This is a genomic window from Streptomyces wedmorensis, assembly GCF_000716445.1.
GTDB classification, from domain to species: domain Bacteria; phylum Actinomycetota; class Actinomycetes; order Streptomycetales; family Streptomycetaceae; genus Streptomyces; species Streptomyces wedmorensis.
Map to the genome: position 1 here is coordinate 114550 of NZ_JNWK01000015.1, position 56826 is coordinate 171375.

Annotated in this window: 52 protein-coding genes, 1 pseudogene and 1 riboswitch (2 of these 54 cut by a window edge); of the genes and pseudogenes, 32 read left to right on the plus strand and 21 right to left on the minus strand. The window is 72.5% G+C overall.

What is annotated here, in order from left to right; translation table 11 throughout:
- The 4 genes from OO54_RS14690 to OO54_RS14705 form a co-directional block, all read left to right on the plus strand.
- A protein-coding gene (locus tag OO54_RS14690) for an ArsA family ATPase (protein ID WP_033203310.1) crosses the window boundary here: on the plus strand, positions 1-375 show its final stretch. It extends 756 nt beyond the left edge of the window; 375 of the gene's 1131 nt are visible here — the last part of the coding sequence; its start codon lies off the left edge, out of view; it ends in the stop codon at positions 373-375.
- A gap of 41 nt (positions 376-416) precedes the next feature.
- Positions 417-878, plus strand: a complete 462-nt coding sequence (locus tag OO54_RS14695; RefSeq protein ID WP_033203311.1) for a DUF5304 domain-containing protein — start codon at positions 417-419, stop codon at positions 876-878.
- A gap of 66 nt (positions 879-944) precedes the next feature.
- Positions 945-1886, plus strand: a complete 942-nt coding sequence (locus tag OO54_RS14700) for an ROK family glucokinase (protein WP_017238837.1) — start codon at positions 945-947, stop codon at positions 1884-1886.
- A gap of 77 nt (positions 1887-1963) precedes the next feature.
- Positions 1964-2710 (plus strand): endonuclease/exonuclease/phosphatase family protein, encoded by a 747-nt coding sequence (locus OO54_RS14705; RefSeq protein ID WP_033203363.1) that lies wholly within the window; start codon positions 1964-1966, stop codon positions 2708-2710.
- Between the two features lie 124 nt (positions 2711-2834).
- On the opposite strand, the gene OO54_RS14710 is transcribed toward OO54_RS14705, so the two are convergent.
- Both OO54_RS14710 and OO54_RS14715 read right to left on the minus strand, forming a co-directional pair.
- A complete protein-coding gene (locus tag OO54_RS14710) occupies positions 2835-3509 on the minus strand; it encodes a hypothetical protein (RefSeq protein WP_033203312.1) in 675 nt (224 codons plus the stop codon).
- Positions 3502-4284: an alpha/beta hydrolase gene (locus OO54_RS14715; RefSeq protein ID WP_033203313.1), complete on the minus strand. Its 783-nt coding sequence runs from the start codon at positions 4282-4284 to the stop codon at positions 3502-3504. Before OO54_RS14715 ends, OO54_RS14710 begins: the two co-directional genes overlap by 8 nt.
- Positions 4285-4473: 189 nt before the next feature.
- Here OO54_RS14715 and OO54_RS14720 point away from each other — a divergent pair, with 189 nt between their 5' ends.
- From OO54_RS14720 to OO54_RS14735, 4 genes are all read left to right on the plus strand, one after another.
- On the plus strand, positions 4474-5205 hold the full coding sequence (locus OO54_RS14720) for a lysophospholipid acyltransferase family protein (protein WP_017238833.1): 732 nt from the start codon (positions 4474-4476) through the stop codon (positions 5203-5205).
- A 34-nt stretch (positions 5206-5239) separates the two neighbouring features.
- Positions 5240-6451, plus strand: a complete 1212-nt coding sequence (gene macS, locus OO54_RS14725) for a MacS family sensor histidine kinase (protein ID WP_033203314.1) — start codon at positions 5240-5242, stop codon at positions 6449-6451.
- A 32-nt stretch (positions 6452-6483) separates the two neighbouring features.
- Positions 6484-7131, plus strand: coding sequence for a response regulator (locus tag OO54_RS14730; RefSeq protein ID WP_051034137.1), 648 nt, complete (start codon positions 6484-6486; stop codon positions 7129-7131).
- A gap of 79 nt (positions 7132-7210) precedes the next feature.
- Positions 7211-8209 carry a 2-hydroxyacid dehydrogenase gene (locus OO54_RS14735; RefSeq protein ID WP_033203315.1) on the plus strand — a complete coding sequence of 333 codons (999 nt, stop codon included), beginning with the start codon at positions 7211-7213 and terminating at the stop codon, positions 8207-8209.
- Positions 8210-8286: 77 nt separating this feature from the next.
- Here the strand turns inward: OO54_RS14735 and OO54_RS14740 are convergent, their stop codons facing one another.
- The 3 genes from OO54_RS14740 to OO54_RS14745 all read right to left on the minus strand — a co-directional run bounded on the left by OO54_RS14740 (position 8287) and on the right by OO54_RS14745 (position 13232).
- Positions 8287-10158, minus strand: coding sequence for an anthranilate synthase family protein (locus tag OO54_RS14740; protein WP_033203316.1), 1872 nt, complete (start codon positions 10156-10158; stop codon positions 8287-8289).
- A gap of 99 nt (positions 10159-10257) precedes the next feature.
- Positions 10258-10314 carry a trp operon leader peptide gene (locus tag OO54_RS48775; RefSeq protein WP_071892416.1) on the minus strand — a complete coding sequence of 19 codons (57 nt, stop codon included), beginning with the start codon at positions 10312-10314 and terminating at the stop codon, positions 10258-10260.
- Between the two features lie 104 nt (positions 10315-10418).
- On the minus strand, positions 10419-13232 hold the full coding sequence (locus tag OO54_RS14745) for an N-acetylmuramoyl-L-alanine amidase (protein ID WP_033203364.1): 2814 nt from the start codon (positions 13230-13232) through the stop codon (positions 10419-10421).
- A 154-nt stretch (positions 13233-13386) separates the two neighbouring features.
- Here OO54_RS14745 and OO54_RS14750 point away from each other — a divergent pair.
- Positions 13387-14448: pseudogene (locus OO54_RS14750) on the plus strand (3-deoxy-7-phosphoheptulonate synthase class II); the annotation flags it as partial.
- Between the two features lie 136 nt (positions 14449-14584).
- A complete protein-coding gene (locus tag OO54_RS14755; protein ID WP_033203317.1) occupies positions 14585-14839 on the plus strand; it encodes a (2Fe-2S)-binding protein in 255 nt (84 codons plus the stop codon).
- Positions 14840-14859: 20 nt separating this feature from the next.
- Here the strand turns inward: OO54_RS14755 and bfr are convergent, their stop codons facing one another.
- Complete coding sequence (bfr, locus tag OO54_RS14760) at positions 14860-15336, minus strand: bacterioferritin (protein WP_015032978.1); 477 nt, start codon at positions 15334-15336, stop codon at positions 14860-14862.
- A gap of 183 nt (positions 15337-15519) precedes the next feature.
- On the opposite strand from bfr, the gene OO54_RS14765 reads away from it, so the two are divergent.
- Positions 15520-16164, plus strand: a complete 645-nt coding sequence (locus tag OO54_RS14765) for a sulfite oxidase-like oxidoreductase (RefSeq protein WP_026058135.1) — start codon at positions 15520-15522, stop codon at positions 16162-16164.
- A gap of 48 nt (positions 16165-16212) precedes the next feature.
- Here the strand turns inward: OO54_RS14765 and OO54_RS14770 are convergent, their stop codons facing one another.
- From OO54_RS14770 to thiO, 6 genes are all read right to left on the minus strand, one after another.
- Positions 16213-16881, minus strand: a complete 669-nt coding sequence (locus OO54_RS14770; protein ID WP_033203318.1) for a DUF4396 domain-containing protein — start codon at positions 16879-16881, stop codon at positions 16213-16215.
- 85 nt (positions 16882-16966) lie between these two features.
- The gene (locus tag OO54_RS14775) at positions 16967-17818 is read right to left on the minus strand and encodes a deoxyribonuclease IV (protein ID WP_033203319.1); all 852 of its coding nucleotides are present in this window, start codon (positions 17816-17818) and stop codon (positions 16967-16969) included.
- Positions 17819-17826: 8 nt separating this feature from the next.
- Positions 17827-19728: a Stk1 family PASTA domain-containing Ser/Thr kinase gene (pknB, locus tag OO54_RS14780; protein WP_200146771.1), complete on the minus strand. Its 1902-nt coding sequence runs from the start codon at positions 19726-19728 to the stop codon at positions 17827-17829.
- 90 nt (positions 19729-19818) lie between these two features.
- Positions 19819-20613, minus strand: coding sequence for a thiazole synthase (locus OO54_RS14785; protein WP_017238823.1), 795 nt, complete (start codon positions 20611-20613; stop codon positions 19819-19821).
- 5 nt (positions 20614-20618) lie between these two features.
- Positions 20619-20837, minus strand: coding sequence for a sulfur carrier protein ThiS (thiS, locus tag OO54_RS14790; protein ID WP_017238822.1), 219 nt, complete (start codon positions 20835-20837; stop codon positions 20619-20621).
- Positions 20834-22027, minus strand: coding sequence for a glycine oxidase ThiO (gene thiO / locus OO54_RS14795; protein ID WP_051786953.1), 1194 nt, complete (start codon positions 22025-22027; stop codon positions 20834-20836). Before thiO ends, thiS begins: the two co-directional genes overlap by 4 nt.
- A riboswitch (TPP riboswitch) is annotated at positions 22025-22137 on the minus strand. Its footprint overlaps the gene before it by 3 nt.
- Before the next feature lie 82 nt (positions 22138-22219).
- On the opposite strand from thiO, the gene OO54_RS14800 reads away from it, so the two are divergent.
- The 5 genes from OO54_RS14800 to OO54_RS14820 all read left to right on the plus strand — a co-directional run bounded on the left by OO54_RS14800 (position 22220) and on the right by OO54_RS14820 (position 26653).
- Positions 22220-23434: an NAD(P)/FAD-dependent oxidoreductase gene (locus OO54_RS14800; RefSeq protein WP_033203320.1), complete on the plus strand. Its 1215-nt coding sequence runs from the start codon at positions 22220-22222 to the stop codon at positions 23432-23434.
- Positions 23435-23477: 43 nt separating this feature from the next.
- Complete coding sequence (locus OO54_RS14805) at positions 23478-23843, plus strand: Rv2175c family DNA-binding protein (protein WP_033203321.1); 366 nt, start codon at positions 23478-23480, stop codon at positions 23841-23843.
- Between the two features lie 165 nt (positions 23844-24008).
- Positions 24009-24662 carry a thiamine phosphate synthase gene (gene thiE, locus OO54_RS14810; RefSeq protein WP_033203322.1) on the plus strand — a complete coding sequence of 218 codons (654 nt, stop codon included), beginning with the start codon at positions 24009-24011 and terminating at the stop codon, positions 24660-24662.
- Between the two features lie 170 nt (positions 24663-24832).
- Positions 24833-25750 (plus strand): methylenetetrahydrofolate reductase [NAD(P)H], encoded by a 918-nt coding sequence (gene metF, locus OO54_RS14815; RefSeq protein ID WP_017238817.1) that lies wholly within the window; start codon positions 24833-24835, stop codon positions 25748-25750.
- A gap of 54 nt (positions 25751-25804) precedes the next feature.
- Complete coding sequence (locus tag OO54_RS14820; protein ID WP_033203323.1) at positions 25805-26653, plus strand: hypothetical protein; 849 nt, start codon at positions 25805-25807, stop codon at positions 26651-26653.
- Between the two features lie 15 nt (positions 26654-26668).
- On the opposite strand, the gene OO54_RS14825 is transcribed toward OO54_RS14820, so the two are convergent.
- From OO54_RS14825 to OO54_RS14845, 5 genes are all read right to left on the minus strand, one after another.
- Complete coding sequence (locus OO54_RS14825; protein WP_200146770.1) at positions 26669-28102, minus strand: phytoene desaturase family protein; 1434 nt, start codon at positions 28100-28102, stop codon at positions 26669-26671.
- A gap of 66 nt (positions 28103-28168) precedes the next feature.
- Positions 28169-28819 (minus strand): DUF4126 domain-containing protein, encoded by a 651-nt coding sequence (locus OO54_RS14830; protein WP_033203325.1) that lies wholly within the window; start codon positions 28817-28819, stop codon positions 28169-28171.
- 303 nt (positions 28820-29122) lie between these two features.
- Positions 29123-29731: a TetR/AcrR family transcriptional regulator gene (locus tag OO54_RS14835; protein ID WP_033203326.1), complete on the minus strand. Its 609-nt coding sequence runs from the start codon at positions 29729-29731 to the stop codon at positions 29123-29125.
- 43 nt (positions 29732-29774) lie between these two features.
- On the minus strand, positions 29775-31862 hold the full coding sequence (locus OO54_RS14840) for a YhgE/Pip family protein (protein WP_033203327.1): 2088 nt from the start codon (positions 31860-31862) through the stop codon (positions 29775-29777).
- On the minus strand, positions 31834-32775 hold the full coding sequence (locus OO54_RS14845) for an ATP-binding cassette domain-containing protein (protein ID WP_234439568.1): 942 nt from the start codon (positions 32773-32775) through the stop codon (positions 31834-31836). The genes OO54_RS14840 and OO54_RS14845 overlap by 29 nt, the downstream gene beginning before the upstream one ends.
- A 163-nt stretch (positions 32776-32938) precedes the next feature.
- Between OO54_RS14845 and OO54_RS14850 the strand changes: the two genes are divergently transcribed.
- The 3 genes from OO54_RS14850 to OO54_RS14860 all read left to right on the plus strand — a co-directional run bounded on the left by OO54_RS14850 (position 32939) and on the right by OO54_RS14860 (position 35002).
- Entirely contained in the window at positions 32939-33469 is a 531-nt protein-coding gene (locus tag OO54_RS14850) for an SAV_6107 family HEPN domain-containing protein (RefSeq protein WP_033203329.1), read from the plus strand.
- Positions 33470-33536: 67 nt separating this feature from the next.
- On the plus strand, positions 33537-34325 hold the full coding sequence (locus OO54_RS14855; RefSeq protein ID WP_033203330.1) for a methyltransferase: 789 nt from the start codon (positions 33537-33539) through the stop codon (positions 34323-34325).
- A gap of 272 nt (positions 34326-34597) precedes the next feature.
- Positions 34598-35002, plus strand: coding sequence for a DUF3040 domain-containing protein (locus OO54_RS14860; RefSeq protein ID WP_033203331.1), 405 nt, complete (start codon positions 34598-34600; stop codon positions 35000-35002).
- A gap of 500 nt (positions 35003-35502) precedes the next feature.
- Here OO54_RS14860 and OO54_RS14865 read toward each other — a convergent pair whose 3' ends face one another.
- From OO54_RS14865 to OO54_RS14880, 4 genes are all read right to left on the minus strand, one after another.
- Positions 35503-37902 carry a transglutaminase TgpA family protein gene (locus OO54_RS14865; RefSeq protein WP_033203332.1) on the minus strand — a complete coding sequence of 800 codons (2400 nt, stop codon included), beginning with the start codon at positions 37900-37902 and terminating at the stop codon, positions 35503-35505.
- Positions 37899-39251 (minus strand): DUF58 domain-containing protein, encoded by a 1353-nt coding sequence (locus OO54_RS14870; RefSeq protein WP_033203333.1) that lies wholly within the window; start codon positions 39249-39251, stop codon positions 37899-37901. Before OO54_RS14870 ends, OO54_RS14865 begins: the two co-directional genes overlap by 4 nt.
- On the minus strand, positions 39251-40270 hold the full coding sequence (locus tag OO54_RS14875; RefSeq protein WP_026058130.1) for an AAA family ATPase: 1020 nt from the start codon (positions 40268-40270) through the stop codon (positions 39251-39253). Before OO54_RS14875 ends, OO54_RS14870 begins: the two co-directional genes overlap by 1 nt.
- Positions 40271-40414: 144 nt before the next feature.
- A complete protein-coding gene (locus OO54_RS14880) occupies positions 40415-40954 on the minus strand; it encodes a beta-class carbonic anhydrase (RefSeq protein ID WP_026058129.1) in 540 nt (179 codons plus the stop codon).
- 324 nt (positions 40955-41278) lie between these two features.
- Between OO54_RS14880 and rsmH the strand changes: the two genes are divergently transcribed.
- From rsmH to OO54_RS14945, 13 genes are all read left to right on the plus strand, one after another.
- Positions 41279-42235 (plus strand): 16S rRNA (cytosine(1402)-N(4))-methyltransferase RsmH, encoded by a 957-nt coding sequence (rsmH, locus tag OO54_RS14885; RefSeq protein ID WP_017238804.1) that lies wholly within the window; start codon positions 41279-41281, stop codon positions 42233-42235.
- On the plus strand, positions 42232-42972 hold the full coding sequence (gene ftsL / locus OO54_RS14890) for a cell division protein FtsL (RefSeq protein WP_033203334.1): 741 nt from the start codon (positions 42232-42234) through the stop codon (positions 42970-42972). Before rsmH ends, ftsL begins: the two co-directional genes overlap by 4 nt.
- A gap of 7 nt (positions 42973-42979) precedes the next feature.
- Positions 42980-44962 carry a peptidoglycan D,D-transpeptidase FtsI family protein gene (locus OO54_RS14895; protein WP_033203335.1) on the plus strand — a complete coding sequence of 661 codons (1983 nt, stop codon included), beginning with the start codon at positions 42980-42982 and terminating at the stop codon, positions 44960-44962.
- 16 nt (positions 44963-44978) lie between these two features.
- Positions 44979-46682, plus strand: a complete 1704-nt coding sequence (locus OO54_RS14900) for a UDP-N-acetylmuramoyl-L-alanyl-D-glutamate--2,6-diaminopimelate ligase (protein ID WP_078905206.1) — start codon at positions 44979-44981, stop codon at positions 46680-46682.
- 4 nt (positions 46683-46686) lie between these two features.
- Positions 46687-48111, plus strand: a complete 1425-nt coding sequence (locus tag OO54_RS14905) for a UDP-N-acetylmuramoyl-tripeptide--D-alanyl-D-alanine ligase (RefSeq protein WP_033203337.1) — start codon at positions 46687-46689, stop codon at positions 48109-48111.
- Positions 48108-49178, plus strand: a complete 1071-nt coding sequence (gene mraY / locus OO54_RS14910; protein WP_033203338.1) for a phospho-N-acetylmuramoyl-pentapeptide-transferase — start codon at positions 48108-48110, stop codon at positions 49176-49178. The genes OO54_RS14905 and mraY overlap by 4 nt, the downstream gene beginning before the upstream one ends.
- Positions 49160-50599: a UDP-N-acetylmuramoyl-L-alanine--D-glutamate ligase gene (murD, locus tag OO54_RS14915; RefSeq protein WP_033203339.1), complete on the plus strand. Its 1440-nt coding sequence runs from the start codon at positions 49160-49162 to the stop codon at positions 50597-50599. The genes mraY and murD overlap by 19 nt, the downstream gene beginning before the upstream one ends.
- 55 nt (positions 50600-50654) lie before the next feature.
- Positions 50655-51992: a putative lipid II flippase FtsW gene (ftsW, locus tag OO54_RS14920; RefSeq protein WP_033203340.1), complete on the plus strand. Its 1338-nt coding sequence runs from the start codon at positions 50655-50657 to the stop codon at positions 51990-51992.
- Between the two features lie 6 nt (positions 51993-51998).
- A complete protein-coding gene (gene murG, locus OO54_RS14925; RefSeq protein WP_030693457.1) occupies positions 51999-53093 on the plus strand; it encodes an undecaprenyldiphospho-muramoylpentapeptide beta-N-acetylglucosaminyltransferase in 1095 nt (364 codons plus the stop codon).
- 27 nt (positions 53094-53120) lie between these two features.
- Positions 53121-53924 carry a cell division protein FtsQ/DivIB gene (locus OO54_RS14930; RefSeq protein ID WP_033203341.1) on the plus strand — a complete coding sequence of 268 codons (804 nt, stop codon included), beginning with the start codon at positions 53121-53123 and terminating at the stop codon, positions 53922-53924.
- A gap of 277 nt (positions 53925-54201) precedes the next feature.
- Entirely contained in the window at positions 54202-55416 is a 1215-nt protein-coding gene (gene ftsZ / locus OO54_RS14935; RefSeq protein ID WP_033203342.1) for a cell division protein FtsZ, read from the plus strand.
- Positions 55413-56189, plus strand: coding sequence for a peptidoglycan editing factor PgeF (gene pgeF, locus OO54_RS14940; RefSeq protein ID WP_033203343.1), 777 nt, complete (start codon positions 55413-55415; stop codon positions 56187-56189). The genes ftsZ and pgeF overlap by 4 nt, the downstream gene beginning before the upstream one ends.
- On the plus strand, positions 56189-56826 hold the 5' portion of the coding sequence (locus OO54_RS14945; RefSeq protein ID WP_033203344.1) for a YggS family pyridoxal phosphate-dependent enzyme. 82 nt of this gene lie beyond the right edge of the window; only the first 638 of its 720 coding nucleotides appear in the window; its start codon is at positions 56189-56191; its stop codon lies off the right edge, out of view. The genes pgeF and OO54_RS14945 overlap by 1 nt, the downstream gene beginning before the upstream one ends.

Consider the following 56826-nt stretch of genomic DNA (forward strand, 5'->3'; position numbering starts at 1 on the left):
CTCCGTACCGCCACCGACGTCCTGTACGAGCTCCCGCACCTCGGCCGGGAGCCGCGCGGAACAGAGGACCTCGCCCTGCTCGCGCCCGTACGGCCGGACGTCGCTCCCGGCCCCGTGCCGGAGTGGCCCGTCGAGGACCGGCGGGAGGAGGACGGCGTCCTCGTCTGGCACATCGGCCTCCCGGGGGCCGTCAAGGACGAACTCTCGCTCGTCCGGCGCGGCGACGAACTGCTGCTGACCGTCGGCCCCTTCCGCCGCGCCGTCCCCCTGCCGGGCGCCCTGCGCCGCTGCACCGTCACCGGCGCGGGACTCGTCGAAGGCGACCTCCGGGTGCGCTTCACACCCGACCCGGGACTCTGGCCCCGCACGCCCTGAGGCCGTGTACCGTCGAAGTACCAGCCAGTGAGGAGTACGCCATGAGCGATTCGGACGCCTGGGCCAAGGCGTGCGCCGAGGACCTGGAGGCGGAGAAGGCCCGCCGGCGGGCGCAGCGCGGAGCGGAGCCCGGCTCGCCCGCGGAGGAGTTCCGCAAGCTCTTCGAAGCCGTCGCCGACAAGGTCTCCGGAGGCCTCGGCACCCCCCTCCTCGCGGGCCAGGCCGCGCAGACCGTACAGCAGCTCGTCAACCAGGCGAAGGCCGTCGTCGAGCCCGTCATCGAGCGCAACCCCCAGGTCTTCGACCACCTCGCCGCCGCCGGGAGCGAACTCCTCGCCGCCTACCGCTCCGCCGTCGAGGGCCACGAGAACCGCTGGACCCGCGGCGGGCCCGTGACCGAGGACGACCCGCGCCGGGACGCCGACGAGCCCCGCGGGGACACCGACGAGCCCCGCAAGGACGACGAAGGGCCCGGAACCGGCCAGCACATCGACCTCGACTGATCAGTAGCCTCCTCGCCCTCGGGTACGGTGGGCCTTAGCGGGGCTCGACCGAAAACTGAGGGACACATGGGACTCACCATCGGCGTCGACATCGGCGGCACGAAGATCGCGGCCGGCGTGGTCGACGAGGACGGCAAGATCCTCGACACGCACAAGGTGCCCACCCCGCCGACCCCCGACGGGATCGTCGACGCGATCAGCGCGGCCGTCTCCGAGGCCGGCAGGGGCCACTCGATCGAGGCCGTCGGCATCGGTGCCGCGGGCTACGTCGACGACAAGCGTGCCACCGTCCTCTTCGCGCCGAACATCGACTGGCGGCACGAACCGCTCAAGGACAAGGTCGAGCAGCGGGTCGGCCTGCCCGTCGTCGTCGAGAACGACGCCAACGCGGCGGCCTGGGGCGAGTACCGGTTCGGCGCCGGCCAGGGCCACGAGGACGTCATCTGCATCACCCTCGGCACCGGCCTCGGCGGCGGCATCATCATCGGCAACAAGCTGCGCCGCGGACGCTTCGGCGTAGCGGCCGAATTCGGCCACATCCGGGTCGTCCCGGACGGCCTGCTGTGCGGCTGCGGCAGCCAGGGCTGCTGGGAGCAGTACGCCTCCGGCCGCGCGCTCGTCCGGTACGCCCGGCAGCGCGCCAACGCCACCCCGGAGCGGGCGGCGATCCTGCTCGGCCTCGGCGACGGCACTCCGGAAGGCATCGAGGGCAAGCACGTCAGCGAGGCCGCCCGCGCCGGCGACCCGGTCGCCGTCGACTCCTTCCGCGAACTGGCCCGCTGGGCGGGCGCCGGACTCGCCGACCTGGCCTCGCTCTTCGACCCCTCGGCGTTCATCGTCGGCGGCGGCGTCTCGGACGAGGGCGACCTCGTCCTCGACCCGATCCGCAAGTCCTTCCGGCGCTGGCTGATCGGCGGCCAGTGGCGCCCGCACGCCCAGGTCCTCGCCGCCCAGCTCGGCAACAAGGCCGGCCTCGTCGGCGCCGCGGACCTGGCCCGCCAGGGCTGACCTCCGCGCACAGGCACACGCCGACCGCCCGCCGCGTCCCCACGGACCCGGCGGGCGGTCGGCGTATGGTGCCCGACATGGCGACCAGCGAGCTGCCCGACTCCCGCACCGAGGACGACGGTTCGGCCGTCCTCCGGGTCATGAGCTACAACGTCCGCTCGCTGCGCGACGACGAGGACGCCCTCGCCCGGATCATCCGGGCCTGCGCCCCGGACGTCGTCTTCGTCCAGGAGGCCCCGCGCTTCTTCCGCTGGCGCAAGCACGCCGCCCGGCTCGCCGCCAAGAGCGAACTCGTCGTCCTCGCCGGCGGCGCCCCCGCCGCCGGCCCCCTGCTGCTCTGCTCGCTGCGCGCCACCGTCGAACGCACCGAGGACGTGCTGCTGCCGCTCACCCCGGGCCTCCACCGCCGCGGCCTGGCGACCGCCGTCGTCCGCTTCGGAACGGCCCGGGTCGGACTGATCAGCTGCCATCTGAGCCTGCGGAAGGACGAGCGGTACGCCCAGGCCGGCATGGTCCTCGACCGGGTCGCCGCCCTGGGCACCCCGTACACCCTCGTCGCCGGCGACCTCAACGAACGTCCCGGGGGCCCCGCCTTCACCCGGCTGACCGGGCGACTGCAGGACGGCTGGGAGGCCGCGCCCTGGGGCGGCGAGTACACCTCGATCCCCGCCGACCCGCACCAGCGCATCGACGCGATCCTGGCGACCCCGGGCGTCGAGTTCCTCGGCTGCGGCGTCCCCCCGCACCTCGACCCGGCGGACCTGCTGGCCGCCACCGATCACCTCCCGGTGCTGGCGGCCGTCCGCGTCCCCGCGACGGGCTGACCGGCGGGCGCCGCCGGCCGCGCCACGGGCCCGGCGGACGCCCGGCCCACGTCACCGCGGCGCGGCCGCCCGCAGCACGGGACGCGCCCCGGCGCCGACCGGTGCGAGGACGGCGTCGGGACGATCAGACGACCGCCCCGCGCCCCGGGTCGTCGAAGCCGTCGTCATCGTCGTCGTGCTTCATACGGCCGACCAGGGTGGCGAAGCCGCCGAGGAAGCCGCCGATGCAGAGGGTCGTCAGCCACCAGGTCATGTCCCACTGGAGCAGGACGGCCACCAGCATGAGGACCGGGCCGCCGACCACGGCGAGCCAGGCGAACCGGGTCGTCACGTCGGCCTCGGGGAGCGGCGGCGGCTCCGGCGGGACGAAGTGGCCCTCGTCGGAGCCTCCGTCGGCCTCGTCCGGCTCGGCGGGCGAGTAGTCCCGGGGGCCGGCGGGCCGCACCCCGGGCGCGAAGACGATCGAGCTGCCCAGCGCGGGCCGCTCGGGCCCGGACGCGTCGTCGTCCGCCTCCGGCTCGTCGGCGGCCTCCGCCGGCGTCTCCCCGGCGGTCGGCCGCGGCTTCCAGGGCGTGCCCTCCCCGACCACCGGCCGCGGCTTCACCGGCCGGACCTCGTCCCCGGTCCCGTCGGCCCCGTCCTCGGGCTCCGGCAGCGCCAGGTTCTCTATCGGCCGGAACGGCTTCGTCCCCGGAGGGTCCGCGGGCTCCTTGCCGTACCCGGCGACGATGGCGGCCCAGGCCGCCTCCTCGTCGATGGGCTGCGGCTCCCGCTCGTCGCCGTCCTGCTGCTCAGCCACCGCTCCTGCTCCCCTTTCCGTCGACCAGCCCCGACGCGAGGCGCTCGACGAAGGCCAGGCTCTCGTCGAAGATCAGCTCCGCGTCATGGTCCAACGTCGCCACGTGGTAGCTCTGTTCCAGCAGGATCTCCCGGACGTCGGTCGAGGAGATGCGGGAGAGGATCCGGGCCGAGTCGGCGGGCGGCACGACGTGGTCCTGGGGGCTGTGCAGCAGCACCACCGGCTGCGTGACCTGGGGGAGCTCCGCGTCCACGGTCATGAAGAACTGCCGCAGGGAGTGCGCCGCGTGCAGCGGCACCCGGTCGTAGCCGACCTCGGCGACGCCCTCCTTCGCGATGTCGCTCGCGATGCCCTTGGTCGACGGGACCAGGTGCCGGACCACCGGCAGCGCGCGGGCCGCCAGGCCGTGCACCTTGTTGCCCGGATTGACCAGCACGATGCCCCGCACCGCGTCCCCGTACCGGGCGGCGAGCCGCAGGGTCAGCGCCCCGCCCATGGAGAGGCCGAAGACGAAGACGGCCTCGCACCGGTCGAGGAGCTCGCGCAGGGCCCGGTCCACCTCCGCGTACCAGTCGTGCCAGCCGGTGACCTGCATGTCCTCCCAGCGGGTGCCGTGGCCGGGCAGCAGCGGCACCGACACCGTCAGCCCGTGTTCGGCCAGGTACTCGGCCCACGGGCGCATCGACTGCGGGGATCCGGTGAATCCGTGACAGAGAAGGACGCCGACCTCTCCGCCGTCATGGCGGTACGGCTCGGCTCCGGGAAGGACCGGCACCGGGGTCTCCTGTTCGCTTGCGACTCCGGCGTCTTCGGGTGCGCCGGAGCGACGGAAAATGGGGAAAGGACCTTCACGGTACGCGACCGGACCGACACCGACCAGGGCCGTAGCGGGGGGCGTGCGCGGGTACGGGATAAAGTCGTCGCGACGGCACACGGAAGGCATGGCGAGTTGATCTACGGCGCAATGAAGTTCTCCATCGGAGGGTCCCTGAAGCTTGCCTTCCGGCCCTGGGTGGAGGGTCTGGAGAACATCCCCGCCGAGGGACCCGCGATCCTCGCGAGCAACCACCTGTCCTTCTCGGACTCCTTCTTCCTGCCCGCCGTCCTGGACCGCAAGGTCACCTTCATCGCCAAGGCCGAGTACTTCACCACGCCCGGCGTGAAGGGCAAGCTCACCGCCGCCTTCTTCAAGGGCGTCGGCCAGCTCCCGGTGGACCGTTCCGGTGCCAGGGGCGCCGGCGAGGCGGCCATCAAGGCCGGCATCGAGGTCATCGAGGGCGGTGGCCTGTTCGGGATCTACCCCGAGGGCACCCGGTCGCCCGACGGCCGCCTCTACCGCGGCAAGCCCGGCGGCCTCGCCCGGGTGGCGCTGGCCACCGGCGCGCCCGTGATCCCGGTCGCCATGATCGACACCGAGAAGATCCAGCCGCCCGGCAAGGTCGTCCCCAAGCTGATGCGCCCGGGGATCCGGATCGGCAAGCCGCTGGACTTCACCCGCTACCAGGGCATGGAGGGTGACCGCTTCATCCTCCGCTCGGTGACCGACGAGGTCATGTACGAGATCATGAAGCTGTCGGGCCAGGAGTACGTCGACATCTACGCGACCGCCGCCAAGCGGCAGATCGCGGACGCGGAGAAGGCGGCCAAGGAGGCCGTCAAGGCCGAGATCGCCGCTCGGGAAGAGTCCGGCGCGTAAGTCCCCGCGAGGGGCTTTCCGGGGGGTGGGGGAGATGGCCAAGCGCGAGCGTGTCGTGCGCATGTCGGTCGAGCAGCCGCTGTGGCGGGCGCTGACCGGCTACCGCGTCCTGACGATGGTCTACGCGGTCCTGCTGTTCGCGTTCGACCGGAGCGCGTACGAACGGCCCTGGATCGCCGTCGGCTACCTGGCGGTGATGTGCGTCTGGACCCTCGCGACCCTTCCCAAGGTGGCGAACGCGGCCAGCTGCACCAAGCGCTTCCTCGTCGCCGACCTCACCGTCGCCCTGGTCGGCATCCTCCTCACCCCGCTCGCCGACGCCCACGCCCAGTCGGTCGACGGCCCGACGCTGCCGTCGATATGGACCGCCGGCTCCGTCCTCGCGTACGCGATCAAGGGCGGCTGGCGCTGGGCCGGGGTCGCCTCCTCCCTGGTCGCCGTCGCCAACATCGTCGAGCGCGGCCACCCCAGCCGGGACACCTTCCACAACGTGCTGCTCGTCTGGGTGGCCTCCATCGCCATCGGGTACGTCGTCGAGGTCGCCCGCGCCTCCGAACGCACCCTCGCCCGCGCCCTGGAGATCGAGGCGGCCACCCGGGAGCGGGAGCGGCTCGCCCGCGACATCCACGACAGCGTCCTCCAGGTCCTCGCCATGGTGCAGCGGCGCGGCACCGCCCTCGGCGGCGAGGCCGCCGAACTCGGCCGGATGGCGGGGGAGCAGGAGGTGGCGCTCCGCACCCTCGTCGCCGGCGGGCTCACCCGGCCCAGTCTGGTGTCCGAGGACGAGTCCGAGGGCGCCTTCGTCCGGGTCGTCGAGGTGGACGACGAACCGGACGACGACAGCCCCGTCGACCTCCGCGCCCTGCTCGCCCCGCGTGCGGGGGCCCGGGTCACCCTCTCCGAGCCGGGTGCCCCGGTCCTGCTGCCGCCGCCCGCCGCCCGTGAGCTGGCCACCGCTGTCGGCGCCGCCCTGGACAACGTCCGGGTGCACGCCGGGGAGGACGCGCACGCGTGGATCCTCATCGAGGACTGGCCGGACGAGGTGATCGTCACCGTCAGGGACGACGGCCCCGGAATTCCGGAGGGCCGCCTCGCGGAGGCCTGGGGCGAGGGCCGGATGGGCGTCGCCCTCTCCATCCGGGGGAGACTGCGGGATCTGGGCGGTTCGGCCGAGCTGATCTCGGTCCCGGGTCAGGGCACGGAAGTCGAGTTGAAGGTTCCACGGGGGAAGGCAGGGGAGAAGTGAGCGAGCAGCAGGCCGAGCGCCGGATCAAGGTGATGGTCGTCGACGACCATCCGATGTGGCGGGACGCGGTCGCCCGCGATCTGGCCGAGGCGGGGTTCGACGTGGTCGCCACCGCGGGCGACGGCGAGCAGGCCGTGCGCCGGGCCACGGCGGTGTGTCCGGACGTCCTCGTCCTGGACCTCAACCTGCCGGTCAAGCCGGGCGTCCAGGTCTGCAAGGAGCTGGTCGGCGCGCACCCCGCGCTGCGGGTCCTCGTCCTCTCGGCCAGCGGCGAGCACGCCGACGTCCTGGAAGCGGTCAAGTCCGGCGCCACCGGCTACCTCCTCAAGTCGGCCAGTACGGAGGAGCTGACCGACGCCGTGCGGCGGACGGCCGTCGGCGACCCCGTCTTCACACCGGGCCTCGCCGGGCTGGTCCTCGGCGAGTACCGCCGGCTCGCCTCCGAGCCCGCCCCGGCGGCCGGCGGCGACGAGCCGAAGGCCCCGCAGCTGACCGAGCGCGAGACGGAGGTCCTGCGCCTCGTCGCCAAGGGGCTCAGCTACAAGCAGATCGCCGAACGCCTGGTGATCTCGCACCGCACCGTGCAGAACCACGTCCAGAACACCCTGGGCAAGCTCCAGCTGCACAACCGGGTGGAGCTCGTGCGGTACGCCATCGAGCGCGGGCTCGACGACGCCTGAGGCGGCCGGGCGGGGCGAGGGGCCGTATATTCGCGATGTTCGCGCATATACGGCCCATCGTGATGATGAGGGGAAAACCGTGGAGATCCTGGCATTCGGCGTGCAGGTGGACGAGAAACCCCTCATCGAGCAGGCATTCGAGGGCCACCACGACATCCGCTGTCTGGACGTCTCCCTCACCGAGGACACCGCCCCCATCGCGGCCGGCCACGAGATCGTCTCCACCAGCGTCAACGCCGTCCTCGACCACCGGGTCCTGCAGACCCTCGCCGCCGGCGGCACCCGCATGATCGCCCAGCGCTCCACCGGCTTCAACAACATCGACCTGGAGGTCGCCGAGCGCCTCGGCCTCACCGTCGCCCGCGTCTCGTACTACTCGCCGTACTCCGTCGCCGAGTTCGCCTGGACCCTCGCGATGGCCGTCAACCGCCGGATCGTCCGCGCCTCCAGCCGCACCCGCGACTTCGACTTCCGCCTCGACGGACTGATGGGCCGCGACCTGCGCGGCCGTACCGCAGGCGTCCTCGGCACCGGAAAGATCGGCGAGGCCTTCACCCGGATCGCCCACGGGTTCGGCATGAACCTGCTCGGCTGGGACATCGCCGAGAACCCCGCCTGCGCCGCGCTCGGCATGAAGTACGTCGAGAAGGAGCGGCTCCTCGCCGAGGCCGACCTCATCAGCCTCCACGTGCCGCTGCTCCCCGCCACCCGGCACCTCATCGACGCCGCCGCCCTCAAGGCCATGAAGGACGACGCGATCCTGGTGAACTCCAGCCGCGGCGGACTCGTCGACACCGACGCCCTCGTCACCGAACTCCGCGCCGGCCGCTTCGCCGGCGTCGGCCTGGACGTGTACGAGGCGGAGGCCGGACTCTTCTTCCTCGACAAGTCCCTCGAGGTCGTCGAGGACGACACCCTCGCCCGCCTCGTCACCTTCCCGAACGTGATCGTCACCTCGCACCAGGCGTACTACACCGTCGACGCGGTCGGCCAGATCGTCGACGCCACGCTCAAGAACGTCCTCGACTACTGCGCCGGCCGGCGCAGCGAGAACGTCCTGGTCCCGAGGGCCTCCTAGGGCGCGTCCTGTCGATCAGGCCGGGCTCGCGGCCTGATCGACAGGACACCGCCTGAGCCCTCCCGGCGCGCCGCTCCTCAGACCAGTACCCCGGCGAGGAGCGAGGCCGTCAGAGCGGCGCCCTCCAACGTCAGGACCGACTCCGGGTGGAACTGCACGCCGGCGAAGCCGGGCCCGCGCAGCGCGTGGACCTCGCCCGTCTCCGGGTCGCGGCTCACCTCGATGCGGTGGAGGGCGAGCTCCGTCGCCGAACGGTCGTCGCAGCGGGCCGTGAAGCTGTTGTAGAAGCCGACCGTCCGCTCCTGGCCGAAGAGGTCGATCCGGAGTTGGGCGCCCTGGAACGGGGTGCGCTTGCGGACGATCTCCAGGCCCAGTTCGGCGGCGATCAGCTCGTGCCCGAGGCAGACGCCGAGGAGGCCGTGGCGGTGGTCCCGCACGAGCTCGGCGGTCAGGGCGCGCAGGAAGCGCATCTTGGGGTCGGCGGCGTCCGAGGGGTTGCCGGGGCCGGGGCCGAGGACGACGGGCCCCTCGTGGGCGAGCGCCAGCTCCCGCAGGCCCGGCTCGTCGTACCGGAGCACCGACACCTCGAGACCGGAGGAGCGCAGCACGTGCGCCAGCATCGCCGTGAAGGTGTCCTCGGCGTCGATCACGAGCGCGTGCCCGGTCAGCTCGGCCGACCTGGCCTGCATCTTCAGCCAGAACGGCGCGAGGTCCGCCCGGCGCGCGTCCAGGGCGGCCCGCACCCGGGGGTCGTCGGCGAGCCGCGCGGCCGCCGGAGCCTCGTCGCCGGCCGGCCTGCCCTGCCGTACGCCGAGCGCGGTGAGGACCCCCGCCGCCTTGGCGTGGGTCTCGGCGACCTCGCCCGCCGGGTCGGAGTGCCGCACCAGGGTCGCGCCGACCGGCACCCGGAGGCGTCCGTCGGGGGCGATGTCGGCCGTGCGGATCAGGATGGGGGAGTCGAGCGTCTGGGTGCCGTTCCCGTCGGTGCCGAGCAGCGCGAGCGCCCCCGCGTAGTAGCCGCGGCCGCCGGTCTCGTGACGCTCGATCACCCGGCAGGCGTTCTGGACGGGCGAGCCGGTCACGGTCGCCGCGAACAGGGTCTCCCGCAGCACCTCCCGCACGTCCAGCGACGACCGCCCGCGCAACTCGTACTCGGTGTGCGCGAGATGGGCCATCTCCTTCAGGCGGGGGCCGATCACCACTCCGCCCATGTCGCCCACCGTGCACATCATCTTCAGCTCCTCGTCGACCACCATGGAGAGCTCCTCGGTCTCCTTGCGGTCGGCGAGGAACGCGAGCAGGCCCTCGGCGGTCGGGGCGGCGCCGGCCGGGTAGCGGTACGTGCCGCTGATCGGGTTCATGACGACCGTCCCTCCCGCCATGCGCACGTGCACCTCGGGGCTGGCTCCGACGAGCGTCCGGTCGCCGGTGTGCACGACGAACGTCCAGTACGCGCCCCGCTCGCCCGCGAGCAGCCGCCGGAACAGGGCCAGTGCGTCGGCCCGCCCGAAGCCCGGGATCTCCCCGGTGTAGGTGCGGCGGATGACGAAGTTCGCCCCCTCGCCCGAGCCGATCTCCTCGTCGATGACGCGCCGCACGGTCCCGGCGTACTCCTCGTCGGAGACGTCGAACCGGCCGCCCTCGACCGTCACGTCATGCGCGGGAAGCCGTTCGAGGACGTCGGCGAGCGGCAGTTCGTACGACTCCTCGGCGACGAGCACGGAGAGCGGGGTGCCGTCGTCCCGCACGTCGAAGCCGCGCTCCCGGATCTGCCGGAAGGGCACGAGCGCGAGCGTCGGCAGCGGGCCGACGGGCAGTTCCGCGAGGCGCTCGGCCTCGTGGACCGGGCCGATCAGCACCTCGACGGTGTCGTGGTCGCGGCCCGGGGTGCGCCTGCGCAGCAGCGCGAAGGGAGGGCAGGAGTCGTCGAGGAGACGGGAGAGGTCCATGGGTGCGTCGTTCCTTCCGGTGGGGAGCGGAGGGGAACGGCCCGGGTACGAGAAAGGCCGCCCCTCGGGGCGGCCTGTGTGCGTTCGGTGTACGCGCAGTCAGTGGGCCGCCGGATGAGCGGTCCACCACCAGTTCTGGATCTGAGGCGCGAACATGCGAGCACTGTAACCCAGCCGGGCACGGAAACGGGGCCCGGTCCGCACCGTGGACGGTGCGGACCGGGCCCCGAGAACCCAAGGGCTCTGTCTCGAGCGGCCGATCAGAAGATCATGTTGTAGATCTGCCAGCCGCTGCCGACGTTGACGCGCGGACCGAAGGGCGCGGTCGCGCTGCCGGTGCCGTTGTACAGGTACAGCACGCCGGTGCCGTCGCGGCCGATCAGGTCGACCCGGCCGTCCTTCGTCAGGTCGCTCGGACCGACGATGCTGTTGTACGTCTGCCAGCCCGTGCCGACGCTGACGCGCGGGCCGAACGGCGCCGCCGCCTGGCCGGTGCCGTTGTACAGCCAGAACCTGCCGGAGCTGTCGCGGCCGACGAGGTCCGCCTTGCCGTCGCCGGTCAGGTCACCGGTGCTGACGATCGCGTTGTACGTCTGCCAGCCCGTGCCGACCTTCAGACGCGGCCCGAGCGGCGCGCTCGGGTTGCCGGTGCCCGGGTACAGCCACAGGACGCCCGAGCTCTCCCGGCCGATCACGTCCGGCTTGCCGTCGCCCGTCTGGTCGCGCACGCCGACGATCTGGTTGAAGACGCCCCATCCGGTGCCCGCCTTCACCCGCGTCTTGAACGGCCCGGACGGGTTCCCGCTGCCCGGGTAGTACCAGAGCACTCCGCTCGGCTCCCGCGCGATCACGTCACCCGTGCCGTCCGCCCGCAGCGCCGTCAGCGGCGTCACCAGGTTGTACGCCCCCCACCCGGTGCCGACCTTGTACCGCGCCAGGAACGGCGCGGACGCGCTGCCCGTGCCCTGGTACTGCCAGAGGGCGCCGGAGGTGTCACGGGCGAGGAGGTTGTAGCGGTTGGTCGCGGAGACTGGGGCCTTGGTGGCGACCTCCTTGATGTCGCTCGCCTTCACCCATGCCAGACGGTGGTTGAAGCGGATCGGGACGAAGATGTTGGTCTTGCCCTCGACCCGAGTGCCGTCGGCGTTGTACGCGCTGTAGTAGTAGTCGCCCGGCACGGCGGTGCCGGCCTTCGCGTACAACTGCCCCGCGGGGAGGCTGTACTTCGTCAGCGACGCGTTGTTGCTGCCCTGGACCGGGACGCCCGTTCCGGTGTAGGCGGCGTCCTCCGGGTAGGCGCGGCCGTAGACCGGGATCGAGGTGGCGCCGTCCTTGGCGGTGATCGCCGTCTGAGCGGTCGTGCCCACGGGCGCGGTGAACTGGCCGCCCGGGTTGTGGAACCATGCCTTCTTGCCGCCGTACCAGATGGCGGTCCAGTCGGTCCCCGAGGTCCCGGCGACGACGTAGGTGCTGCCGGCCGTGACCTTGTTGCCCCAGTTCGAGCCCTGCGACCACAGGGACGAGAAGTACGGGTCGGTCAGGGACTTCGCCGGGTCGGCCACCGGCTCCGTGTACAGGTAGCCGAAGTTCACCGGCTGGGCCGGGGCCGTCTTGGTGGTGCCGTCCTCGGTGTACGTCAGCTTCGGCTGGTTGGCCGAGGTGAACGGAGGGACCAGGCGGACGAGCTGGCCGGCCTGGAGCAGGCCCCCCGCGCCACCGGCGCCGGTGGGCGCGCCGGCCTTGGCCATGAAACCGTTCCAGTCCCAGAACGGGCCCGGGTCCCAGTGGTCCTGGATCTTGCTGTCCAGGATGCTGGGCACGTCGTCGTGACCGATCACGTGCTCACGGTCGAGCGGGATGGAGAACTTCGCCGCCAGGTACTTCACCAGCGCCGCAGAGGACTCGTACTGCGGCTCGGTGTACCAGCCGCCACCGCCCTTGATGGCGTAGCCCTCGTGCTCGATGCCGATCGAGTGCATGTTCACGGTCTTGTTGCCCGCGTGGTATGCCTCGTTCTTGGTCTCCACCATCTGCGTCACGCGACCGTCGTTGCGGACGATGTAGTGGGCGCTCGCGTAGCTGGTCGGGTTCTGGAAGACCGCGACCGCGCCGTCGTGCGAGCCCTCGATGTCGTGGATGACGATCTGGCGGACGTCGAAGCCGTTCGCGGGGCGGCTCGCGATGTTGTAGTTGCCGTCATTCTGCGAGTACGCGGCCGGGATGTAGGTGCAGGCCAGGCCGGACGGGCACTCGACCGTCGGGGTGTCGGTCGTGGCCGTGAAGCTCGCCGCGAGCGGCACGTTCGACGGCTTGACCGGCTCCACCGACGGGTCGGCCGGCAGGACGACCTGCTCGCCGTCCGCGGTCGTCTCGCGTTCGCCGGTCTTGATCGACTCGAAGACGCGCTTCGCGAAGAGGTCGGCACCCTTCCGGTCGGTGGACTGGCTGTAGCGCGCCACGGCCGGGTACCAGGCGCCCGGGTCGTCGGACAGCTCCGCACCGGCCTGCTTCTGGTACTCGGCGAGCAGGGCGGCACCGGCTCGGATCGAGGCCGCGCTGTCCTTCTGTACCGAGTCGGTCGAGCCGTCGATCAGTTCAGCGGCCTTGTCCAGCGTGTGGAGCGCCGGGTTGTCGGTGTCGACCTTCTTCTCGGGAAGGGCGGCGAGCGCCTTGTTCTTGTCGAACTTCTTCTCGATGCGGGGGTCGCCGCTTCGGTTCATGAGGTCGAGCAGCTGCTCGTCCGTGTCCTGCTCCACGTCCTCCGGGTCGACCTTCGTCAGACCCATGACGTTGTACGCACCGGTGGTGCTCGGCAGGCCGTCGTGCGACTCCCACCGCGTCTGGCGGTACGACACCGCCATCAGCACGCTCTGCGGCACGTCGAACTCGCGCGCCGCGTTTGCGAACTGCGACTGGAGGGAAGTGTCACCTCCGGACGTACCGTCGCCAGCCGCGCCGAGGAGGCCCGGGGAGGCGACCGCGATGGTGCCGATCGTGGCGGTGGCGACGACAGCTGCCGCCGCTCCGTACAAGAGTCGTTTCTTCTTGCGGTCCCTGCGGTGCCTCTGGGTCACGCCCACCCCTGTGGTTCGACTGTGTTCTATTGAAACGGGCCAGAGGGTAACACCACTCGAAGGCATGCATGTCACCGGGTGACATTTCGGGCGCGCGTCTCAGCCACTGGTCAGGGGGACAGGACCGGACGAAGAACCCCGTAATGTTGTGCGCGTGACCGTGAACGCTGATTCCCACGCCGTCGCCAAGGCGACCTGGCGAGACCTGCCCGCGGCGCAGCAGCCCGAGTACCCCGATGCCGAGGCTCTGCGCGATGTGATCGCGGACCTCGAGTCGTATCCTCCGCTCGTCTTCGCCGGCGAGTGCGACCAGCTGCGCGCCCGGATGGGAGCCGTCGCCCGTGGCGAGGCGTTCCTGCTCCAGGGCGGCGACTGCGCCGAGGCCTTCGACGCCGTGTCCGCCGACCACATCAGGGCCAAGCTCAAGACGCTGCTCCAGATGAGCGCCGTCCTCACCTACGCGGCCTCCGTGCCCGTGGTGAAGGTCGGCCGCATCGCCGGCCAGTACTCGAAGCCCCGCTCCAAGGGCACCGAGACGCGCGACGGCGTGACGCTCCCCACCTACCGGGGCGACTCCGTCAACGGCTTCGACTTCAACGAGAAGGCCCGCATCCCGGACCCCGAGCGCCTGAAGCGGATGTACCACGCCTCCGCTTCGACGCTCAACCTGGTGCGCGCCTTCACCACCGGTGGTTACGCCGACCTGCGCCAGGTGCACGCCTGGAACCAGGACTTCGTGAAGTCGTCCCCCTCGGGCCAGCGCTACGAGGCGCTCGCCCGCGAGATCGACAACGCGCTGAACTTCATGAAGGCCTGTGGCACCGACCCGGCCGAGTTCAAGGCCGTCGAGTTCTACGCCTCCCACGAGGCGCTGCTGCTCGACTACGAGGGCGCCCTGACCCGTACGGACTCGCGCACCGGCAAGCTGTACGACACCTCCGGCCACATGGTCTGGATCGGTGAGCGCACCCGTCAGCTGGACCACGCGCACATCGAGTTCTGCTCGCAGATCGCCAACCCGATCGGCATCAAGCTCGGCCCGACCACCACGGTGGACGAGGCGCTCACCTACATCGACCGCCTCGACCCGGACCGCGAGCCGGGCCGGCTGACCTTCATCGTCCGCATGGGCGCCGACAAGGTCCGCGACAAGCTCCCCGAGCTGGTCGAGAAGGTCACCGCGTCGGGTGCGGTCGTCGCGTGGGTCACCGACCCGACCGCGATCAGTAAGTAGATACCTACGACGATGGGGCGCGGATCCATGTGATCCGCGCCCCATCGTCGTATCCAGGGCTTTTGAGGCTCCCGGCAGCCGGGTAAGGTTAGGTTAGCCTTATCGATCTAGGCGGGAGGTGAACCGCGTGTACGTCTGCTCATGCTTCGGTGTCACGGAGAAGCAGGTCAAGGACCATGCCGACGCGGGCGCCTGCACGCCCCGCCAGATCGCCTCAGCCTCCAAGGCCGGCACGGACTGCGGGTCCTGTGTCCGTCGCATTCAGGCCATTCTCGGACGCGGCAACTGCCCGCGACGGGAACTCCTGGACCAGGGCATGCCCGCCCTGGTCTCCGAATCTGACACCGTCGCGGAACTCGGGGAAGCGGCCTAAAGGGCCCGAGGGCCTCGCGCCTAGCTCGGCTGCTCGATGAGGGTCGAGATGTAGAGCGCCTCACCCAAGGACTCGATCAGCTCCAGCTGGGTGTCCAGGTAGTCGATGTGGTGCTCCTCGTCGGCCAGGATCTCCTCGAAGAGGTTGGCGGACGTGATGTCGCCCTTGGCGCGCATGACCTCGATCCCGCGCTTGAGGCGGTCGATGGCCTCCACCTCGACCTGGCGGTCCGCCTGGAACATCTCGGTGATCGTCTGGCCGACGCGCACGTGGAAGAGCCGCTGGTAGTTGGGCAGGCCGTCGAGCATCAGAATGCGCTCGGTCAGCTTGTCCGCGTGCTTCATCTCGTCGATGGACTCTTCGCGGGTGTACTTGGCGAGCTTCGTCCAGCCCTTGTTGTCCTGGATGCGGTAGTGCAGCCAGTACTGGTTGATGGCCGTCAGCTCGCCGGTCAGCTGCTCGTTGAGGAACTCGAGGACCTCGGGGTCGCCCTGCATCGCAGAGGCTCCTTCCACTTCCACGCTGTGTGTCTACGCCGTCACTGGGCAGGATGGCCGCATCCTCGCACCCCGAATGGGGGGCGTCCAGTAAGTGCAGGCTTAGTCGCACTTGCCCGAATCGAATCGGGCGGAAGGTCGGCTGGTCATGACCACCCCTCGCCGTCTGTCACCATGGATGACATGGGTCAGCCGGAGAGCGGAGTACACCGGGAAGCGGGGCAGCCGGATCGTTCGCCGGATCTTCCGCCGGGCCAGCGGCTCCAGCGCGGCTGGCCGGTCACCCATTACGGGCCCGTCCCCAAGTTCAAGCCGGACCGCTGGGAGTTCCGCGTCTTCGGGGCGACGGCCGACGGCGACAAGCGGTGCTGGAACCACGAGGACTTCTCGGCGCTCCCGTTCTCCACGGTCGTGGCCGATCTGCACTGCGTCACGAAGTTCAGCATGCTCGGCTCGGAGTGGGGCGGCGTGGCCGCCCGCACGGTCCTGGAGCTCGCCCCGCCGGCGCCCTCGGTCACCCATGTGATGGTCTGGGCCGAGTACGGCTACAGCGCCAACATGCGGCTCGCCGACTTCGCCGCGGACGGCACGATCTTCGCCACCCACAAGGACGGCGAGCTGCTCACCGCCGAGCACGGTTTCCCGCTGCGCCTCGTCGTCCCGCACCTGTACGCCTGGAAGGGCCCCAAGTGGGTCAGGGGCGTGGAGTACATGGCCGCGGACCGCCGGGGCTTCTGGGAGGAGCGCGGATACCACAACCTCGGCGATCCGTGGACGGAGCAGCGCTACTCGTACCAGGAGGAACCGGGAGACGGCCCGGAGCTGTAGTCGCTCCGGACCGTCCCGGGTCCGTCGGTGCGCCGCGGCGCGCGCCGGTCAGTGGTGGTACTGGTGGACCACCGCGTGGCCCTTGCCGCGGCCGATCATCCACTTGTTGACCGGGGTGGTGATCACGAAGGCGGCGGCCAGCGCGATGGCGAGCACGATCCAGAAGAGCGGCTCGGAGAGGTGCGCGTCCATGGCGCCGGGCCACAGGGCGATCACGCCGTTGTCGATGATCTCCATGACCGCGATGGAGAGGGTGTCGGCGGCGAGGGCGACCTTGAAGGCCGTCTTGAAGTCGACGCCGGCGGCCAGGATGCCGCGCAGGGTCAGCGCGTAGCCGAAGAAGAACGCCAGGATGATCGCGAGGATCATCGTCTCCATGTCGCCCCAGCCGAGCGCGGTGCCGATGATCATGCCGAGGACCTCGCCGATGGCGCAGCCGGTGAGGCAGTGCAGCGTGGCCTTGGCCGCCATCGCCCAGGAGACCTCGCCCGCGCCGTGACCCTGATGGTCGCCGTGCCCGTGCCCGTGCCCGTGGCCGTCGCCGTGTCCGTGGTGGCCTTCGTGGCCCGTGTGGCCGGCTGCGTGGTTCTCGGTGTGGTCTGTGTGGCCTTCGTGGCCGGAGTGGGCCGTGTGGCCCGTGTGACCGGAGTGTGCCGCGTGGCCCGTGTGGTCCTGGTGGGTGCCGTGGTCGTGATGGGTGTGCGGGTCGTGCTGCATCGGGTGCCCCCATGGTCGGGTAGCGGTTCCTGCCGTCCTCAGGAACCGTATACCCCCCTGGGGTATTCCTCAACGGGGAATCGTGTCAGTCCCTCAGCTTCTTGAGCAGCTCCACGTCCGCGAGGTGGCCGGCCTTGCCGCCGGGCGTCTCGATGATCAGCGGTACGCCGTCGGTCGCCGGGTGCCGGAGGAGGTTGCGGAAACCGTCCTCGCCGATGTGGCCGATGCCGATGTTCGCGTGGCGGTCCTTGCGCGCGCCGACGACGTCCTGGGAGTCGTTGGCGTGGATCAGTTTCAGCCGTCCCTCGCCGACCGTCGCGACCAGCTGGTCGAGCGTCCGCGTCGCGCCGTGCGGGCCGGTCAGGTCGTGGCCCGCCGCGAAGATGTGGCAGGTGTCGAGGCAGATCCCGAGCTTGGGGTGGTGGTCGAGGGCCTCGAAGTACGGTCCGAAGTCCTCCGCGCGCGAGCAGAGCGAGAAGCCCTGGCCGGCCGTCGACTCCAGGAGGAGGTACGGATCGTCCTCGTGCGTCAGCTCGTCGAGGAGCGGCAGCATCCGCTCCCGCACCTGGGCCAGCGCCACCTCGCGCGGACGGCCGCCGGTGGCCGAGCCGGTGTGCACGACCACGCCCTTGGCGCCGATCTGCCGGCCCCGCCGCAGCGAGTGCCGCATCGACTCGACCGACTTCTCGACGGTGGCCTCGGTGTGGGAGCCGAAGTTGATCAGATACGGGGCGTGGACCCAGGCCGAGATCGACTCGGCCTCGCACTCGGCCCGGAAGCGTTCGTCCTGGGCCGGGTTGCCGAGGGGGGTGGCCCAGCCGCGCGGGTTGGCGACGAAGACCTGGACGGTCTCGGCGCCGAGCTCGCGGGCGTAGCCGAGGCCTGTCGTGGCGAGGCCACCGGCCACGGGGACATGGCCGCCGACGGGGTTGCGCATCAGTGTTCCTACAGTCCCTTGATCGTGATCGTGACGGTGGAGCCCTCGGGGGCGGTCGCGCCGCCCCGTACGGACTGGCTCGCCACCGTGTCGCCGAGATAGGGGAAGGACTTGTCGACCTTCACCTCGAAGCCCGCGTCCTCCAGGGCCGCGCGCGCCTCGGCGGTCGTCTCGCCCGTGACGTCCGGGACCTCGACCAGGCGGGGGCCCTTGGAGACGGTGAGGGTGATGGTGTCGCCCTCGGCGGCCCGGCTGCCCTCGGCGAGGGACTGGGCGGCGACGGCGCCGGCCTCCTCGGGGGAGTTGACCCGCTCGGAGGCGACCTTCACGGTGAGCCCGGCCTCCTCGAGCACGGCCGTGGCGTCGGCGACGGTCTCGCCGGTGACGTGGGGCACGTCGATCGGGGAGCCCTTGCTGACCACCAGGGCGACGGCGGAGTCCGGGGCGCGGTCGGTGCCGGGCTCCGGGTCGGATCCGATCACCGCACCCTGTGCCACGGCGTCGCTGAACTCGGTGGTGATCACCCCGGGCACCAGGCCCTCCCGCTCGAGCAGGCGCTTGGCCTCCGCGAGCGGCTTGTTCCTGAGGTTGGGCACCTTCACGACCTCGGGGCCGCGGGAGAGCGTCAGGGTGACGGTGGCGTTGCCCCGCACCCGCTCGCCGGGCGCCGGATCGACGGCCATCACCGTGCCGCGCCCGTACACGTCGCTGAAGGCGCGCTTCGTCGAGCCGACGTCGAGGCCGGCGTCCTTGATCCGCTGCGTCGCGACGGCCTCGGTCTGGCCGAGGACGGCCGGTACGCGGGTGAACTGGCCGGAATTGATGTACCAGACGCCGGCGCCGAGGCCGAGTGCGAGCAGCACGGCGACGACGGCGAGCAGCGGACCGCGCGGCGGCCGCCGACGGGCCGCGGGGGGCGCCTCCGGCACCGGCAGGCGGTTGGTGTGGAGCACCTGTCCGGCGTCCGCCTCGGCCGGCACCGGCCGGGCGATCACGCTGGTCCGGTCGTCGGCGGTGTCACGGGCCTCGGACCGCGCCTGCGGGGGTACGGCGTCGAGCTGGTCGTCGCCGAGCGTCGCGCGGGCCTCGCGGAGCAGGGCGAGCAGCGCCACGGCGTCGTGCGGACGGACCTCGGGGTTGCGGGCGGTGGCGGCCGCGACCAGCTCGTCCAGCTCCGGGGCGAGTCCGGGGACGGTGGCCGACGGGGCCGGCACGTCGGTGTTCAGGTGCTGGTAGAGCACCTGGGCGGGGGTGTCGCCGCCGTGCGGCTTCGCGCCCGTCAGCATCTCGTAGAGGACGACACCGCAGGCGTACACGTCGGCGCGGGTGTCGGCGGTGCCGTGCTCGATCTGCTCCGGCGCCAGGTACGAGACCGTGCCGAGGACCGCGCCGGTCGTCGCCGTGGCCGAGCCCACCGCCCGCACCAGTCCGAAGTCGGCGACCTTGACCCGGCCGTCGTCCCCTATCAGGACGTTCTCCGGCTTCATGTCGCGGTGGACGAACCCGGCCCGGTGCGCGGCGCCGAGCGCGGCGAGCACCGGCTCCAGGATGTCGAGCGCCGCCCGGGGTGCCAGCGCGCCGCGCTCCCGCAGAACGTCGCGGAGCGTGCAGCCGGCGACGTACTCCATCGCCAGGTAGACGTACGCGCCCTCGGCGCCCTGGTCGAAGACGCCGACGACGTTGGGATGGGCGAGCCGGGCCACCGACTTCGCCTCGCGGATGAAGCGCTCGACGAAGGCGGCGTCGGTCGCCAGGGCCGGGTGCATCACCTTGAGCGCGAGCACCCGGTCGAGTCGGGTGTCGACGGCCCGGTAGACCGTGGCCATCCCGCCGACGGCGATGCGCGCGTCGACGCGGTAGCGGCCGTCGAGCAGCCGCCCGACGAGGGGGTCCTGAAGGGTCGTGTCCACGGCGTCGAGTCTACGAGCCGTGGACACGCCCCCCGCCCGGACGGGCCGGGACTGCAGCGCAGCTGTGACGAGCGTCCCGGCCGGGCGGGCTCAGAACGCGGGGCGCTCCGGGTCCAGCCGGGCCAGGCCGTCGGCGGGGGAGGAGGCCTCGGCGAAGTGGCGGCGGGGGATGCGGCCGGCGCGGTGGGCGAGGCGGCCCGCCTCGACGGCGTGCCGCATGGCCGAGGCCATGAGGACCGGTTCCTGCGCGCGGGTCACCGCGGAGGCCAGCATCACCGCCGCGCACCCGAGCTCCATGGCGAGTGCGGCGTCCGACGCGGTGCCGGCGCCCGCGTCGAGGATGACCGGCACGCCCGCCCGCTCGGTGATCAGCTGGAAGTTGTGCGGGTTGCGGATGCCGAGGCCCGAGCCGATCGGGGAGCCGAGCGGCATGATCGCCGCGCATCCCACGTCCTCCAGCTTGCGGGCGAGGACCGGGTCGTCGTTGGTGTAGGGGAGGACGGTGAAGCCGTCGTCGACCAGCGTCTCCGCCGCGTCGAGGAGTTCCACCGCGTCCGGCAGCAGGGTCCGCTCGTCGGCGACGACCTCCAGTTTGATCCAGTCGGTGCCGAGCGCCTCCCGCGCGAGCCGGGCGGTCAGGACCGCCTCGCCGGCGGTGAAGCAGCCCGCCGTGTTGGGGAGGACCCGGATGCCGAGCCGGTCGAGGACGGAGAGGACCGAGCCCTGGACGGTCGGGTCGAGGCGCCGCATGGCGACCGTCGTGAGCTCCGTGCCGCTGGCGATCAGGGAGCGTTCCAGGACGTCGAGGCTGGGTGCCCCGCCGGTGCCCATGATGAGGCGGGACGAGAACTCCGTACCGCCGAGGACGAAGGTGTCGTCGGACATCGCGCTCAGCCTCCCTGTACCGCGGTGAGGACTTCCACGCGGTCGCCGTCGGCGAGCAGCGTCGAGGCCCATTCGCCGCGCGGCACGACCGTCTCGTTGAGGGCTGCCGCGACCCCGGAGCGGGCCGTGGTCAGGCTCGTCACGAGGGCGTCGAGGGACAGGGGGCCGGAGAGCTCGCGCGGTTCTCCGTTCACGGACACGGACACGGGTGCGGACAGGCTCATGCGGGCTGCTCCAGACGTACGGAGGAGAAACGGCGGGGAGTGAACGGGCGCGCCTCGTCGGGGAGGACGCCCGTGGTGAGCACCTCCGCCATGACGTCGCCGGTGACGGGGGTGAGCAGCACCCCGTTGCGGTAGTGGCCGGTGGCCAGGTGCAGGCCGGGCAGGACGGTGGGGCCGAGCAGCGGCGCGTTGTCCGGGGAGGCGGGGCGCAGGCCGGCCAGGGTCTCGGTCAGCGGCAGTTCGGTGATGCCGGGCACCAGTTCGTGGGCGTCGCGCAGCAGCTCGTACACCCCGCCCGCGGTCACCGTGGTGTCCCAGCCGAGTTCCTCGCTGGTGGCGCCGACGACCAGTTCGCCGTTCTCGCGGGGCACCAGGTAGACGTGGCTGCCGCGGACGACGGCCCGGACGGTCCGGGAGAGGAAGGGGGCGTACGGGGCCGGTACGCGCAGCCGCAGCACCTGGCCCTTCACCGGTCGCACCGGTGGAAGCACCTCGTCCGGCACGCCCGCGAGGCGGCCGCTCAGGCTGCCCGCGGCGAGGACGACCTGGTCGGCCGTCAGTTCCCCGCCCCCGGCGAGCACGACACCGCGGGCCCGGTCCCGTACCACCGCGAGCCGCTCGGCGAGGTCGCGGTGGAAGACCACCCCGGCCCGTTCGCAGGCGACGAGGAGCGCGGCGGCGAGCCGGCGCGGGTCGACCTGGTGGTCGCCGTCCACCCGCAGACCGCCGCGCACCCCGGGGGCGAGCATCGGTTCGAGGCGGCGGCACTCACGCCCGCTGAGCCACTCGGAGGTGAGCCCGCAGCGGGTCTGGAGGGCGTGCAGTTCGCGCAGGTGGGCCCGGTCGTCGGAGTCGAGCGCGACGGCGAGGGTGCCGCAGGCGCGGTGGCCGACGTCGTGGCCGGTGGACTCCTCCAGTTCGGCGATGAAGGCGGGATAGCGCGTGGCGGAGGCGAGGTTCAGACCGAGCAGGGTCTCCTCGCCGTAGTGGAGTTCGGTGACGGCGGCGAGCATGCCGGCCGCGACCCGCGCGGCGCCGCCGCCCGGGTCCGGGTCGACGACGGCGGTGCGCAGTCCGCGCTGCGCGGCCCGCCAGGCCGTGACCAGGCCGATGATGCCGCCCCCGATCACGAGGACGTCGGCCCCGGAATCGGGTCCGTCATCGGACCTGAGGACATCGGAAGAACGCATGGGCGTCCAGCCCCTCCCTTCGCCGGCATGACCCGGATCAGGTTCGTACGGTCGGAGGCCGGTACAGCCTCCCTCTCAGCCCGGTCGTCCGGGCTCCCGCGAGTGCTTTACGCCCGCCAGACTAGCTTCCGCCGTGGAGGCGTCACAGACCCCTCCCTTCCTGATGATCCGTCAGATACGTAAGGTGGTCGGGTGAGCGAGCAGAAGCAGGCCGAGCAGCGCGTCGTCATCGTGGGTGCGGGGATGGCGGGCGTCCAGACCGCCGTCGCCCTGCGGGAGCAGGGCTTCACCGGCCCCGTGACCCTCATCGGGGCCGAACCCCACCAGCCCTACGACCGGCCCCCGCTCTCCAAGGCGATCCTCCTCGGCAAGGCCGAGGACTCCGCCTTCGGAGTCGACTTCGAGGACCTCGGGATCGAACTCCGCCTCGGTCTCGACGTCACCGGTCTGCGCGCCGCCGACCACGAGATCGACACCGAGGCGGGACCCGTCGGGTACGACACCCTGGTCGTCGCCACCGGAGCCCACCCGATCGCCCTGCCCGGAACCGAGGGCGTCCCCGGCGTCCATCTGCTGCGGACCCTCGACGACGCCGTCCGCCTCGGCCCCGTCCTCGAACGGCGGCACGCCGTCGTGGTCGTCGGCGCCGGCTGGATCGGCGCCGAGTTCGCCACCGCCGCGCGCGCGGCCGGCTGCGCCGTCACCGTCGTCGAGGCGGCCGGCCTCCCCCTCACCGGCGCCCTCCCCGACGAGGTCGCCGCCCCCATGGCCGAGTGGTACGCGGCCGACGGCGCCGAACTCCTCACCCACGCGCGCGTGGAGACCGTCGAACCCGGCCGGGTCGTCCTCGCCGACGGCCGCTCCCTGCCCGCCGACGCCGTCGTCGTCGGCATCGGCGCCCGCCCCGCCACCGGCTGGCTCGCCGGCTCCGGCATCGCCCTCGACCCGAGCGGCGCGGTCACCGCCGACGACCGGCTGCGCACCTCCCTGCCCGACGTGTACGCCGTCGGCGACTGCGCCTCCTTCCCCTCCGCCCGCTACGGCGAGCGGCTCCTCGTCCACCACTGGGACAACGCGCTCCAGGGCCCCCGCACGGTCGCCGCGACGCTCACCGGAGCCGACTCCGGGCCGTACGACCCCGTGCCCTACTTCTGGTCCGAGCAGTTCGGCCGCTTCGTCCAGTACGCCGGGCACCACGCGGCCGCCGACGAGCTGCTGTGGCGCGGCGACCCGGCGGACGAGACCTGGTCCGTGCTCTGGCTGCGCGCCGGCGTCCCGGTGGCCCTCCTCGCCGTCGGCCGCCCCCGCGACCTCGCCCAGGGCCGCAAGCTCATCGAGTCCGCCACCCCGGTCGACCCGGCTCGCGCCGCCGACCCGTCCGTACCCCTGAAGGCGGCGGTCCGGTAGGGCCCGACTACCGGCTGTCAGTCCGGGATGGCAGGCTTGTCCTGTGACCGAGATTGACGTAAAGATCGATGCGCTCATCCCCGCCTGGCTGCACGTGCCCGACATCGCGGAGATGCTCGATGTCGACGTGCTGCGCGTGCGGCAGCTGATCAAGGAAGGCCAGCTCATCGCCGTGCGACGCGGCGAGAACAGGGCCCTGCAGATCCCCGCCGCCTTCATCCAGGGCGACAAGATCGTCAAGGGTCTCGTCGGACTCCTGACCGTGCTGCGGGACGACGGCTTCACCGACGAGGAGATGCTGGAGTGGCTGTTCACTCCGGACGAGAGCCTGCCGGGCACGCCCGCCCAGGCGCTCAACGAGAACCGCGGCACGGAGGTGAAGCGCCGCGCCCAGGCGCTCGCCCTCTGACGCTCGCGCGCCGATGGGCGCACGCCGCCGCGTCTCCACGAGCGGACACGTACGCCGACGCGCGCACGTGAGCACCGAAGAACACCACCAGCGGGTGTCGCGGCGGGTGGCCCTCCCGGGCTGCCCGCCGCGGCGCCGGCGACATCCGACGGGGGGAACCCACCCATGCCCACGCCTCGTGAGCGGCTCGCCGACGCCCGCCTCTACCTGTGCACCGATGCCCGGAAGCGCCAGGGCGACCTGCCGGCCTTCCTCGACGCCGTGCTCTCCTCCGGCGTGGACATCGTGCAGCTCCGTGACAAGGGCATGGAGGCCGGCGAGGAGCTGGAGCACCTCGCCGTCTTCGCCGAGGCCGCCCGCCGGCACGGCAAGCTGCTCGCCGTGAACGACCGGGCCGACGTCGCCCACGCCATCGCCTCCGACGTGCTCCACCTCGGCCAGGGCGACCTGCCGGTGCCCGCCGCCCGCGCGATCCTCGGCGACCAGGTCCTGATCGGCCGCTCCTGCCACGCCGAGGGCGAGGCCGCCGCGGCCGCCGCCGAACCGGGCGTGGACTACTTCTGCACCGGCCCCTGCTGGCCCACCCCCACCAAGCCCGGCCGGTACGCGCCGGGGCTCGACCTCGTGCGGTACGCGGCCGGCCTCGCCCAGGACCGGCCCTGGTTCGCCATCGGCGGCATCGACGAGACCAACCTCGACGAGGTCCTGGACGCGGGCGCCCGCCGCATCGTCGTCGTCCGGGCGATCACCGAGGCCGACGACCCGGCCGCCGCGACCGCCGCCCTCGCCAAGCGCGTCCGCGAGCGCACCGGGACCTGAGGCCGCCCGGGGTCCGGGACACGCCCGGGGTCCGGGACCGCCCGGAGCCCGGGACCGCGCCGGGCGGGGGCCTTGCGGAGGCCTGACGGGCGCCCGGCGGCCGTCCAAAATCATGTCCATCACTCGGACACGGTTGTCACGCTTCCCTGGACCCCGTCTAACCTGCCGGTATGGCCCTAGGTACTGCTTCCGTCCGATCGGACCGCGCGCGCACCGTGCGCGAGATCCTCGCCTCCGGCGGCACGTCGTACTCCTTCGAGTTCTTCGCGCCCCGGACCGAGAAGGGTGAGCAGACCCTCTGGAACACCATGCGCCGGGTCGAGGCGGTAGGCCCCAGCTTCGTCTCCGTGACCTACGGCGCCGGCGGCTCCACCCGCGGCGGCACCGTCAAGGCCACCCAGAAGATCGCCTCGGACAGCACGCTCACCCCGGTCGCGCACCTCACGGCCGTCGACCACTCCGTCGCCGAGCTGCGCAACATCCTCGGCCAGTACGCCGACGCCGGCATCCGCAACATGCTCGCGGTCCGCGGCGACCCGCCGGGCGACCCGCTGGGGGAGTGGGTCGAGCACCCCGAGGGCGTCCGCTACGCCGCCGACCTCGTCCGGCTGATCAAGGAGTCGGGCGACTTCTGCGTCGGCGTCGCGGCCTTCCCCGAGATGCACCCCCGCTCCACCGACTGGGACACGGACATCCGGCACTTCGTGGACAAGTGCCGCGCCGGCGCCGACTACGCCATCACCCAGATGTTCTTCGACCCGGAGAACTACCTGCGGCTCCGCGACAGCGTCGTGAAGGCGGGCTGCGAGACCCCGATCATCCCCGAGGTCATGCCCGTCGTGAACGTCAGGACGCTCGACCGGCTGCCCCAGCTGAGCAACGCCGCCTTCCCCGCGGATGTGAAAGACCGCATCCTCGCCGTCAAGGACGATCCCGCCGCTGTACGCTCCATCGGTATCGAGTTCGCGACGGAGTTCTGCGCGCGGCTGCTCTCCGAGGGTGTCCCCGGACTGCACTTCATCACGCTGAACAACTCCACCGCGACGCTCGAGATCTACGAGAATCTCGGACTGCACCAGCAGTCGTGACCGGTCGTACCCGCCCCGACCCGCGGCGGTGACCGTGGAGAGGGGCGGCGGGGCATGGGGTGGACGGTCCTCTACATCGCGTTCGGCGTGGTCGCATTGTGGCTGCTGGGGGAGGTGCTCCTCCAGTACAAGGCGCGGCTGCGCTGGCGTGTCCTCGCCTTCTGCGGCTTCCTCGGCGTGGTCCTGGGCGTGCTGCTGCCCTCGGTCGCCGTCATCATCGCCGGGGCCGTCGCCTTCGCCGTCGGCCAGACCTATGTGACGCTCTCGTTCCGCCGCGGCTTCTCCACGGGCTGGGCGATCGGCGGGAACCCGGGGGCGAGCCGCCGGCGCAGGTCCGGGGCGCCCGCCCAGGCCGGCCCCACCCTCGAGGTCACCGAACTCTCCTACGGCGGGGAGGACACCGCGTACGGCACGGCCGAGCAGGCCGACGACACCGCCCACCGTCCGGCCGACGCCGAGACCACCGCGGTCTACGAGCCCCAGCCGATGCCCGAAGACACCGGCCAGTACGGCGTCTACGACGGCGGCCACAACGCCGGCGACAACTACGGGACCGGGTACGACCCCTACGCGCCCGGGTACGAGCAGCCCGCGCACGGCCAGTCCGCGTACGAGCAGCCCTCCTACGAGCAGCAGCCGGCCTACGACTACGGCGCAGCCGCCGGGCAGCAGCAGTACGCCACCTACTCCGACCCGTACATCGGCCCCGGCACGGACGGCCAGCAGTACGCCCCGTACTACGCCGACCCCTACGCCCCCTCGTACACCTACGACACCCCGCCCGGCGGGGTGTGGGTCCCGCAGCAGCGCGACACCGAGCCGGACCCCCACCAGCAGCCGCCGGCCCAGGGCCCCTACGGCTACGAGCCGCACCCGGACGACCGGCAGCAGTACCGGTACTGAGGTCCCCGCGGCTCCCTACTGGGAGCCGCGGAAGCCGTCGCCCTCCACGATGAGGCCCGCCACCAGCGCGCCGGACATGCCCGCGTGGGCGAGCCCGCCGCCCGGGTGGGACCAGCCGCCGGCGAACCAGAGCCCCGGCAGCGGCGAGCGGTTGGCGGCCGGCAGCAGCAGCCCGCGGGCCCCGGCGAGCGCCGGGCCCGGCACCTCGGCGGACCCGGTGTCCCGGCGTACGTCCTCCGGCGTGCGCACGTGCCGCCACAGCAGCCGCTCCCGCAGCCCCGGCACCGCCTGCCCGGCGGCCGCCACCATCCGGTCGGCGAAGGACTCCCCGTCCCCCCCGGCGGACGTGGCGACGGTCGCCGTCACCGTCACCGACTCGTGGTCCGCGTCCGGCCGCACCGCCGGGTCGTCCGGCCGGAGGACCGTCACGGTCGGCCGCTCGCCGGCCGCGTGCACGACCGTGCGGTGGACCGCCGTCGCCTCCCGGGGGCCGCGCAGGGCCAGACACACCGTCACCCGGCTCGTCCCGATCTCCTGGTGGCGGGGCCAGTCGTCCTGCCGCTCCCAGCCGATGACCTGGTCGCTGTAGAGCACCGGGACCGGCGCGCCGGAGACCACGTGGTCGGCCTCGACCGTCTCGCCTCCGGCGAGCCCGACGCCGGCCGCCCGACCGTCCTTCTCCAGGACCTCCTCCACGGGCGCCTCGAAGACGAACTCCACCCGCCGCTTGCGGCAGCGCTCGTACACCGCGTCGGCGAGCGCCCGCAGTCCGCCGGCCACGTACCAGCTGCCGAAGGTCTGCTCCATGTACGGCAGGACGGCGGCCGAGGCCGGCGCGGTCGCCGGGTCGAAGCCGTACGACCACGCGTACGCGTCGAGGAGGGCGGCGAGCCGGGGCTCGCGCAGCTCCCGCGCGCCGATCTGCGCGAGCGTCGTCGTCGGACGGCGCAGCAGGCCGGCCTTGAGCGCCGGGTACGGCTCGCGGGCCAGCGGCGCCGGATCGGCCGGCTGCGGCTCCTCCAGGAGCGGGCGGCGGGTCCGGTCCCAGGCCTCGCGGGCCCGCACCAGGAAGTCGCCCCACCGCTCGCCCGCGCCCGCGCCGAGCGCCGCGTCCAGGGCGGCGACGGTGCCGGCCCGGGAGGCGTTCGGCAGGTCGACGCGGGTGCCGTCGGCGAAGACGTGACGGCTCGCCGGATCGACCTGCGTCAGGGTGACGCACTCCTCCAGGGACTCCTTGCCGGTCTTCACGAACAGGTCCCGGTAGACGGCGGGCAGGTGCAGCAGCCCCGGGCCCGTGTCGAAGGCGAACCCGTCGCGCTCGAAGCGGCCGACCGCGCCGCCGTACGTCGCGCCCCGCTCGTACACCGTCACCCGGTGGCCCGCCACGGCCAGTCGGGCCGCCGCCGCCATGGCGCCGAGTCCCGCGCCGATCACCACAATCCGTGCCATGTCGGCGAGCCTATCCGGCCGCTCTGACACCGGCGGAGGCCCGGTCGGCGCGGGGGCCGGGCGGGGTCAGAAGTGGGCCGACCCGTCGTCGTCGGGCGGCGGCCAGGCCGGTGGGCGGGCCCCCAGGACGGCGAGCTTCTTCTCCTCGCGGCGCTGGGACCTGCGGCGCAGGAAGCGCCGGATCCGCTGGGCCAGGAAGACCAGTATCGCCAGGCCGAGCACGAGCAGGACGGCCGCGATGCTCGCCGCCGCCACCGGGTGGAAGACCGCGAAGGTGACGATCGCCGCCACCCCGAGGTCCTCGGCCAGGCTCAGGGCGACGTTGGAGAACGGCTCGGGGGAGGTGTTGACCGCCATCCTCGTCCCCGCCTTGACGAAGTGGCTCAGCAGCGCCGTCGAGCCGCCGACCGCGCCTGCCGCCAGCTCCGGCAGCGAACCGTTCTGCCCGGCGAGCAGGGCACCGACGACGGCCCCCGCGACCGGCCGGATCACGGTGTGGACGGAGTCCCATATCGAGTCGACGTACGGGATCTTGTCCGCCACCGCCTCGCAGAGGAACAGCACGCCGGCGACGACGAGGACATCGGTGCGCTGGAGGGACTCGGGCACCTCGTCGGTCAGCCCGGTCGCGCCGAAGACGCCGAACAGCAGGACCACCGCGTACGCGTTGATCCCGCTCGCCCAGCCGCTGGTGAACACCAGGGGGAGTACGGACACGCCCGCGATCGTAACCAGGACTGAGTATCCGTACCTAGAGGGCGAGATGAGTAGGTACGCGGATGGCCCGGGCGCCCCCGGACGGAAGAGTGGAGTCCACGGAAGGGGCGCGGCTCCGGCACCGCCGGCACGGGGCTGCGGAACGGGGCCGCGCACCTGCCGGCACGGGGGTGCGTGAAGAAGCCGGTGCGGCGAGGCTCGGGGGGATCGAGCCTCGCCGCACCGGCGTTCGCGCTTCTTCGGTTCTTCCGGCTCTCCCGGTTCTTCGCGGTCTCCGTCGCTACGCGCGCGTGTCGCCCGACGTCACCGGCCGCCGACCCGGCCGTGCAGCAGCCGCGAGAGCGCGGCGTGCACGTCGTCGAGCGACCGCTCGCTCTGGAAGGCCTGCCAGTCGAGCGCGGCCACGAGCACCATGCCGACCAGGGCCGCGGCGGTCAGCTGGACGTCGATGTCCTCGCTCAGCTCACCGGCCGCGACCCCCTCCCGCAGCACCCCCTCGACCACCGCCACGGCTTCCTGGCGGACCACCAGCAGGGTCGAGTTCCAGGCGCGGTTGGTGCGCCAGAGCTCGGCCACGTACAGCTGGGTGAAGGCCGGGTAGCGGTCGATGAAGACGAGGCCCGCCCGGATCATCGCGTCCAGCGCGTCGACCCGGCTCCCGCCGCGCTCGGCGGTCTCCTCGGCGGCCGTCCGCAGGGAGGCGGTGAGCAGCGACACCCCGTGGCGCAGCAGCTCCTCGAAGAGCTCGGTCTTGCTCTTGAAGTTGTAGTAGACCGTGCCCTTGGCCACGCCGGCCCGCTCGGCGATCTCGTCGACCGTCGTCGCGGAGAAGCCCTGCTCCGCGATGAGGGTGACGGCCGCCTCGTAGAGCTTCGCGCGCGTGGCCTGGCGTCGGGTGCTGCTGCTGTCCATGGGGTCGATTCTCACAGGTGTCGCGGGTGCCACCGGCCCCGTCTCACAGGGTCAGTTCGGGGTGGAGCCGGTCGAGCGTCCAGACCTGCCGCTTGCGGGCCGAGACGGCGGTCAGGGCCAGGGCGCCCAGGGTGAACGCGGTCAGGACCGCGCAGGCCTGCCACACCGGGCCGATCCCGCCGCCCGTGATCAGCCGGCGCAGCGCCTCGACCACGTAGGTCATCGGCAGGAACGGGTGGACGGCGTTGAAGAAGCCCGGACTCGTCTGAACGGGGTAGGTGCCGCCCGCCGAGGTCAGCTGGAGCATCAGCACCGCGAGGACCAGGATCCGGCCGGCCGCGCCGAAGCGGGCGTTGAGCCACTGGATGATCGCGGCGAAGCAACAGGTGACCAGGGCGAGGAAGCCGACCGTGCCGGCGGCCCTGGCCATCTGGAGGCCGAGGCCCCAGTGCAGGACCGACATCAGGGCCGCGACCTGGAGGACGCCGATCGCCGCCACCGGCAGCCAGCCCGCCAGCGCGATCCGCCAGGCGGAGCCGCCGGCGGCGAGGGCGCGGCGGTTCAGCGGCTGGATGATCATGTACGCGACCATCGCGCCCACCCAGAGGGAGAGCGGGATGAAGTACGGGGCGAAGCCGGTGCCGTAGTTCGGCGCCTTGTGCAGCGACTGCGACGCGAGCCGCACCGGGTCGGCCATGACCTCCGTGCGCCGGTCGCGGTCCTGCCGGTCGTAGTCCGGGATCTGCGCGACGCCGTCCTTCAGGCCCGTGGCGAGGGTGCCCGAGCCGTCGGCCAGCTTGAACAGGCCGCCGTCCAGGTCGCCCGCGCCCTTCTTGAGCTTGCCGACGCCGGTGTCGAGATCGACGGAGCCGGTCTTGGCCTCGGTGATGCCGGTGTGCAGCCGGTCCGCGCCCGCGGCGACCTTCTTGGCGCCCGCGTTCAGCTCGTTGATCTTCCTGATGGCGTCCTCGACGTCCTCGTCCAGGTGCGGGGCGCGGGCGGCCAGCTCGTCGGCCTGCTTCTTGAGCTTGGTCAGGCGCGCGTCCAGGGTCTTCAGGTCGGCGGCGTCGTCCTTGGTGAGCTCGTGCACGTCGTCGGCGATGGTGGCCACGTCGCCGGCGCTGACCGAGGCCTTCCTGAGCAGTTCGCACATCTCTGCGTCGGGGGCCGGGGCGTCCACGCACGCCTCGCGGTGGAACCGGGCGAGGCCGTCGTCGGCCTTGTGCGCGGCGGAGCGGACCAGGGGCGCCCGCCGCACCAGGTCGGCCAGGTTGTTCTGCGCGGCCGTGACGGAGTCGGAGACGAGCCGGGCCGTGTCGCGGATCGACTTGCCGTTGTTCGCCAGGTACGGGCGGACCTGGTCGGCGGTGCCGTTCACCTTGTCGGCGAGGGTCTGCGTACCGTTGGCGACCTTCCGCGAGCCGCTCTCCAGGTCCTTGGCGCCCTTGTCGAGCTTCTTCAGACCGGCCGCCAGGTCACCGCTGCCGGTCTTCGCCGTCTTGAGTCCGTCCGCCAGGTCCTTGGAACCCTTCTTCGCCTTGTCCACGCCCTGCTTGAGGTCGCCGGCGCCCTTGGCTGCCTTCGCGGTGGCGTCGTGGATGTCCGAGAAGGAGATGAAGATCTTGTCGAGGAACGTACGCGAGGACTTGGTGGAGGCCGCGGTGCGGACCTCGGAGAAGACCGTCCGGGAGATCTGCCCGACGATGTAGTTGTTGGCGTCGTTCGTCCGCACCCGGAGCGCCCCGGTCTCGGGGGAGTCGCCGGAGCTGGAGGCGATGCGCGAGCTGAAGTCGCCCGGCATGGTCAGGGACAGGTAGTACGTCCCGTTCTCGACGCCCTCGCGCGCCTCGGCGTCGCTGACCTGGTGCCACGCGAAGGTGTTGCTCTCCAGGAGCCCCTTCGTGATGTCGTCGCCGGCGTGGATCGGCTTGCCGTCGGCGGTGGCGCCCCGGTCCTCGTTCACCAGGGCGACGGGGATCTTGTCGAGCCTGCTGTACGGGTCCCAGAACGAGTACAGGTACAGGGCGCCGTACAGCAGCGGCAGCAGCAGGATCGCGACGAGCGCGGCTCGCGGCAGCTTTCCCCTGCCGAAGCGCTTCAGCTCAAGCGCGGCCAGTTTCGGCGAGCGCATCGGCCGCCCCCTCCTCGGTCGTGGATGCGGGTGCATCGGTGCTGGTGTCGGCGGGGTCGCCGGCGGCGGCGCCGGTCGCCGCGCCGTCTTCCGCGGGCTCCGCCTCGTCGTCCTTCGCGGGCTCCGCCTCGTCGTTCTCCGTGGGGGTCGGCTCGTCGGCCTCCGCGGGCTCCGGCTCGTCGGTCTCCGCGGGCTCCGGCGCGCCGCCGAGCGTGGTGAGGCGCAGGGCGTCGGCGGGGGCCTCGCTGCAGACGGCGAGGACGGTCGTCCCGGACGCGGCCACGGAGCGCAGGAGCGCCCAGGCCTCGGTGCGGTCGGCGTCCGAGAGCTTCAGGTCGGCGTCGTCGACGGCGAGGAGCCCCGGGCGGCCGATCAGGGCGAGGGCGATCGAGAGCCGCAGGGCTTCGAGGCGCTCCAGATCCCGAACGGAGGTCCGCTCGCCCTTCGGCAGGGCGGCGAGGTCGAGCCCCGCGGCCGCCACGGCCTCCTCGATCCGGGCCCGGGACGTCGCCGCGCGCTCGGCGGGGCGCCGCAGGAGCGCCCGTACGGAACCGTCGTAACGGCGCTGGAGCAGGGCCCGCTCGCGCAGGTGCTCGGCGACCGTGAAGGCCGGGTCGAGCTCGCTGACCCCGGGGACCTGCCCGAGCGCGGTGATCCGGCGCACGGCGGCCATCTTCCGGGGGAGCGGGAGACCGCCGACCTCCGCGTGGCCCGCGTGGGACTTCATCCGCCCGGTGAGCGCCAGCAGCAGACAGGTGCGGCCGGAGCCGGACGGTCCCTCGATGGCCACCAGCGCGCCGGGCTCCGCCCGGAAGGACACCTCGGAGAAGGCCCAGCCGCGCGGGCCCTTCAGTCCGAAGCCGTCCGCGACGACGGCGGCGCCGTGCGGCTGCTCCTCGGCTTCCGTGCCCACGGACTCACCCCCCATTCCCCATTTTTGAACTGACCAGTCAGTTCAAAAGTTACCCGCCCGTCGGACTTCAGGCAAAACCCCAGGTCAGCCCGATTGTCAGTGGGGCCGGGCACGATGAACACATACGGCCACAGCGCCGTCACGCGACGACAGGAGGTTCGTCATGGCCAGCCCATCCGCAGCCGCCGCGCCCGGGCGCCGCCCCGCAGGCCGTCCCGCACCCGCGCAGTCAGGACCCGCGTCCGACATCCACCCCGTCCCGCGCCGCGCCGCCGCCCCGCCGGCCGCCCTCGACCTCCTCGCCAAAGCCAGGGCCGGCCTCGTCGAGGCCGCCGCCCTCGACCGTCCCCACGAGCGGTACGCCACCGCCCACCTGGCCGCCCTGCGCGCCGCGGCCGCCGTCCTCGCCGCCCGCGCCAGACCCGAGACCGCGCCCGGCAGGCGCCGGCGGATAAGGAGCGCCTGGGAACTCCTCGCCGAGCTGGCGCCCGAGCTGACCGAGTGGAGCGCCCTCTTCGCCGCGGGCGCCCCGCGCAGGGCCCGCGCCGAGGCCGGCATCGCCGGCGCCGCCACCCGCCGTGAGGCCGACGACCTGCTCAGGGACGCCGCGCTCTTCCTGCGCCTGGTCGAGCGGCTGCTCGTCCTCCAGCCGGTACTGCCGCGCCAGCCGGCGGCCGACGAGTCCGGAGGATGATCCGAAAGGCGTTACCGAGGCCATAGGGTGGGGAGCGTCCGTACCCGTCACCGAGGAGTCAACAGCCGTGCCGGACCCTTCCCCTGTCTTCGGCCGAGAGGCATCGTCGCGACCGTCGCGCGCCTCCCTGCGTACCGCCGTCGTCTGGGACGTCCTCAAAGACGCCCTCGACCGCCGGATCGAGGCCACCGGGAAGGACAGCCTCGACGTCCTCGACACGGGCGGCGGCTCCGGGAACTTCGCGGTGCCGGTGGCCCGCCTCGGCCACCGGGTCACCGTCGTCGACCCCAGCCCCAACGCGCTCTTCGCACTCGAGCGCCGGGCCGCCGAAGCCGGCGTCGCCGACCGCGTCACCGGCGTCCAGGGCGACATCCGCGGCCTCTTCGACGTGGTCGGCCGCGAAGCCTTCGACGCCGTGCTCTGCCACGGAGTCCTCGAGTACGTCGACGACCCCGCCGAAGGCGTGCGGAACGCGGTCGCCGCGCTCCGCCCCGCCGGCAGCCTCAGCCTCCTCGCCGCAGGACTCGGCGGAGCCGTCCTGGCCCGCGCCCTCGCCGGGCACTTCACCGAAGCCCGGACCGCGCTCTCCGACCCGGCCGGCCGCTGGGGCGCCGGCGACCCCGTGCCCCGGCGCTTCACCGCCGAACAGCTCGCCGAGCTGGCCGAAGCCGCCGGACTCGAGGTCGGCGCCGTGCACGGCGTCCGGGTCTTCGCCGACCTGGTCCCCGGCGCCCTCGTCGACACCGAACCCGGTGCCGCCGAGGCCCTCCTCAAGCTGGAGGCCGCCGCCGCCGAGCTGCCCTCCTTCCAGGCCATCGCCACCCAACTGCACGTCCTGGGCGAGAAGCGCGCCTGAACAGGACGGCCACCCGATCGGCGGTGCGGGCCACGGCGCTCGATGGAGTACGCCACAGCCCGCCCGGTAAGGGGTTCCGCCCCGTATGATCGGGGGACACCATCCGGCATGACGGACGAGGGGCTGGGGAATCAACGCCTCAGCAACCGATCCGCATGGCGGCCCGGATTGGCTATTCGGCATTGAGGGCGGGTTTCACGGGGGCGATTCCCTGCCTATCCTGAAAGGGCCGCAAACCGGTCGCCCCCGCGACCGACGACTAGGAGGACTCCGTGCCGCTCTCGGAGCACGAGCAGCGAATGCTCGAGCAGATGGAGCGAGCGCTGTACGCCGAAGATCCCAAGTTCGCGACAGCGCTCGAGGGAAGCGGACTGCGTACGTACACCCGACGACGGGTCTACCAAGCAGTCGCCGGCTTCCTGGTGGGTATCGCGCTCCTCATGGCCGGAATGGTCGCACAGCAGATCTGGATCAGCGTGGTGGGATTCCTCGTCATGCTGGGCTGCGCGGTCCTGGCGGTCACCGGATGGCGCAAGGCGCCCAAGCCGGGCGAGCAGCAGGCCAGGGGCGGGACGGCGGCCTCGGGCCGTCAGACCCGGCAGCGACGCTCCATGATGAACCGCATCGAAGAGCGGTGGCAGCGCCGCCGCGACGAACAGCAGGGCGGCGGCCACTGACGCCCGCCTGAGCGGCAGCCCCGCGCCCCTCAACCCCGAGCCCCGCAGCCCGCGCCCCCAGCGCCCCCTGCGGGGCTCCCCCATACCCCGCCCCCCCGTTGCGGGCCGCGCCCCTGCGCCCGGGTCGCGGTCTGCGCCCGCCCCGCCGCCCTCGTTGCGGGCATTCGTTCCGCCGGAGCGGTGCCCACCCTCGTGCCTGCGCCCCGCCTCGTTGCGGGCATTCGTTCCGCCGGGGCGGTGTCCACCCTCGTGCCTGCGCCCCGCCCGCGTTGTGGGCATTCGTTCCGCTGGGGCGGTGCCCACCCTCCGTGCCGCCGCCCCCGTTGTGGGCAATCGTTCCGCTGGGGCGGAACGGGTGGGCACAACGGACGGCGCCCCTTGCCGGGCCCAGGCTTCCGCGCCTGAACCCGCACGTCCCGTGTGCCCACCCGTCCCGCCCCAGCGGGACGATTGCCCACACGGGGCGGAGGCGACGGGCGAAGGCCCGCACAGGCGCGGGGTCAGGGGCGGCGGAGGCGGAGGCGGTGGAGGAGGGGGTGGGGGGAGAGGCGGGGGGTCGTGGTGGACCACCAGGAGGAGAGGGCCCAGCGGAGCCGCGCGGCGGAGCGCGGCGCGAGCACCGCACGAAGCCGCGCGGAGCGATCCGCTCCCGCGTGGAACCCGGCCCGCACCCGCCCGGCATCCTCCGCGAGACCGGCGGCCGGCACGGGCCGCGGCGCGTAGAGCACTTCCTCCACGGCCCGGGCCACCCGGTGCACCGCGTCCGCGGACTCACCGTGCAGCTCACCCAGACGGACGATGCGCTCCGCCGTGTTCCGAGGTGTCCGCGACTCGTCGGGTTCGACTCCGTAGTCCCAGGCGGTGTCGTTGATCTCCTGCCAGACGGCGAGTGTCCGGGCCGCCGTGTCCGCGGGGCCGCGGCCGCCGTCCGAGCCGAGCCGGCGGGCCCGGACCCGGGTCCGCCAGAGCAGTGGGAGCAGCGGCAGGGCGAGGACGACGAGGGCGGCGAGGGAGATCAGCGCCACGCTCAGTGGTGCCGGTCCCGATCCGTTCGAGGAGGCGTCGCCCGTGGCCGCGTCGGGGCCGCAGTCGCCGAGCCGGCGCAGCTGCGGTGTGCAGCTCTCCGAGGCGCTCGGCGCGGCGGACGGCTGTGCCGAGGCGCTCTGCTGGGGCTGTGCCGGGCCGGTGGCCGTGCCCGTGGGCGTGCTCTCCCTGCCGTAGGCGGGGGTGGAGCCGCGCGAGGGCGTCGGCTCGAACCGCGTCCAGCCCGCGCCCTCGAAGTACAGCTCGGGCCAGGCGTGCGCGTCGCGGATGCCGACCGAGACGGAGCCGTCGGTCTGCGTGGTTCCGGGGGTGAAGCCGACGGCCACGCGGGCGGGGATGCCGAGCGAGCGGGCCATCGCCGCCATCGAGAAGGAGAAGTGGACGCAGAAGCCCTTCTTGTCCTTCAGGAAGCGGGAGATCGCCTGGACGCCGGTGCCGGACTCCGCCTCGACGTCGTAGCGGAAGCCGCCGTCCTGGGCGAACCAGTCCTGGATCCGTACGGCCCGCTCGTAGTCGTTGCGGGCGCCCTTGGTGACGGTCAGGGCCGCGGCCCGCACGTCGGCGGGGAGCGAGTCGGGCACCTTGGTGTATTCGCGGCGCAGCTTCTCGGGCGCGGGGCCGGCGGCGGCCAGCTGCTCGGACGTGGGCCGCACGTCGAGGCTGGTGACCTGGTAGCGGGCGCCGGCGGTGGTCTGCTTGTCGTCGCCGACGAGCATCCGCCCGGCCGGTTCGAACCGCCAGCGTCCGCTGATGTCGACCCGGCCGGCCGGGTACGGCATCGGCAGCCACTTCTGGACGTAGGCCTCGGAGGCGACGAAGTTGCTGGTCACCTCGGTGATCTGGACGTTCTGGGAGAGCCCTTGCGGCCAGGGCAGCTGTTGGGGCACGTCCTCGATCGGGCGGACCGACGACTTCCAGGAGGTGCCGTCGAACTGGTCGAGCGCGACGAGGCGGAGGTACAGGTCGTTGGTGTCGCGGGAGTTGGTGCGGTAGCGCAGGACTTCCCGGTCCTCCGCCTGACGCAGGTTGTCCTGGAGGGAGACGAGCGGGTTCACGGCCGAGATCGTGCCGCCCTTGCCGGCGCCCGCGCCTCCTTCGCCGCTGCCGCCGCCGAACAGCCCGCCGTCGAAGCCGGGCAGTGCGAGCGGCACGGCCAGTGCGACGCCCATGGCCACGGCGCCGATCCGGCGCCCGGTACGGGCGAGGGAGAAGGCGGTGCCGCCGGTCGCGACGGAGGAGCCGGGCTTGCCGGAGCGCTGGGCGCCGCCGAAGACCCGTCCCCACTGGGAGAGCCGGTCGCGGCCCTCGGCGAGGAGCAGCAGCAGATAGCCGGAGGCGGCGAGGAGGAACCACAGCCAGCCCGCGCCGCCGCCGGAGAGACCGGCGGCCACCGAGTACAGGGCGAGCAGCGGCAGGCCTGCGGGGGCCGCCTTGCGGAAGGTGACGGCGAGGGTGTCCACCAGGAGGCCGATGGCGACGACGCCGCCGACCAGCATGAGCCGGATGCCCTCGGTGTCCGGCGCGGGGATCGCGTACCGGCCGACGTCGTCGGCGCCCGCCTGGAACAGTTCGGCGGCGTGCGCGAAGGCCCGCGGGCCGGGGATCAGCCAGAGGACGGCCTGCTCCCGCGCGAAGATCACGGTCAGCGCGAGCAGCGTGACGGCGGTCTGGGCGAGGAGGGTCAGCGGCCGGGCGAGCGGTACCCGCCGGGCCAGGGTGCCGACGCCGCTGACGAGGGCGAGGACGAAGGCGGCGGTGAAGATCCAGGTCGCCGGCTTCACCAGCGGGAGCAGCGCTCCGGAGGCCATCAGGGTGGCGCCCCAGGCGGCGAGTGTCAGCCGTGCGCGGCCGCTCATGACCAGCCTCCGTAGGTGTCGGCGGCGGATTCCGCGCGCGCTCCGGCAGCCTGCTGCCACAGATCGGGGAGGCGGGCCCCGGCCGGTACGGCCAGTGCCGTCCAGCCGGCGTCCCGCAGCTGCTGTACCCGGGCTTCGACGGTGCCGGCGACCGCGCCGCCGGTGAGCCAGGTGCCGGAGTCCAGGACGAAGGCGACGGCTCCGCCGCTCCGCCCGCGCATCCGGGCGGTGAGGGCCGCCTGTTCCTCGTCGAGGTCGCCGAGGAAGGCGACGAGCAGTCCTTCGTTGCCGCCGCGCAGCACGTCGGAGGCGCGGGAGAGTCCGCCTCCCTCGGAGTGGTCGACGACCGCGAGGGTGTCCATCAGGAGTCCGGCGGAGTCGGCGGAGTCCGGCGCCGACCCGGCGAAGCCGTCGGAGCCGTCGGAGGGCACGGTGCTGCCGGTGTCGGTGACCAGCCGGACCGCGTAGCCGCGCCCCAGCATGTGCACCAGGGCGGAGGCGGCGCCGGAGACGGCCCATTCGAAGGCGGAGTCGGGGCCCGAGCCCTGGTAGGCGATCCGGCGGGTGTCGAGGAGGACGGTGCAGCGGGCCCGTTGCGGCTGTTCCTCGCGGCGGACCATCAGCTCGCCGTAGCGGGCGGTGGAGCGCCAGTGCACCCGGCGCAGGTCGTCGCCGTGCCGGTAGGTGCGGGGGATGACGTCGTCGTCGCCGGCGAGCGCGAGGGACCGGTGGTGCCCGTCGCCGTATCCCGAGGCTTCGCCGGTGAGCTTCACCGGTGGCAGGGGCACGGTCCGCGGGACGACGGTGAGGGTGTCGTACGCGCTGAAGGAGCGGGTCAGCTCGCACATCCCGAAGGGGTCGTTGAGCCGCAGTTGGAGCGGGCCGAGCGGGAAGCGGCCGCGCAGGTCGGAGCGGACCCGGTACGACACCTCGCGCCGCCCGCCGGCCTCGACCCGGTCGAGGACGAAGCGCGGGCGGGGACCCAGCATGTAGGGCACGTGGTCCTGGAGCATCAGCAACCCGGTGGGGAGCTTGGAGACGTTCTCCATGCGCAGCTGGACGCGGGCCTCGGCGCCCGCCTCCACCCGCTGGGGGGTGAGGCGGCGGGAGGCGGCGACCCGGTAGCGGGTGCGGTGCAGGACGAGGACGCAGAGCAGCGGCAGCGCTGCGAGCAGCAGCCCGACGCGCAGCAGGTCGGCCTGGCCGAGGACGTACGCGCAGGCGGCGGCGGCCACGCCGGCGGCGAGGAAGGACCGGCCGCGGGTGGTGAGACCGCCGAGGGCGGCCCGGAAGCCGCCTCGGTCGTCGTCCTCGCCCCGCTGCCCGTCCGGTGCGGCAGCGGTCGTCATCACAGCCGCCGGGCGCCGGGCTGCTGCTGGCCGTAGAGCGGTCCGGCGGGCGGGGCCGCGGCCGGGACGGGGGTGCGCTGGAGGATGTCCTGGACGACCTGTTCGGCGGTGCGCCGGTTGAGCTGGGCCTGCGCCGTCGGCAGCAGCCGGTGGGCGAGGACGGGCGCGGCGAGCGCCTGGAGGTCGTCGGGCAGGACGTATTCGCGGCCGCTGAGGGCGGCGGAGGCCTTGGCGGCCCGCAGCAGGTGGAGGGTGGCCCGGGGGGAGGCACCGAGCCGCAGGTCGGGGTGGGTGCGGGTGGCGGCGACGATGTCGACCGCGTACCGGCGCACGGCGTCGGCGACGTGGACCGCGCGGACCGCCTCGATCAGCTTCATGACGTCGTGGGCGTGGGCGACCGGCTGGAGGTCGTCCAGCGGGGAGACCGAGCCGTGCACGTCGAGCATCCGGAGCTCGGCGTCGGCGTTCGGGTAGCCGATGGAGACCTTGGCCATGAAACGGTCGCGCTGGGCCTCGGGCAGCGGGTAGGTGCCCTCCATCTCGACCGGGTTCTGGGTGGCGACGACCATGAACGGGCTGGGCAGCTCGTAGGTCTGGCCGTCGACGGTGACCTGGCGCTCCTCCATGGACTCCAGGAGCGCGGACTGCGTCTTCGGCGAGGCGCGGTTGATCTCGTCGCCGATCACGATCTGGGCGAAGATCGCGCCCGGCTTGAACTCGAACTCCCGGCGCTGCTGGTCGAAGATCGACACGCCGGTGACGTCCGAGGGCAGCAGGTCGGGGGTGAACTGGATGCGGCGCACCGAGCAGTCGACGGACCGCGCCAGCGCCTTCGCCAGCATGGTCTTGCCGACGCCGGGGACATCCTCGATGAGGAGGTGTCCCTCGGCGAGCAGCACGGTCAGCGAAAGCCGTACGACCTCGGGCTTGCCCTCGATCACGCTCTCCACCGACCTGCGGACCCGCTCCGCGGTCGTGGTCAGATCAGTGAGGCTCGCTCGATCGTCATAGGTCGTCACCCGGCCCTCCTCGGCCTTCCGGAACACGGACACCTGCCCCCGTGGGATGTTCGGGGGGTGTCCACCCGCGCATTCTTGTTGGCATGGCCGGGTTGTGTCACTCGCCGACGGACAAGTGCGGGGGAGATGCCGGGGTTTGGGCGTTTATGCCGGGTCGATCTCGCGCAGCAGACCCGTCGTCACGTCGAAGACGAAGCCCCGGACGTCGTCCGAGTGCAGCAGGAAGGGGGAGGTCCGGACCCGCTGCATCGACTGGCGGACGTCCTGGTCCACGTCGCGGAAGGCCTCGACCGCCCACGCCGGACGCTGGCCGACCTCGTCCTCCAGCTCGTGCCGGAAGTCCTCGGTGAGCGATTCCAGGCCGCAGCCCGTGTGGTGCACCAGCATCACGCTGCGGGTGCCGAGGGCGCGCTGGCTGATGGTGAGGGACCGGATCACGTCGTCGGTGACCACGCCGCCCGCGTTGCGGATGGTGTGGCAGTCGCCGAGCTGGAGGCCGAGGGCCGCGTGCAGGTCGAGACGGGCGTCCATGCAGGCGACGACGGCGACGCGGAGCACGGGGCGCGCGTCCATGCCCGGGTCGGTGAAGTCGGCGGCGTAGCGTTCGTTGGCCTCGACGAGACGGTTGGTGATCGTTTCGCCGGTGTGTATGGCGTCGGCAGAGGGGTGCGCGGAGGTCGACATGGTTTTGACGTTAACGGGCACACGGCTCCCGGACCTGCTGTGAGAGGGGACAAAGAACGCCATCGAGTCTTGTTGTGAGCTAATCCACAGGCCTCGGGATCATGGACCCGAACGAGTGAGGCGTTCGGAATGTCCGTCGGGTCCTCCGGCGCCGTGCGACGCGCCAGCCGGTTGATTGACCGGCGCGCCCCGTGGACTAAAGTGACGCGAAGTTAACGGAGACATCGAGCGATTTCCGCGGTTTCTCCCCCGTGTGTGCGGCGGTACCTACGGCTCGGCCTCCTCCCGCGGTACGTGCCTCCGCGCCGTTTCTGAGAGGGCGCATTGAGCAACGACCGACACGTCCCGGTGATGCTCCAGCGGTGCCTGGACATGTTGGCCCCCGCACTGGAGCGCCCCGGCGCGGTCGTCGTCGACTGCACCCTGGGTCTCGGCGGCCACAGCGAGGCCCTGCTCAAGCGGTTCCCCGAGGTGCGGCTCGTCGCCCTCGACCGCGACAAGGAGGCCCTGCGGCTCTCCGGCGAGCGACTCGCCCCGTACGGCGAGCGGGCCACCCTGGTCCACGCCGTGTACGACGAACTGCCCGAGGTCCTCGACCGGCTCGGCATCCCCAAGGTGGACGGCGTCCTCTTCGACCTCGGCGTCTCCTCCATGCAGCTGGACGAGGCCGACCGCGGCTTCGCCTACGCCCAGGACGCCCCGCTCGACATGCGCATGGACCAGACGACCGGCATCAGCGCGGCCGAGGTCCTCAACACCTACCCGGCCGGCGAACTGGTCCGCATCCTCCGCGCGTACGGCGAGGAGAAGCAGGCCAAGCGGATCGTCTCCGCGATCGTGCGCGAGCGCGACAAGGAGCCGTTCAGCAACAGCGCCCGGCTCGTCGAGCTCATCCGCGACGCCCTGCCCCAGGCCGCCAAGCGCACCGGCGGCAACCCGGCCAAGCGCACCTTCCAGGCCCTGCGCATCGAGGTCAACCGCGAGCTCGACAGCGTCGAGAAGGCCATCCCGGCGGCCGTGAAGGCCCTCGCCGTCGGCGGACGGGTCGCCGTCCTCTCGTACCAGTCCCTGGAGGACCGGATCGTCAAGGGCGTCTTCGCCGCCGGCGCGGCGACCACCGCCCCGCCCGGACTGCCGGTCGTCCCGGAGAAGTACCAGCCCCGCCTGAAGCTGCTCACCCGGGGCGCCGAGCTGCCCACCGAGGAGGAGGTCGCCGAGAACCGGCGCGCCGCCCCGGCCCGGCTCCGGGGTGTCGAGCGCATCCGGGAGGACGTGCTGTGAGCACGGCGAAGGGGCCCCTCAAAGGGCGGGCCGCGCGACTCGGACGGCTCATGCCGTCGGGGCCCAGCTCGGCCGCCCGTACCCCCTTCGTCCTGCTCGTCGTGGTGCTGCTCGCCGGCGGGCTCATCTCCCTGCTGCTGCTCAACTCGGCCCTCAACCAGGGCTCCTTCCAGCTGAACGAGCTCAAGAACAAGACGACCGAGCTGACCGACGAGCAGCAGGCGCTCCAGCGGGACGTCGACGACTACGCGGCCCCGGACGCCCTGGAGCGCCGGGCCCGCGAACTCGGCATGGTCCCCGGCGGCAGCCCCGCCTTCCTCGGCCCCGACGGCAAGGTCCTCGGCGAGCCGTCGGTCGCGGTCGCACCCAAGCCGACCCCCACGCCCAAGGCCACCCCGAAGACCCCGCCGAGCACCGGCGCCCCCGCGACCACGTCCGCCACGCCCACCGGCGCCGCCACGAACACGTCCGCCACGCCCACCGGCGCCACCACGGGCCCCCGCACCGGCGGCGCCACCGCGACAACCGGCACGGACCGGACGAACGCGGGAACGGCGCAGACGAACGCGGGAACGGCGCAGACGGACACGGGAACGACACAGACGAACACCGGCGGCACTCCGACCGGCGCCGGACCCACCGGCGGAAGCCCCGCCGATCCGGCCCCCTCAGGGACCGGCCGGGCACGGACGGCCCTGGAGCCCGCGCCCCCGTCCCTCACGACCACCGGTAGGTGACCGAGCAGTGCCCTCCAAGGAGCCCCCGCGCCGCCGAGTCCCCGGACCCGCGCGGCCCGCGCGTCCCCGGCCCGCCTCCGCCGCGGGCCGCCCGTCCCGCCCGGCCCCGCGCCCGGCCGCCAAGCGTCCCGCGCCCCGGCCGCCGGCCCGGCAGCCCCGCACCATCCGGCTGGGCAGCCCCAGGCCGCGGCTGCGCCTGGTCTCGCTCGGCCTGACCCTGGTCATGATCGCGTTCGTGGTGCGGCTGCTCCAGGTCCAGGCGGTCGACGCCAGCGCGTACGCGGCCAAGGCCGACAAGTACCGCTTCCAGGAGTACACGCTCTCCGCCGAACGCGGCGAGATCACCGACCGCAGCGGCATCGCGCTGGCCGCCAGCGTCGACGCGTACGACATCACCGCCGACCCCAAGCTCTTCACGCCCGAGGAGTCCAAGGTCCCCGACGCCCCCGAGCAGGCCGCCGCCCTCCTCGCCCCCCTCCTGGGCAAGGAGCCCGCCGAGCTCGCGAAGAAGCTCCGCACCCCCAAGTCCCGCTACACCCTGCTCGCCCGCAAGCAGACCCCGCAGGTCTGGAACCAGATCAAGGACCTCAAGCGGGTCTACGGACAGAAGGCGCAGCGCTCCGCCGGCGGCAACGGCGTCAACCTCCTCGGCGGCGTCCTCAGCGAGCCCAGCACCAAGCGCGTGTACCCGAACGGCGAGCTCGCCGCCGGAATACTGGGCTACGTCAACGCCGAGGGCAAGGGAGCCGGCGGCGTCGAGTCCATGCTCGACCCGGAGCTCGCCGGCAGGGACGGCACGATCCGCTTCACCCAGTCCGGCGGCCGCCAGGTGCCCACCGCCGGCTCCCAGGGCACCCCCGCCGTCCCCGGCTCCGACATCGAGCTGACCATCGACCGGGACATCCAGTGGGCCGCCCAGCAGGCCATCACCGACCAGGTGAGGAAGTCCAAGGCCGACCGCGGCTACGTCATCGTGCAGGACACCCGCAGCGGCGAGGTCCTCGCGATGGCCAACGCCCCCGGCTTCGACCCCAACGACCTCTCCGCCGCCAACGCGGCCTCCATGGGCAACGCCGCCCTCCAGGACGCCTACGAGCCCGGCTCCACCAGCAAGGTCATGTCCATGGCCGCCGTCCTGGAGGAGGGCAAGGCGGCCCCCGGCACCCACGTCACCGTCCCCAACCGGCTCCACCGCGGCGACCGGCTCTTCAAGGACGACGTCGACCACAAGACCTGGTACCTGACCCTCAACGGCGTCCTCGCCAAGTCCAGCAACATCGGCACCATCCTCGCCACCGGCCGGCTCGGCGCCACCCAGCCCGAGGCCAACCGGGTCCTCTACTCCTACCTGCGCAAGTTCGGCATCGGCAGCCCCACCGGGCTCGACTACCCGGGCGAGACCGCCGGCATCCTCGCAAAGCCCGAGGACTGGTCCACCTCGCAGCAGTACACGATCCCCTTCGGCCAGGGACTCTCCATCAACGCCATGCAGGCCGCCTCCGTGTACTCGACCATCGCCAACAAGGGCGTACGCGTCGAACCGAGCATCGTCCGCGGCACCAAGGGGCCCGACGGCCGCTTCGTCCCCGCCCCGGCGCCCAAGGAGTCCCGCGTCGTCAGCGAGAAGACCGCCGACACCCTCGCCAAGATGCTGGAGTCCGTCGTCGACGACCGGGAGGGCACCGGCACCAAGGCCGCGATCCCCGGCTACCGGGTCGCGGGCAAGACCGGCACCGCCAACCGGGTCGACCCGGAACTCGGACGCTACAAGGGGTACACCGCCTCCTTCGCGGGCTTCGCCCCCGCCGACAACCCGCAGATCACCGTCTACTGCGCCATCCAGAACCCCACCAAGGGCAGCTACTTCGGCGGCCAGATCTGCGGACCCATCTACAAGAAGGTCATGGAGTTCGCCCTCAAGACCCTCCACATCGCCCCCACGGGCAGCGATCCCGCCCGACTGCCGGTCGACTTCGTCCCCACCCCGTGACACTCCGGGAGCACCAGTGACAACGATCACCCCCCATTCCGGGAACCGGAAATCGAACTCCGGCGAGGCCCCGGGCTCTTTTGGCCCCGTACAGGGTGCGCCCGGTACGCTCACCGCCGTGCCACACGCTGATCAGTACCGAACCACCCCGCCCCGGCCGGAGCAGGCCCGCCCGACACCCCTGGGCGACCTGGCCGCACAGCTAGGGGTCGACGCCCCCGGCGCCGCCGAGATCTCGGGCATCACCCACGACTCGCGGGCGGTGCGCCCCGGTGACGTGTACGCGGCCCTGCCCGGCGCCCGGGCGCACGGCGCCGACTTCGTCGCCCAGGCCGCCGGACTCGGCGCCGCCGCGATCCTCACCGACCCGGCCGGCGCCGAGCGCGCCGCCGCGACCGGCCTCCCGGTCCTGGTCGTCGAGGACCCGCGCGGCCGGATGGGCGAACTCGCCGCCGAGATCTACGGCCGGCCCGGCGCCGACCTCCTCCAGATCGGCATCACCGGCACCTCGGGCAAGACCACCACCGCCTACCTCGTCGAGGGCGGCCTGCGGGGCTCCGGACGGAGCACCGGTCTCGTCGGCACCGTCGAGATGCGGATCGGCGACGAGCGCATCAAGTCGGAGCGGACCACCCCCGAGGCCACCGACCTCCAGGCACTCTTCGCGGTCATGCGCGAGCGGGGCGTCGAGGCCGTCGCCATGGAGGTCTCCAGCCACGCCCTCGTGCTCGGCCGGGTCGACGGCTGCGTCTTCGACGTCGCCGTCTTCAACAACCTCAGCCCGGAGCACATGGAGTTCCACTCCGACATGGAGGACTACTTCCAGGCGAAGGCCGGGCTCTTCACGCCCCGGCGCAGCCGCCTCGGCGTGGTCAACCTCGACGACGAGTACGGCCGCCGGCTGGCCAAGGAGGCCGGCGTCCCCGTCGTCACCTTCTCCGCCGAGGGCCGCGCCGACGCCGACTGGCGCGCCGAGGACCTCGTCCTCGGCTCCCACGACTCGACGTTCACCGCCGTCGGCCCGGACGGCGAGCGGATCTCCGCCACCGCCCCGCTGCCCGGCCCGTTCAACGTCGCCAACACCCTCGCCGCGATCGCGACCCTCGCCGCCGCGGGCCTCGACCCGAAGTCCGCCGCCGACGGCATCGCCGCCGTCCCCGGCGTACCGGGCCGCCTGGAGCGCGTCGACGCCGGCCAGCCGTACCTCGCCGTCGTCGACTACGCCCACAAGACGGACGCCGTCGAATCCGTCCTGCGCTCCCTGCGCGAGGTCACCGAGGGCAGGCTGCACGTGGTCATCGGCTGCGGCGGCGACCGGGACACCACCAAGCGCGGCCCGATGGGCGCCGCGACCGCCCGGCTCGCCGACACCGCCGTCCTGACCTCCGACAACCCCCGCTCCGAGGACCCGCTCCGGATCCTCGCCGCCATGTTCGCGGGCGCCGTCGAGGTGCCCGCGGAGGAACGCGGCGAGGTGCTCGTCCTCGCCGACCGCGCCGCCGCCATCGCCGCCGCCGTCGCCCGCGCCCGGCCGGGCGACACCGTCCTGGTCGCCGGCAAGGGCCACGAGCAGGGCCAGGAGGCCGCCGGAGTGGTCCGCCCCTTCGACGACCGCGAGGTCCTGCGCGCGGCGATCCTCGAACAGCACGCCAAGGCCGCCCCCGCGGCCGACGGCGCCGAAGCCAGCCCCGCGTACAGCCACCAGAACAGTCAGGGATGAAGCAGTGATCGCCCTCTCCCTCGCCGAGGTCGCCGCAATCGTCGGCGGGCAGGCGCACGACATACCGGATCCGGCCGCCCGGATCACCGGTCCCGTCGTCATCGACTCCCGCGAAGTGCGGGCCGGCAGCCTCTTCGCGGCCTTCGCCGGTGAGCACGTCGACGGCCACGACTACGCCGAGCGCGCCGTCGAGGCGGGTGCGGTGGCCGTGCTCGCCGCCCGGCCCGTCGGCGTCCCGGCCATCGTCGTCGACGACGTCCAGACCGCGCTCGGGACCCTCGCCCGCACGGTCGTGGAACGGCTCGGCACCGATGTCGTCGCCCTCACCGGCTCGGCCGGCAAGACGTCCACCAAGGACCTGATCGCCCAGGTCCTCGAACGCCACGCGCCCACCGTCTGGACGCCCGGCTCGCTCAACAACGAGATCGGCCTGCCGCTCACGGCGCTCCGCGCGAGCGACGAGACCCGGCACCTGGTCCTGGAGATGGGCGCCCGCGGCATCGGGCACATCCGCTACCTCACCGGCCTCACCCCGCCCCGCATCGGCCTCGTCCTCAACGTCGGCACCGCCCACATCGGCGAGTTCGGCGGCCGCGAGCAGATCGCCGAGGCGAAGGGCGAGCTCGTCGAGTCCCTGCCGTCCGCCGAAGAAGGCGGAATCGCGGTCCTCAACGCCGACGACCCCCTCGTCCGCGCGATGGCGAGCCGCACCAAGGCCCGCGTGACCCTCTTCGGCGAAGCGGACGAAGCGGCCGTACGGGCCGAGAACGTCCACCTCACAGAGACCGGACAGCCTTCTTTCAGTCTTCACACACCCACCGGGTGCAGTGACGTGACCTTGCGCCTGTACGGTGAGCACCACGTGTCGAACGCGCTCGCAGCGGCCGCCGTCGCGCACGAGCTGGGCATGCCTGTCGAAGAGATCGCCACCGCGCTCTCCGAAGCGGGAACCCTGTCGCGCTGGCGCATGGAGGTCACCGAGCGTCCGGACGGCGTGACGGTCGTCAACGACGCCTACAACGCGAACCCCGAGTCCATGCGAGCCGCCCTGCGCGCGCTCGCGGCCATGGGCAGGGCCGCACAGGCCCGAGGGGCTCGCACGTGGGCGGTGCTCGGCAAGATGGCCGAGCTCGGTGACGCATCGCTCGTCGAGCACGACGCGGTCGGACGGCTCGCCGTCCGGCTCAACGTCAGCAAGCTCGTCGCGGTCGGGGACAGGGAAGCGTCCTGGCTGCAACTGGGCGCATATAACGAGGGTTCGTGGGGTGAGGAGTCGGTGCACGTGTCCGACGCGCAGGCGGCGATCGACCTGTTGCGCAGTGAGCTGCGCCCGGGGGACGTCGTCCTTGTGAAGGCTTCCAGGTCGGTCGGTCTCGAACAGGTCGCCCTGGCACTGCTCGACACCGAGGGCGAGGTCACCGGCCGATGAGGCAGATCCTCTTCGCGGGGGCCATCGGGCTCTTCCTGACCCTGATCGGCACGCCGCTGCTGATCAAGCTCCTTGCCCGCAAGGGGTACGGGCAGTTCATCCGGGACGACGGCCCGCGCGGCCACGCCGGGAAGAAGGGCACGCCCACCATGGGCGGCATCTCCTTCATCCTGGCCACGCTCATCGCGTACGCCCTGGCCAAGGTCATCACCGGCGAGGACCCGACGTACTCGGGCGTCCTGGTGCTGTTCCTGATGGCCGGCATGGGCCTGGTCGGCTTCCTGGACGACTACATCAAGATCGTCAAGCAGCGTTCGCTCGGCCTGCGGGCCAAGGCGAAGATGGCCGGACAGCTGATCGTCGGCATCGCCTTCGCCGTGCTCTCGCTCCAGTTCGCGGACGCGCGCGGGAACACCCCGGCCTCCGAGAAGCTCTCCTTCATCACGGACTTCGGCTGGGCCATCGGCCCGGTGCTCTTCGTGGTCTGGGCGCTCTTCATGATCCTGGCCATGTCCAACGGCGTGAACCTGACGGACGGTCTGGACGGTCTCGCCACCGGCGCCTCGGTGATGGTCTTCGGCGCGTACACCTTCATCGGGCTCTGGCAGTTCCAGGAGTCCTGTGCGAACGCCATGACCCTGACCAACCCCAACGCCTGCTTCGAGGTGCGCGACCCGCTCGACCTCGCCGTCGTCGCCTCCGCGCTCATGGGCTCCTGCTTCGGCTTCCTGTGGTGGAACACCTCACCGGCCAAGATCTTCATGGGCGACACCGGCTCGCTCGCCCTCGGCGGCGCCCTCGCCGGTCTCGCCATCTGCTCCCGTACGGAGCTGCTGCTGGCCCTGCTCGGCGGCCTGTTCGTACTGATCACGATGTCCGTGGTCATCCAGGTCGGCTCGTTCAAGATGACCGGCAAGCGCGTCTTCCGGATGGCGCCACTCCAGCACCACTTCGAACTCAAGGGGTGGTCCGAAGTCCTGGTCGTCGTCCGGTTCTGGATCATCCAGGGCATGTGCGTGATCGTGGGCCTGGGCCTCTTCTACGCGGGATGGGCAGCGGACAAGTGACAGAACGGCTCGACTGGAACGGCAAGAAGGTCACCGTCGCGGGACTCGGCGTCTCCGGCATCCCGGCCGCCCGCGTCCTGCACGGCCTCGGCGCGCTCGTGACCGTCGTCAACGACGGCGACGACGAGCGCTCCCGGGCCCAGGCCGCAGACCTGGAGGCGGAGGGCATCACCGTCCGCCTCGGCGACGGGGCCACGCTGCCGCCCGGCACCGAGCTGATCGTCACCACCCCCGGCTGGCGGCCCGACAAGCCGCTCTTCGCGGCCGCCGCGGAGGCGGGCGTGGAGATCTGGGGCGACGTCGAGCTGGCCTGGCGCCTCCGCGGCCCGGACGCGGCTCCCTGGCTCGCGGTCACCGGAACCAACGGCAAGACCACGACCGTCCGGATGCTCACCTCGATCCTGGAGGCGGCCGGTCTGCGGACCGCCGCCGTCGGCAACATCGGGGTCTCGCTCCTCGACGCCGTCCTCGGCGAGGAGAAGTACGACGTCCTCGCCGTCGAGCTCTCCAGCTACCAGCTCCACTGGGCGCCCTCGGTCCGCGTCCACTCGGCCGCGGTGCTCAACCTGGCGCCCGACCACCTCGACTGGCACGGCTCCATGGAGGCGTACGCCGCCGACAAGGGCCGCATCTACGAGGGCAACAAGATCGCCTGCGTCTACAACGTCGCCGACCAGGTCACCGAGGACCTGGTCCGCGAGGCGGACGTCGAGGAGGGCTGCCGGGCCATCGGCTTCACCCTCGGCACGCCCGGCCCGTCCCAACTGGGCGTCGTCGAGGGCATCCTCGTGGACCGCGCCTTCGTCGAGAACCGGCAGAAGAACGCCCAGGAACTCGCCGAGGTCTCCGACGTCCAGCCGCCGGCCCCGCACAACATCGCCAACGCGCTCGCCGCGGCCGCCCTCGCCCGAGCCTTCGGCGTGGACGCCAAGGCCGTACGGGACGGGCTCAAGGCCTTCCGCCCCGACCCGCACCGCATCGAACTGGTCGAGGAGGTCCAGGGAGTCAGGTACGTCGACGACTCCAAGGCCACCAACACCCACGCCGCGGAAGCCTCGTTGGCCGCCTACGACCCGATCGTCTGGATCGCCGGCGGCCTCGCCAAGGGCGCGACCTTCGACGAGCTCGTCCAGAAGTCGGCGAAGCGCTTGCGCGGCGCCGTCCTGATCGGCGCCGACCGCGAGCTGATCCGCGAAGCCCTGGCGCGACACGCCCCGGAGGTACCGGTGGTGGACCTCGACCGGACCGACACTGGGGCGATGTCCGAGGCGGTCCGGGAGGCGGCCCGGCTGGCCCGCCCGGGGGACACGGTGCTCCTCGCCCCGGCCTGCGCCTCGATGGACATGTTCACCAACTACAACAAGCGGGGCGAGGCCTTCGCGGACGCGGTCCGCGCCCTCGCCGCCACCGGGGACGCCTGACCCGACCAGTGGGAGGGTCCGGCCGGACCGGGCACGACCAGAGGGGGCAGCGACCATGCCGAGCAAGATCGCCGGGGCACGCCGGCCCTCCGCCGCACGCGGCGGGGGGCGGGTCCCCGCGACCCCGCGGCGACCCCGCGGAGGCGTACGGCGGCTCTACCGGCGGGCGCAGAGGGCCTGGGACCGGCCGCTGACGGCGTACTACGTGATCATCGGCGCGGCGCTGCTCATCACCATGCTCGGCCTCGTGATGGTCTACTCCGCCTCGATGATCACGGCTCTCCGCTACGAGCTGGTGCCCTCCTATTTCTTCCGGAAGCAGTTCATCGCCGCGCTCCTCGGCACCGGGCTGCTCCTGGCCGCCTCGCGGATGCCCGTGAAGCTGCACCGGGCGCTCGCCTACCCGATCCTGGTCGGCGCGGTCTTCCTGATGGTGCTCGTGCAGATCCCCGGGATAGGGCACGCGGTCAACGGCAACCAGAACTGGATCTCCCTCGGCGGTCCCTTCCAGCTCCAGCCCAGCGAGTTCGGCAAGCTGGCGCTGATCCTGTGGGGGGCCGACCTGCTCGCCCGCAAGCACGACATGCGGCTGCTGACCCAGTGGAAGCACATGCTGGTGCCACTGGTCCCCGGCGCCTTCATGCTGCTCGGGCTGATCATGCTCGGCGGCGACATGGGCACCTCGATCATCCTCGCCGCGATCCTCTTCGGACTGCTCTGGACGGCCGGCGCGCCCACCCGGCTCTTCGTCGGGGTGCTCACGGTGGCCGGCGCGATCGGCGTGCTGCTGATCAAGACGAGCTCGAACCGGATGAAGCGCTTCGACTGCATCGGGGCGACCGACCCCGGCGGCGAGGGAGCCCCCTGCCTCCAGGCCGCGCACGGAATCTATGCTCTGGCCTCGGGCGGATGGTTCGGATCCGGACTCGGTGCGAGCGTGGAGAAATGGGGCCAACTGCCCGAGGCGCACACCGACTTCATCTTCGCGGTCACCGGTGAGGAACTGGGCCTCGCGGGGACGCTGTCGGTACTCGCCCTGTTCGCGGCTCTAGGCTATGCGGGTATCCGCGTGGCCGGAGGCACGGAGGACCCCTTCGTGAGGTTCGCCGCGGGAGGTGTGACCACCTGGATCACGGCGCAGGCCGTGATCAACATCGGTGCGGTGCTCGGTCTGCTGCCGATCGCCGGTGTCCCCCTCCCGCTGTTCTCCTACGGAGGGTCGGCCCTGCTGCCGACCATGTTCGCCGTCGGGCTCCTCATCGCGTTCGCGCGACAGGAACCCGCCGCGAAAGCGGCCCTGGCCATGCGCCGCCCCGGTCGGGGCAAGCGGGCCGGGGTGAGATGGAAGTCGATGCGACGGCGCGTCAAGAAGCGCCCGTCCGGAGAGCGGTGAATTTCGGTGCATGTCGTACTCGCCGGCGGGGGGACCGCCGGCCACATCGAGCCCGCGCTCGCCCTCGCGGACGCCCTGCGCAGGCAGGACCCCAGCGTGGGGATCACGGCGCTCGGCACGGAGAAGGGTCTGGAGACCCGGCTCGTGCCCGAGCGGGGCTACGAGTTGGCGCTCATTCCCGCCGTACCGCTGCCCCGCAAGCCCACCCCCGAGCTGATCACCGTTCCCGGGCGGCTGCGCGGCACGATCAAGGCCGCCGAGCAGGTCCTGGAGCGCACCAAGGCGGACTGCGTGGTCGGCTTCGGCGGCTACGTGGCGCTGCCCGGCTACCTCGCGGCCAAGCGGCTCGGGGTGCCGATCGTGGTCCACGAGGCCAACGCCAGGCCCGGCCTGGCCAACAAGATCGGTTCGCGGTACGCGGCCGGGGTCGCCGTCGCCACCCCGGACAGCAAGCTCCGCAACGCCCGCTACATCGGCATCCCGCTGCGGCACACCATCGCGACCCTCGACCGGGCGCGGGTGCGTCCCGAGGCGCGCGCCGCGTTCGGCCTCGACCCCAACCTGCCGACGCTGCTCGTCTCCGGCGGCTCCCAGGGTGCCCGGCGGCTCAACGAGGTCATCCAGCAGATCGCCCCGGTGCTCCAGCGCTCCGGAATCCAGATCCTGCACGCGGTCGGCCCGAAGAACGAAATGCCGCGCGTCGACAACATGCCCGGTATGCCGCCTTACGTGCCGGTACCGTACGTGGACCGGATGGATCTCGCGTACGCCGCGGCCGACATGATGCTCTGCCGCGCGGGCGCGATGACCGTCGCCGAGCTCTCCGCCGTCGGGCTGCCCGCGGCGTACGTCCCGCTGCCGATCGGCAACGGCGAACAGCGGCTCAACGCGCAGCCGGTGGTGAAGGCGGGCGGTGGACTCCTCGTCGACGACGCGGAGCTGACGCCGCAGTGGGTGCAGGGCAACGTCCTGCCCGTACTGGCCGATCCGCACCGGTTGTACGAGATGTCCCGCGCCGCCGCCGAGTTCGGCCGCCGGGACGCCGACGACCTGCTCGTCGGCATGGTGTACGAGGCGATCGCCGCCCGCCGTCAGGCGTAGCGCGGCGGCGAGAGGCAGGAGCGCCAGGTGGCAGCCGGACCGACGACCGCGGAGAAGAGCGGCGCCAGCAAGTCCAGGGGGCCGGCGGAGCGGTCGTCCGGCCCGGGTACCCGGAACCATCGGTTCCGGGTACCCGCCCCCCGGCTGCTGCTCGTCGCGTTCGGCGTGCTCGCGCTCGTGGCCGGCGGGGTCTGGGCGCTCTACGGATCGACGTGGTTCCGTGTGGAACGTGTGAAGACTTCCGGCACCCGGGTCCTGACCGCGCGCGAGGTCGAGGCCGTCGCCGCCGTCCCCTTGGGGGCCCCGCTCGTCACGGTCGACACCGAGGCGATCGAGACGCGCCTCAAGGGCGCTTTCCCGCGGATCGAGTCGATCGACGTCGTGCGGTCCTGGCCGCACGGAATCGGGCTGAAAGTGACGGAACGGCAGCCCGTACTGCTCGTCGAAAAGGGCGGAAAGTTCACCGAAGTGGACTCGACCGGCATGCGGTTCGCCACTGTCGACACCGCCCCGCGAGGCGTTCCCCGACTCGTCCTCGACAGCGCCGCCTCCCCGAGCCTGCGGCGCTTCGGCGCCGACCGGCTGCTCCGCGAGGCGGTGCGCGTCCGGGGTGAACTCCCGGCGGAAATCGCCCGGGACACTCGTGTCGTGCGCGTCACCTCGTACGACTCCGTCACGCTGGAGCTGACCGAGGGGCGCACCGTCTTCTGGGGCAGCTCCGAGCACGGCCCGGCGAAGGCCCGGGTGCTGACCGCTCTGATGAAAGCGGCGCCCAAAGCGGGGCACTTCGACGTAAGTGCTCCCACAGCGCCCGCCTCGTCCGGGAGTTGACGGGCATTACCGCTGGCCAGCACCCTGGTTGGCCAGCGCTACGGGTGATCACATAGGGTGAAAAGAAAAACGGGAGGTTCGGCGTGTTCGTTGAACGTGCGCCGCTTGTCGACTTAGTGTCCTGTTCGGAAGAGTCCAGCGAACAGAGACACTGGTAACCCTAAACTTCAACGTTAGGGTTTGGGTCGGCGTTTCGGACCGTCCCAATCGGCATCCGTCGGAGCGGCGCGACCAACGCGCGGCGACGACACGTAACTCGAGGCGAGAGGCCTTCGACGTGGCAGCACCGCAGAACTACCTCGCAGTCATCAAGGTCATCGGTGTCGGCGGCGGTGGTGTCAATGCCATCAACCGAATGATCGAGGTCGGCCTCAAGGGCGTCGAGTTCATCGCGATCAACACCGACGCGCAAGCGCTGTTGATGAGCGACGCCGACGTCAAGCTCGACGTCGGTCGTGAACTCACCCGCGGCCTGGGCGCCGGGGCCAACCCGGCCGTCGGTCGCAAGGCGGCAGAGGACCACCGTGAGGAGATCGAGGAGGTCCTCAAGGGGGCCGACATGGTCTTCGTCACCGCCGGCGAAGGCGGCGGCACCGGCACCGGCGGCGCACCCGTCGTCGCCAACATCGCGCGCTCGCTCGGCGCCCTGACGATCGGTGTGGTCACCCGGCCGTTCACCTTCGAGGGCCGCCGTCGCGCCAACCAGGCGGAGGACGGCATCGCCGAACTCCGCGAAGAGGTCGACACCCTCATCGTCATCCCGAACGACCGACTGCTCTCGATCTCGGACCGCCAGGTCTCCGTGCTCGACGCGTTCAAGTCGGCCGACCAGGTGCTGCTGAGCGGTGTCCAGGGCATCACCGACCTCATCACCACCCCGGGCCTCATCAACCTCGACTTCGCCGACGTCAAGTCGGTCATGTCCGAGGCCGGCTCGGCCCTCATGGGCATCGGCTCCGCCCGTGGCGACGACCGCGCGGTGGCCGCCGCGGAGATGGCGATCTCCTCGCCGCTCCTGGAGGCCTCCATCGACGGCGCCCGCGGCGTGCTGCTCTCCATCTCCGGCGGCAGCGACCTCGGTCTCTTCGAGATCAACGAGGCCGCGCAGCTGGTCAGCGAGGCGGCCCACCCCGAGGCCAACATCATCTTCGGTGCCGTCATCGACGACGCCCTGGGCGACGAGGTCCGCGTCACCGTCATCGCCGCCGGCTTCGACGGCGGCCAGCCGCCGGCCCGCCGGGACAACATCATCGGCTCGGTGTCGGCCAAGCGCGAGGAGCCGGCCCCGGCCCCCCGCCACGTCGAGACCTCCCGTCCGCTCGGCGGCCTCGGCACCGTGGCCCCCCGCGAGGAGCCCGTCTCCGCCCCGGTCGAGCCCGCCCCGGTCGTCAACGAGATCCCGTCGGCGGCCGCTCAGCCGGTCGTCCCCCCGGCCCGTCCCTACGCGGACAGCCAGGCCGAGGAGCTGGACGTCCCGGATTTCCTGAAGTGATAGGACATCGCTTCGACGCGAACGGCGCGCACTTCGCCTTCACCGACCGGTGGGGCGGGGTGAGCGCCGTTCCGTACGAGGAGCTCAACCTCGGCGGAGCGGTCGGGGACGACCCCGAAGCGGTACGGACCAACCGGGCGCTCGCCGCCGGCGCCCTCGGGCTCGACCCGGCGCGGGTGGTCTGGATGAACCAGGTGCACGGGGCCGACGTCGCGGAGGTCGACGGGCCGTGGGGCGCCGCCGGGATCCCGGCGGTGGACGCGCTCGTCACCACCCGGCCGGGACTCGGGCTCGCCGTCCTCACCGCGGACTGCGTGCCGGTCCTGCTCGCCGACCCGGTCGCCGGCGTCGTGGCGGCCGCCCACGCCGGACGGCCCGGGATGGTGGCGGGAGTCGTCCCGGCCGCGGTCGCGGCCATGATCGACAAGGGCGCCGACCCCGCCCGTGTCGTCGCCCGCACCGGCCCGGCCGTCTGCGGGCGCTGCTACGAGGTGCCGGAGGCCATGCGGGCCGAGGTCGCCGGGACCGAACCCGCGGCCTGGGCCGAGACGAGCTGGGGAACCCCGGCCGTCGACGTCGTCGCCGGAGTCCACGCCCAGCTCGAACGGCTCGGCGTCACCGACCGGCAGGCCAGCCCGGTCTGCACCCGGGAATCCGGTGACCACTACTCGTACCGCCGCGATCGCACCACGGGGCGACTCGCGGGATATGTCTGGTTGGACCCCGTATCCACCCCGGGGACGCCCCCCGGATCCCCGGCAGGAAAGAACTGATGACGGACCGCACGTCGGAACTGGCCGAGAACCTGGCCCGGGTGGAGGCGCGCATCGCCGCCGCCTGTACCGCGGCCGGGCGCGCGCGGGAGGAGGTGACCCTGGTCGTGGTCACCAAGACCTATCCCGCGAGCGACGTGAGAATCCTCCACGGGCTCGGCGTGCGGAACGTCGCCGAGAACCGGGACCAGGACGCCGCGCCCAAGGCGGCCGCCTGTGCCGACCTGGACCTGACCTGGCACTTCGTGGGCCAGTTGCAGACCAACAAGGTCAGATCCGTGGTGGGTTATGCCGATGTGGTGCAGTCCGTCGACCGGTTGAAGCTCGTTTCCGCCCTCTCCGTGGCCGCGGAGAAGGAGGGGCGCGAGCTCGGCTGCCTGCTCCAGGTCGCCCTCGACGCCGAGTCCGGCGAGCGGGGCGACCGCGGCGGTGTCGCACCGGACGGCATCGAGGAGTTGGCGGCCGCGGTGGACGCCGCTCCCGGACTGAGGCTCGGCGGACTGATGACCGTCGCCCCGCTCGCCGGCCCGTACGCGGGACGGCAACGGGCCGCCTTCGACCGCCTCATGGATTTGTCGACTGCCCTGCGCGCGACCCGTCCGGCTGCGAACATGGTGTCAGCAGGGATGAGTGCGGA

Bases quoted from the DNA above. Each gene is read 5' to 3' on its own strand.
- OO54_RS14695 (WP_033203311.1), top strand. From the start codon at position 417: ATGAGCGATTCGGACGCCTGGGCCAAGGCGTGCGCCGAGGACCTGGAG.
- OO54_RS14700 (WP_017238837.1), top strand. From the start codon at position 945: ATGGGACTCACCATCGGCGTCGACATCGGCGGCACGAAGATCGCGGCC.
- OO54_RS14705 (WP_033203363.1), top strand. From the start codon at position 1,964: ATGGCGACCAGCGAGCTGCCCGACTCCCGCACCGAGGACGACGGTTCG.
- OO54_RS14720 (WP_017238833.1), top strand. From the start codon at position 4,474: ATGAAGTTCTCCATCGGAGGGTCCCTGAAGCTTGCCTTCCGGCCCTGG.
- macS (WP_033203314.1), top strand. From the start codon at position 5,240: ATGGCCAAGCGCGAGCGTGTCGTGCGCATGTCGGTCGAGCAGCCGCTG.
- OO54_RS14730 (WP_051034137.1), top strand. From the start codon at position 6,484: ATGGTCGTCGACGACCATCCGATGTGGCGGGACGCGGTCGCCCGCGAT.
- OO54_RS14740 (WP_033203316.1), bottom strand. From the start codon at position 10,158: ATGGACCTCTCCCGTCTCCTCGACGACTCCTGCCCTCCCTTCGCGCTG.
- bfr (WP_015032978.1), bottom strand. From the start codon at position 15,336: ATGCAGGGCGACCCCGAGGTCCTCGAGTTCCTCAACGAGCAGCTGACC.
- OO54_RS14765 (WP_026058135.1), top strand. From the start codon at position 15,520: ATGGGTCAGCCGGAGAGCGGAGTACACCGGGAAGCGGGGCAGCCGGAT.
- OO54_RS14770 (WP_033203318.1), bottom strand. From the start codon at position 16,881: ATGCAGCACGACCCGCACACCCATCACGACCACGGCACCCACCAGGAC.
- OO54_RS14775 (WP_033203319.1), bottom strand. From the start codon at position 17,818: ATGCGCAACCCCGTCGGCGGCCATGTCCCCGTGGCCGGTGGCCTCGCC.
- OO54_RS14785 (WP_017238823.1), bottom strand. From the start codon at position 20,613: ATGTCCGACGACACCTTCGTCCTCGGCGGTACGGAGTTCTCGTCCCGC.
- thiS (WP_017238822.1), bottom strand. From the start codon at position 20,837: ATGAGCCTGTCCGCACCCGTGTCCGTGTCCGTGAACGGAGAACCGCGC.
- thiO (WP_051786953.1), bottom strand. From the start codon at position 22,027: ATGCGTTCTTCCGATGTCCTCAGGTCCGATGACGGACCCGATTCCGGG.
- thiE (WP_033203322.1), top strand. From the start codon at position 24,009: ATGCCCACGCCTCGTGAGCGGCTCGCCGACGCCCGCCTCTACCTGTGC.
- metF (WP_017238817.1), top strand. From the start codon at position 24,833: ATGGCCCTAGGTACTGCTTCCGTCCGATCGGACCGCGCGCGCACCGTG.
- OO54_RS14820 (WP_033203323.1), top strand. From the start codon at position 25,805: ATGGGGTGGACGGTCCTCTACATCGCGTTCGGCGTGGTCGCATTGTGG.
- OO54_RS14825 (WP_200146770.1), bottom strand. From the start codon at position 28,102: ATGGCACGGATTGTGGTGATCGGCGCGGGACTCGGCGCCATGGCGGCG.
- OO54_RS14835 (WP_033203326.1), bottom strand. From the start codon at position 29,731: ATGGACAGCAGCAGCACCCGACGCCAGGCCACGCGCGCGAAGCTCTAC.
- OO54_RS14840 (WP_033203327.1), bottom strand. From the start codon at position 31,862: ATGCGCTCGCCGAAACTGGCCGCGCTTGAGCTGAAGCGCTTCGGCAGG.
- OO54_RS14850 (WP_033203329.1), top strand. From the start codon at position 32,939: ATGGCCAGCCCATCCGCAGCCGCCGCGCCCGGGCGCCGCCCCGCAGGC.
- OO54_RS14865 (WP_033203332.1), bottom strand. From the start codon at position 37,902: ATGAGCGGCCGCGCACGGCTGACACTCGCCGCCTGGGGCGCCACCCTG.
- OO54_RS14870 (WP_033203333.1), bottom strand. From the start codon at position 39,251: ATGACGACCGCTGCCGCACCGGACGGGCAGCGGGGCGAGGACGACGAC.
- OO54_RS14880 (WP_026058129.1), bottom strand. From the start codon at position 40,954: ATGTCGACCTCCGCGCACCCCTCTGCCGACGCCATACACACCGGCGAA.
- mraY (WP_033203338.1), top strand. From the start codon at position 48,108: ATGAGGCAGATCCTCTTCGCGGGGGCCATCGGGCTCTTCCTGACCCTG.
- murD (WP_033203339.1), top strand. From the start codon at position 49,160: ATGGGCAGCGGACAAGTGACAGAACGGCTCGACTGGAACGGCAAGAAG.
- ftsW (WP_033203340.1), top strand. From the start codon at position 50,655: ATGCCGAGCAAGATCGCCGGGGCACGCCGGCCCTCCGCCGCACGCGGC.